This is a genomic window from Variovorax stachyos, assembly GCF_051400855.1.
GTDB lineage: Bacteria > Pseudomonadota > Gammaproteobacteria > Burkholderiales > Burkholderiaceae_C > Variovorax.
This window is the reverse complement of sequence record NZ_JBLFFN010000021.1, coordinates 1-54,866: the sequence shown is the minus strand read 5'-3', so window position 1 is coordinate 54,866 and position 54,866 is coordinate 1. Positions and strand designations below refer to the sequence as shown.

Here is a 54,866-nt window from a genome sequence, read left to right as displayed (position 1 = left end):
GGCAGAGCCGAGGCTGATGCTGCTGGACGAACCCACGCTGGGCCTCGCACCCGTGATGGCGCTCGAGATCTTCTCGCTCGTGCGCCGGCTGGCCGGGGAGGGGCTCACACTGCTGCTGGCCGAACAGGACGTGCACCGCACGCTCGAAGTTGCCAGCCACGCCTACGTCGTCGAAAACGGCCGCGTCGCCGCCGAGGGACCGGCCGCGGACATCGCCGGCGACCCCCGCATCCGGCAGGCCTACCTGGGACTCTGAACATGACTTTCACCACCCATCGGATTCCGGGCACGCCGTCGCTGGCGGTCGACCTGGCGGGTGCCGGGCCGCTCGCACTCTTCATGCATGGCATCGGCGGCAACCGCAGCAACTGGCACGCGCAACTGCCGGCGTTCGCAGCGCATTTCGCCTGCGTCGCATGGGACGCGCGCGGCTACGGCGAGAGCGAGGACTACGAAGGCCCACTTGCCTTCGACGACTTCGTCGACGACGTGCTGCGCGTGCTCGACCATTTCGGCGCGCAGCGCGCGCACCTGGTGGGCCTGTCGATGGGCGGGCGCATCGCCATGCGCGCGGCGCTGCTGCATCCCGGGCGCATCGCCACGCTGACCCTGCTCGACACGCACGAAGGCTTCGAGGCCTTCAGTCCCGCGCAGCGGCAGGCCTTCGTCGACAGCCGGCGGGCGCCCCTGCTTGCGGGCAAGCAACCAGCCGACATCGCCGACGCCGTCGCGCGTTCGCTGGTCGGACCCAAGGCCACACCGGCCCAGCTGCAGCAGCTGGTGGACAGCATCGCGGCGCTGCACAAGGACTCCTACATCAAGGCCCTGCAGGCGACTGTGGAGCAGGTGGTACTCGGCGACATCTCGCAGATCGTGGCACCGGCCCATTTCGTCGTCGGCGCCGACGACAGCCTGACACCGCCCGCCATGCATCGCGAGATGGCCGCGAAACTCGGGGGTGCGCCGGTCAGTGTCCTGCCCGATGCCGGCCACCTGAGCAACATCGAGAACGCCCCGGCTTTCAACCGGGTGGGCATCGAATGGCTGCTACCGAGGGCTTCGATGGCATCGGTGCCCGAGCGCTGGCCGCACTGACCCGCGGCAGTCCGGCCGAGTCGCCCATCGGTCGAGTCGAAGCGGCTGCGCGGGACTGGCCCGATCGTCAGAGGCGTGTGACATCCATGACCGCGGCTGCAAAGGCTTCGGGCGCCTCCTGCGGCAGGTTGTGCCCCACGCCGCCGCTGATGAGCCGGTGCTCGTAGCGCCCCGAGAACTTCTTCGCGTAGGCACTCGGTTCCGGATGCGGTGCGCCGTTGGCGTCGCCCTCGAGGGTGATGGTCGGCACGGTGATGAGCGGGCCTTGCGCAAGCCGCGCCTCCAGCTCGCCATACTTCGCCTCGCCTTCGGCAAGGCCCAGCCGCCAGCGGTAGTTGTGGACCACGATGCTCACGTGGTCGGGGTTCTCGAACGCACTTGCGCTGCGCTCGAAGTTCGCGGCATCGAAGGCCCATTTCGGCGATGCGGTCTGCCAGATCAGCCTGGCGAACTCATGCCGGTTCTTCTCGTAGCCCAGCCGGCCCCGTTCCGTGGCGAGGTAGTACTGGTACCACCATTGCAACTCCGCCTGCGGCGAAAGGGGAAGCTTGCCGGCTTGCTGGCTGCCGATCAGGTAGCCGCTGACGGACACCAGCGCGGTCACGCGCGCGGGCCACAGCGCCGCCATGATGCAGGCGGTTCGCGCGCCCCAGTCGCAGCCTGCAACGGTGGCCTTCTCGATCTTCAGGGCGTCCATCAGGGCCACCATGTCGGCAGCGATGGCGGCCTGCTGGCCGTTGCGCACGGATGTTTCGGAAAGGAAGCGGGTCCCGCCGTACCCGCGCAGGTGCGGGACGATCACCCTGCGTCCGGCCGCGGCCAGCAACGGCGCCACGTCGACATAGGTGTGAATGTCGTAGGGCCAGCCGTGCAGAAGAATCACAGGGGCTCCGTCGGCGGGGCCGGCTTCGAAGTACTCCACGTCGAGCACACCTGCCTCGATGCGCTTGAGCGGCTCGAGCCGTTGCAGCGGCGATGCTCGGCGCGTGTCCGGAGAAGGCACAGCCTGCGCCAGAGCCGACCGGGCTGTGAGTTGGGAGGCAGCAACGCCGAGCGCCGCGGCACCGAGGAACGAGCGCCTGGGCAGGAGGAATGCATCTGACATGTGAGCGTCCTGAGGTATGAGATTGACGGGGTTGAGGAGCCAGTGCCGGAACTGGCGCAAGCCTTCAGTGCTGGTGCGGCATGGATCCCGGCTGCTCCGGCACGGTCACCGCGAGGGTCTCGCTGGCGAGGATCTTGTGATTCGGGTCGGCAAGTTCGATCAGCATCTTGTGCAGGCCGGGCTTCAATCCAACCACGATGATGGGATCGCCGCTGGTGTGGGCCCAGGTGCCGGGCCGGTCGTCGACGGTCACGTGGAGGTGGCCCACCCGCGGCGACACCTCTGCGGCGTTCTTGCCGAAGATCGGGATAATCCGCGCGTTCTCGGTCCGGTACTGGACGATGACGACGCCGCGCGCGAGCGGGTCGGCCAAGGGCGGGTACACGACGAGCTTTGGCGGCGGCTCCGCCACGAGTGGAATGACGGCGGCAGGACGGCCGATGTCGCTGGCGGGCTGCGCCCAGCCTGCGGCACAGAAGAGAGCGCCGATGGCGGCGACGGCGAGATGCTTGAGAGGGGATCGCATGGTGCCTCCGGTCTTGTGCCCGGCGCTTAGTGGATCGCCACGAGCGGCTTGCCCTTGTCGACCAGATAGGTGGCGAGCTCCGACGCCTTGCCGCCGCCGACGTTCCTGGCCGAGTGGGCGGCCCCCGCGGGAATGAACAAGGATTCGCCGGCCTTGAGCGTGATCGGCGGCTTGCCCTCGAACTGGTACTCCAGCGTGCCTTCCAGCACATAGGCGATCTCCTCGCCGGGGTGCGTGTGCATGCCGAACGCAGCCCCCGGAGCAAAGTCGACGCGCACTTGAACGGCCTCGCGTCCTGGTGTTCCGAGGTCGTGCCGCACGATCTCGGCGCGCCCAATCGCCGGCTGCTGCGCCTGCGCCAACTGCATGGTGAGGCCGTTCCCGGCGATCAGCAGCGCTGCCGCGATGATTCGAGTTGCTTTCATGGGGCTCCTTCTGTTCAGCCTGTTGCGATGGATGAATTAGAGATGGGGCTTGTATCGACGGTGTGTCGAAGCGATGGCCAGTCTGCATTCCGGTGTGTTTGCGCACCTCCGTGACACAGTCGCGTACAAATCGAAGGACGGCTGCCCTGCCGCGCGAACAGCGCCGCCTCGTCGTGGAGTACGAGGCGTTGGTGGGTCGACTGCTCGGCGAGCTGAAGCGGGAGCGAATCGGCAGTGCCGTGGCCATCGCCTCGTTGGCCGAGAAAGTACGAGGCTATGGCCACGTCGAGGCGCGCGCCATTCGCGAGTACCGAAGTGCCTTGGCTCGAGGCCATGGTCATCTGAACGTCGACAGGCCGGCAGCATGGCGCCTTTGGGTTCACGGGTGTGTCACGAGGGCGGCACAGAATGAACCGCAGGCACCGGCACCTCTCACATGCAACTCCCCATTCAAAAAATTCTCGCAACCGCAGTGCTGCTGTTGCTCGCCGCGGTTCTTCCATCCGCCCATGCGCAAACCGGCGTCAACACGCTCGAGGCTTCCAGCGACGGCGCTGTCGTCTTTCCGAACGATGGGACGTGGCCGGCCTGGCAAGACAAGAGCACGAGCACGAGTACAGGCACGAGTACGACTGTCGAGGCCGCGTCCGACAGAAGCCTGGGCGGCGCGATCCTGAATCCCTTCTCGCAGCCGGCCGAGCTGCCCGCCCCGCCGCCCGCGCCTCGGCCCGCGCCCGCGGCCGTCGCGCACCCTCCGGCACCGCCCGAATCCGATTCGACGACGAACTTCATGCTGATGGCGCTCGCTGCCGGCGCGGTCCTGGCGGGCTTCGCGCTGCGTCGCTTCAACGCGCCACGTCGCCGGAGCGCATGAGCGCCCGTTGAGGGGACGGCCGCGGCACGTCGAGAGTTGCCTCGCGCATCTGGCCGATGTCGTGCGCGGCATCTGTCGCTGATGCAAATCAGGAAGGCGCCGACGCTTCGAATCCGCGCTCGAGATCGGCCAGCAGATCCGCAGGGTCTTCCAGCCCGATGTGCAGGCGCACGACCGGACCCCGCCGGCTCCAGTCGACGGCCGTTCGGGTCTCGGTCATGGCGGCAGGCGTGACCAGGCTCTCGTAGCCGCCCCAGGAAGCGCCCAGCCCGAAAAGCGACAGGGCGTCGATGAACCTGTCGACCTGTTCGGTGCGGGTTCCCGGCTGCCATTCGAAGGAGACCAGTCCGTTCGTGCCGCGGCAATCGCGCTGCCACAGCGCGTGGCCGGGGTCCTCCGGCAATGCAGGACAGAACACGCGGCAGACCTGCGGCTGGCGCTGGAGCCAGTGCGCCACCTGAAGGGCATGGCGCTCGTGCATCTGGAGCCTCGCCGACAGCGAGCGCATGCCGCGCAGCACCAGCCACGCATCGTCCGGGCTCACGGTCATGCCGAAGGCATCGCTGCGCTCGGCCAGGGGCTGCCAGGCATCCCGCGTGGTCGACACCGTGCCCATCATCACGTCGGAGTGTCCGGAAAGATATTTGGTCGCGGCCATGATCGAGATGTCCGCGCCCAGGGCGAGGGGCTGATACTGGAAGCCCGATCCCCACGTGTTGTCGGCGGCGAGCAGCGCGCCGTGGTCATGCGCCATGCGGGCGAGCGCGGGCAGGTCGCACATCTCATAGACCAGCGAGGCAGGGCATTCAACGTACACCATGCGCGTGTCGGGCCGAAGGCCGGCGGCGGCGTCGCGGCCGTCGGCCGCGAAGAAGCTGTAGGCGATGCCGTAGGGCTCCAGGAAGCTGCGGGCCAGGTGGCGCACCGGCTGGTAGACCCCATCCGAGATCAGCACGTGGTCGCCGGGCTTGAGGTAGGCGAGCAGTGCCATGCCGATCGCCGCCAGGCCGGTGGGAAACAGCCGGGTGCGATAAGCCCCCTCCAGTTCGCTCACCGCATCTTCCAGGGCAAAGGCGGTCGGCGTGCCGCGCGCGCCATAGCTGAAGACGCGCTCATGGGAGCGGCGTGCACGCATCTCGCGCTGCTGCGCCGCGTCGGCGAACAGCACCGTGCTGGCCCGTACGATCGGCGGGTTGACCGCGGTGCCGCCGACGAAGGCGGGCGCCTTGCCGCTGTGCAGCAGCCGTGTCTGAAAGCCCAAGGGCGAGGGCGTGGCGGGAGCGCCGGACTTGGACATGGTGCCGTTCCTCCGGTCAGACGTCCGCGTGCGGCGCGCCAGCTCGCGCCGGCAGGCGGAACGACGCCAGCTCCTGCGCGTCGAGCTGGCCGACGAGGCCGGTCTCCCAGGACAGGTAGCGCCGCGCGGCCTCCTTGTTGCCGTCATGGCGGTCATGGACGAAGAAGAGGTGGTCGATGCAGTCCGCATCGGCAGGCCGATCGGGCGTGGCCACCACGTCCGCTCCTGCGGCTTGCCAGGCGGCCATGCCACCCTCCAGCAGCAGGGGCGGGTGCGCGGCTTGCCATTCGGTCATGGCCCAGGCTGCCAGCGCGGGTTCGTCGGCGACCAGCACGATCTGCCGGGTTTCGCCCGCCAGGTCGGCCGCCACGCGGGGGCGAATGGACCACCGTGCGCCGTCGATGTGGCCGGCGCGGTAGGCCATGCCGGGACGAAGGTCCACGAGGGCGACGTCGCCGCGGGCCAGGCGGGCGGCGAGTTCCTGGACGGAGATCCGGCCCAGGGGCGGCGGCACCGGAGCGCCGGGTGCTTCCAGCCCCAGGCCGCTGGCCAGCCCGCCTTCGAGCACGCTGGCGTCGTGCCCCATCTGACGCAGCCAGCTCGCCACCGTCGGCGCGCGCACGCCGTCGTCGTCGAACAGCACGAGCCTGGCACTGCGCACACCCACGTACTGGTCGAAGGCCTGCATCAGCTGTCCGCCCGGCGTGTGCTGCGCCCCGGGCAGGCTGCCGTGCGCGAATTCCTCGGGCGTGCGCACGTCGCACAGGAAGAGCGTGCGGCTGCCGTCGCCGGACCATGCCCGCACGGTGGCCGCGCTCACGGTCGGAACGTCGAAGCGCGCGGCCAGTTTCTGCGCGGCCTCTCGCAGGACCGGGCTCCCGGAGCCGTCGGGGTAGCGGCGCGTGCCGCCGTGTTCCAGGCGCTGGTCCGCCAGGAACCAGCCCTGGGTGCCGTTCTCCAGCGCGTAGACGGGATTGGGAATGCCCAGGTTGATGAGCGTCTGCGCGCCGATGATCGAGCGGGTGCGGCCGGCGCAGTTGATCACGATGGGCGTGGTGTCGTCGGGCACGATGGACCGCACGCGGTACGCCAGCTCCCCGTTGGGGCAGCAGGTGGCGGTCGGAATGTTCATCTTCCTGAACTCGGAGACGGGGCGGCCGTCCAGCACCACCACCGGCGCGGGCCCCGCGATCATGGCCGCCAGCTGCGGCGCACTTACCCGGGGTGTGCGGTAGGCCCTTTCGGCCAGCTCGCCGAAGGTCTTGGAAGGCAGATTCACGCCCGCGAACAGCACGTAGCCGGCGGCCTGCCAGCCCCGTGTGCCGCCGTCCAGCACGCACACGCGGCGATAGCCGAGGGCCACGAGCCGTGCCGCCGCGCGCAGGGCCACGCCGGTGCCGTCTTCGCCGCCATCGTCATACACCACGGTCCGGGCATCCAGCCGCGGCACAAGGCGCCGGACTTCCAGCTCCAGCCGGCTGTACGGCAGGGGCGTGGCATGAAACAGGTGGGCCTCGCCGTACTGGCCGTGTTCGCGTACGTCGAGCAGGGCGATTTCGTCGCCGTCGTGGAGCCAGGACTTGAGGAGGGAAGGGGCGATGCGTTCGATCGTCATGGGAAGCGCGAAAAGGAGGAGGAGGCGGCCGCCGGCAGATGAGCGCGGCGACGCGGAGCGTCAGCGGCGGGTTTGCACCCCGATGCCCATGGTCTGGCAGGTGCCCTTCTCCAGGTCGTAGCTGGTGCGCTGCGTCAGCGTCTCCAGCGCACGCCCGTACATGTGGAGGTGGCGGATGACCTGCTCGCCCTCGATCTGCACCGAGTGGATGTCCTCGGGCATCAGGGCGATGCCGTGGCCCGGCTCCACCAGGACGCGGCCGGTTTCGCGCAGCGTGCCCCGGCCGGGCACCGAGGCATCGTCCGTGCGTTCGTAGACGCGGTTGATTTCGGTGCCTTCGACCGCCGCGATGCAGGCCCAGGTCGTGTGGTTGTGCGGCACGATCCGCTTGCCCGGACGCATCACGTTCAGGTAGAGCGCGTAACTCTGGTCTTCATCCTCCGCGATCAGATAGCGGGCCTGGTGCTCGCCCGGCTCGGGAGGCGGAAAATCGTCCGCCTGCCAGAGCTCGGGCCGGCCCGCGATGGACTGCAGGGACGCCAGCACGGCGGCCAGGGCAGGGCGTGTGGGCTCCGCATCGCCGATGGCCTTCTTCATGTCGGCGATGGCCGATGCGACGGCCTGCTTGCGTTGTTCGATCACGGTGTTCAAGGGGGACTCTCCTGATTTTTTCGGCGCGTCCGTGCAACGGGAACACGGTGCGTCCAGAGCCACTCTAGCCCTCGCCTGGGTGGCGATCAACGCAGTGCTCGCAGAAAAAGCATCAGTATCATTAATGAATGAACACCCTCGACCTCGAGCTCCTGCGGTCCCTGGTGGCGATCGTGGGCCAGGAAAGCTTCGGGGCCGCGGCGGTACAGCTGGGGCGGACGCAGTCGGCGGTGACGCAGCAGATGCAGCGCCTGGAGGAGCAGATCGGCCACGCCCTGTTCGAGAAGCGCGGGCGCCAGAAGCGCCTGACGGAACACGGCGAGCGGCTGCTGGTCTACGCGCGCCAGATGCTGGCCATGAACGACGAAGCCCTGCGCCATCTGCAGCAAGGCAGGCTGGAGGGAACGCTGCGCATCGGTGCGCCGCACGACGTGGCCGACACCATGCTGCCGCCCCTTCTGGCGGAGGTGGTGCGCAGTTCTCCGAAGCTGCAGCTGGACATCCACGTGGGCCGCAGTCCCTTCCTGATGGAATCGCTCAAGCGCGGAGAGATCGACATGGCGATCTCCAACCGGCTCGATGCCGACCTGGAGGGCGTCGTGCTTCGCACCTCGCCCACCGTGTGGCTGTGCGGGGACGGCTATGTTCATGATCCCGCGCGGCCCATCCCATTGATCATGGCCGACGGCCCCAGCATCTTCCGGCGCCTCGCGCAGGAGGCGCTCGATGCTGCGGGCGTCGCCTGGCTGACCCGCTACACGTCCAGCAGCCTGATCGGCATTCGCGCCGCGCTGCGCGCCGGCATCGGCGTCACGGCGCGGGGGGTGGAACAGCTCGACGGCGGACTGCGCATCCTCGGTCCGATGGAAGGACTGCCGCCGTTGCCGGACCTGGTGTACCGGCTTTATGTGCGCAATCGCGTGATCAATCCGCTGACACGCCAGGTCTTCGACCAGATCAAGACCCGGCTGCACTGGACCGGCAACCCGTGATGCCGGGTGTGCCGTCTTCGAAAGTTCCCTGATCCATCAGGGATGCTTATCGAATTTGCTTTGAAAGTGACTCGATCGATCAGGGGCCGGCTGACATCATGGACCTCCTTCGCTGAACCTTCGAGGAGTCCCCGATGCCCCACGCACCTGCTTTCCGAACGCCCGTCCGCCGTGCTGCCTGCCTGATCGCGGGCCTGGCCTGCGCATGGATGGCGCAGGCGCACGCGCAGGTGTTGCCGAAGAGTGGCGACTTTCCCAGCCAGCCGATCCGCGTGGTGTCGCCCTTCCCTCCGGGCGGCGGCAACGATTACCACATGCGACTCGTCACCAATGAGCTCGCGGCCGTCACGGGGCAGCCTGCCGTCGCGGAGAACAAGGGAGGGGCCGGCGGCAACATCGGCGCGAAGTACGTGGCCGACAGCAAGGCGGACGGCTACACCGTGCTCGTGTCCCAGGTCTCGACCATGGCGGTGAACCCGAGCCTGTATCGGGCGCCGGGTTTCGACCCGCTCAAGAACTTTGTTCCGATCACGCAGATCAACGCGGCACCGCTGGCCATCGTGGTGGCTGCGAACTCGCCGCTCAAGACGATCGACGACCTGCGCAGGCAAGCCCAGGCGGAGCGAGTGACCTACGCGACGCCCGGCAACGGCACCCTGTCGCATCTGCTCGGCGTGGTGCTCGAAAAGGATGCAGGCATTGCCCTGACGCACGTGCCGTACCGCGGTGCGGCTCCGGCGCTGGCCGACTTGATGGGGGGCCAGGTCGCGATCATGATCACCTCGACTTCCTCCGTCGCGGGGCACATCCAGCAGGGCATGGTGCGTGCGCTCGCGGTCACCAGCCCTCGCCGCGTCGGTGTCTTCGAGAACGTCCCCACGCTCGACGAGCTGGGCATGAAGAACATGACCTACGAGGACTGGTACGGGTTCTTCGTCCCCGCCGGGACGCCGCCCGAGCGTGTGGCCTACCTCCACGGCGCCATCACGAAGGTCCTCAAGAGCCCTGCCGTCGAGAAGAAGATCCGGGACGCCGGCGGAGATCTGGTGGCCGGCACGCCCGAGGCCTTGGCAGCGCAGCTCGGGCGGGACATCGAACGCTGGTCACGCGTGGTGAAGCTTTCGGGTGCATCGGTCGATTGAGCGAACGCGGCCCGAGCTCCCGCGGTGCCTACGCACCGCCTCGCGCGGCCCCGCTTGCACTCGAGGCTCCCGATCGGTCAGGCCGCGCGGGCTCTGAGATGTTGCCCAGCGGTTCGCCGGTGGACTTCGCGTTCCCCTTCGCGGCCACGTCGCCGATCGAGAGGATGCCGACCAGCCGCTTGTCGCGGTCGACCACCGGCAGCCTGCGCACCTGGGCTGCGCTCATCTTCTCGAGTGCATCGTCGACATCGTCGTCTGCGTAGCACCAGCAGACGTCGTCCGACATGATGTCCTTCACCGGCGATTTCTCGAGGGCGATTCCCCGCGCCACGCCCCGGACCGCGATGTCCCGGTCGGTGATCACGCCGAGCAGCTTGTTGCCGTCGCAGACCGGGAGCACGCCGACGTCGAGCTCTTCCATCGCCTGGGCCGCGCGTGTCACGCTGTCCCCGGGCGCCATGGTGCGAACGCCGCGGGTCATCAGTTCATGGACTTGAGTCATCTGGAAGCCTTTCTGCGGCAGCCGTGGTGGAGCAAGAAGCGGGTCCGGTCCGGCCCTGCAGGCCCGGCGCGCTGCCGTCCATCGAGCGTAGGGCGATCACGTGCTGCGCTTGTCGGCGTGGCCGGGCGGGGCGAGTAGGCGATTTCGCACTTTGCACCGGCAGAGACAGCGGCGTCGTGCATCAAGAACTCGTGCGAGTGCAGCGTCGGCACATCGTCGCCTGAGCGCTCAGCCGGGCCCAGCCCTGCGCGCGGGGAGACGCGAAGGTGCGGTCTCCCCGCGCGCCGTCTCCTCCAGCAGCTCCAGGAAGCGCGTCGCCAGTGGCGGCAGCGCCGCGTCCTTGCGTGTCAGCGCACCGATGGTGCGGGTGAAGCGCGCGTCCGCCATCGGCAGCGGCGCCAATCCTTCGCCAACGGCCATGCCCAGTTGCGACTCGCTCATGATCGACACCAGGTCGCTCTGCGCGACCAGACGGTTCAGCTGCCCGCCCGCCGTGTTGCTCACCTCTACCGTCACCCGCGGCGGCGGTAGCCCGGTCTCGGCCAGCCGGCCCTCCACGTTGCGCCGCGCCGCGACGGCCGGCCCCGGCAGGATCCATTGCGCATCGACCAGGTCTTGCAGCCGCAGCCGCCGCTTCGACAACAGCGGATGGTCCTCGCGCACCACCAGGCACAGGGCGTCGTCGATCAGCGGCAGCGCGTGCAGGTCCGCCGGAATCACGCCGGGCAGCGCGTTGATCGACAGGTCGATGTCCCCCAGCCGCAACGCCGCCATCAGCGCATCGTTCAAGTTGAGCATCAGCCGCAGCCGCGCCGCTGGCCGTTGGCGGTGCAGCGCCACCGTCGCCGGGACGAACAGCCGCTGCGCGTAAAGCGGCGACACGCCCACGCGCAGCAAGCCCAACTCGCCGAGGTGCATGTCCGCGGCCTCCTTGATCGCATCCCCCAGGCTCGCGCGCAGCGCCTGCGTACGCTCGCGGAACTGCACCGCCACGGCCGTCAGCTGCATGCCACGGCTGCTGCGCTCGAAGAGCGGAAAGCCCAGCTCCTTCTCCAGCCGCTGGAGCCCCTGCGTGATGGCGGGTTGCGAGACGTTCAGAGCCGCCGCCGCAGCCCGCACCTTGCCGTGCTCTGCAACGGCGAGGAAGTAGTCGATGTCGTCGAGCCGCAGGCCCATGTCGCTGGCCTCCAGGCCCGCAAGGGGGCCTTGTCTGGTGATCACGCCAGCTTATCAAAGCCGGCCGCTCGCTTATCCAACGCAGCCTGCCGCTTTCCTAGACTGGAAGCCATACGGAGTCACCTCATGAACCTCGGCATGTACACCGCGCGCAGTGCGCGCTTCTGGGCCGACCGGCCCGCCATCCTCTTCCGCGACGGCGTGGTCAGCTACGCCGAGCTGGAACGCCGCTCCAACCGGCTCGCGCACGCCCTGCTCGCCCTCGGCCTGCAGCGCGGCGACCGCGTCGCCGTGGTCTCGCCCAACCGGCCGGAGATCGTCGAGCTCGAATGCGCGCTTTACAAGGCCGGGCTCGTCAAGGTCGCGCTCAACGCGCGCCTCGCCCCCACCGAGCTCGCCGATGCGCTCGCCAACGCCGAGCCGGTGGCTTGCCTCGCCGGCCCCGAGCACCGCGGCATGGTCGACGAGGCCGCCGCGCCGGTCGCAGGCCTGACGTACCGCATCGCCTTCAGCCCCGCACCCGCCACCGGCGGCTGGCTCGACTACGAAGCCCTGCTGGCCCAGGCCTCCGACGCGCACATCCACGTCGACATGCGCCCCGAGGAGCTCGCCGTACTGCACTACACCTCCGGGTCTACCGGCAAGCTCAAGGCGGCGATGCAGACCGTGGGCAACCGCATGGCATCGCTGCGCAAGATCGTCATGGGCCGCATGCATGCGGGCAAGGGGGACGTGCTCATGCTATGCGGCCCCATCACCCACGCCAGCGGCATGTTCATCCAGCCCATGCTCTACCAGGGCGCCACCGTGCTGCTGATGGAACGCTTCCAGCCGGCCGAGATCCTCGAGGCCGTCGAGAAACACCGCGTCACCATGTGCTTCTTCGTCCCCGCGATGATCAACGCATTGCTCGCCGAGCCCAGCCTCCGCACCCGCGACCTGAGCAGCCTGCGCCTGGTCTCCTACGGCGCAGCGCCCATGTCCCCGGCGCGCATCCGCGAGGCCTGGGGCGCCTTCGGCCCGGTGCTGTCGCAAGGCTACGGCGCCGGCGAAACCACCGGTGGCGTCATCGCGCTCGGCATCGAGGACCATGCGCGCGCCATCGAGGGCGACCGCCCCGAGCTGCTTTCGGCGTGCGGGCGGCCCTCCTGCGAATCCGACATCCAGGTGCTCGACGACCAGGGCCGCCCCGTCGAGGGCGACGCGATCGGCGAGATCTGCGTGCGCGGCCCCGACGTCTTCGCTGGCTTCTGGCGCGCCCCCGAGCCCACCCGCGAAGCGCTCGGCGACGACGGCTGGCTGCACACGGGCGACCTGGCCCGCGTGGACCGCGAGGGCTACATCCACATCGTCGACCGCAAGAAGGAGATGCTGGTTTCCGGCGGCTTCAACGTCTACCCCACGGAGGTCGAGGCGGTGCTGGCCCAGCATGCTGCCGTGTACGAGGTCTGCGTCATCGGCGTGCCCGACGACCATTGGGGCGAATCGGTCAAGGCCGTCGTCGTGCTGCGGGACGGCGCCCGGGCCGAGGCCGGCGAGCTCATCGACTTCTGCCGAGGGCGCCTCGCCGACTTCAAGCGCCCGCGCTCCGTCGAGTTCACCGACCACCTGCCCAAGAACGCCAACGGCAAGCTCTCACGCAAGGACGTGCGCGAGCCCTACTGGCGCGGCCGCGAACGGCGCGTCAACTGAACGGAGGACCACGCCATGGACGCGACCACCACCACCCCCGCGCGCGCACTGCGCAATGCCCAGGCCACGCGCTTCGAAGGCTCCGAAGCCGCGCGCGATTTCATCGAGCGCGTGCAGGCCTTCATCCACGACGAGCTGCAGCCCCTCGTCGCCGAGCACCGCATCGACTACGAATCCGGCGCGCCCCGCCCAGTACTCGACGAGGTGTGGCGCCGCTCGCGCGATCACGGGTTCTACGGCGCGACCCTGCCAGAGGCCCTTGGCGGCGCCGGATTCAGCGTGCATGACCACTGCCTCATCAAGGAAGCCATCTACGCCAGCGGCTCGCCACTGGCTGCGCACGTGCTCGGCGAGCTGTCCGGCCCGCCGCGCGTCGGCGCCCTGGCCAAGCACGCCACGGCCGACCAGATGGCGCGCTTCATCCTCCCCGTGGCCCGTGCCGAGAAGGCCATCTGCTTTGCCATCACCGAACCCGAGGCCGGGTCGGATGCCGGCGCCGTGCAGACCCGCGCCGTGCGCGTGGGCGACGAATTCGTCCTCAACGGCACCAAGCGCTTCATCTCCGGCTCGCCCTTCTGCGACATGGCCGTCGTCATCGCCTCCACCAGCGACGACCCCGCGCGGCGCGAGACCACCGCCTTCTTCGTCGAGCGCGACCGTCCCGGCTTCAAGGTCGAGACCGATTACAAGACAATGGCCGGCCAGTCCAGCACCGGCAACATCGTCCTCACCGACTGCCGCATCCCTGCCGCCAACCTCATCGGCGAACAGGGCAAGGGCTTGGCACTTGCGCTCGGCCGCATCACCGTCAACCGTCTGCTGCACTGCCCCGCCATGCTCGGCCTAGCACGGCTCGCGCTGCAGGATTCCATCGCCCATGCCACTCGCCGGCGCCAGTTCGGCCAGCCCATTGGCGCGTTCCAGGCCATACAGCACCTGCTGGCAGACATGGCGACCGAACTCGCTGCCGCCCGCGCGCTCATGCTCGGCGTGGCCCGCAGCCTCGACGCCGGCGGCGAGGCGCGCGCCGATGCGTCCATGGCCAAGCTCTTCTGCTCCGAGACCGCGTTCCGCATCGCCGACCGCGCAGTGCAGGTGCACGGCGGCGAGGGCATCGTCCAGGGCAGCCGCGTCGAGTTCCTGTTCCGGCTGCTGCGCATGTACCGCGTACTCACCGGCACCAGCGAGATCCAGCGCAACACCATTGCCCGGGAGCTGCTGGGCAATGCCATCGGCTGACTTCTTTCGCCTAGAACATCCCCAGGAGACACACCCATGAACAAGACCTGCCGCGCTTTCGTCTTCGCCGCCGCCGCAGCAGCAGCATCCCTCGCCGGCACCGCCGCCGCCGAGGCGCAGGACTACCCCAGCCGTCCCATCAAGTGGATCGTGCCGTACCTCGCCGGTACCGGGCCCGACACCACCGTGCGCATCACCGGCGAGGCGCTGTCGAAGATCCTCGGCCAGCCCGTCGTCATCGAGAACCGCGGCGGCGTCGCCGGCAACATCGGTGCCCAGCTCGCCGCCAAGGCGGCCGCCGACGGCTACACCTGGGTCTACAGCGGCTCGCCCATGGCCACCAACATGCGCATGTACCGCAAACCCGGCTTTGACGTGATGAAGGACTTCATCCACGTCGGCCGCATCACGCAGTCGGACTCGGTCCTCGTCGTCCAGCCCGACTCCGGCATCACCAGCGTGAAGGAGCTCGACGAGCACCTGCGCCAGAGCCCCGGGAAGATGGCTTATGCCTCCGGCGGCGTCGGCACGCCCTCCCACATGGGCGCCGAGCTGCTCCTGTCGGCCACCGGCACGAAGGCCTTGCACGTGCCGTACAAGGGCGCCTCTGAGTCCACCAATGCGGTGGCCGGCAAGCAGGTCGATTTCGCCATCGCGCTCGTCTCGCCTGCGTTGCCGCACATCCAGGGCGGCAAGCTCCGGCCGCTGGCCGTGCTCTCGCCAACGCGCAACTCGCGGCTGGACAAGGTGCCTACGCTGGCCGAGGCCGGGGTGCCTGGCATCTCGCTCGTGTCCTTCGGCGGGCTGGCCTTGCCGAAGGACACGCCGGCGCCGGTGGTGCAGAAGGTGCGCGATGCGCTGACGCAGGCGCTTGCGACGCCCGAGGTGCGGGAGAAGCTCGAGGCCAACGGCGCAGCTGTCGTGCCGAGCACGCCGGAGGAGTTCGCGCAGAGCTTGCGGGCGGAGATTGCGCTGACGGAGAAGTTGATGAAGGTGGCAAACATCGAGGCGCAGTAACGGCTGCCCGCGAACGCCGACGCGCGGCCGGCCGAGCCCGCCGCGCGAAGCACACTAGAAGTCGACCAGGCTCAGCCCGATGCTCAGTACCGTGCGCTTGCGGTTGTAGTCGACCAGGGTGTCGCCGTAGCCGTGGAACAGCTGCGTGTGGAAGCGCAGGTTGGTCCTCGCCGAATCGCCGATCGCCTTGAGCCACTCGAGGCGCACCGAGCCGCGGCCGCTCTCGCGCAAGTTGTGGCGCAGCGTCATGGCGAGGGTGTTCTCGCGGTTGAGGTTCCAGCGGCCCGTGACCTCGGCGCGGCCGACGTAGTCCGAGATGTCGGAGTTGTCGTCGTCGGCGTCGCTCTCGTGCAGGCGTCGCCAGATGCGGCCGGTGATCGTGAAGCGGTCGTCCAGCTCCATGCCCCCCATCAGATAGAGACGGTTCCAGCTGCGCGAGTAGGGCAGGCTCTGGCCGTTCGACTGGTGCACCAGGCCGACGCCCGCATAACGCCAGCGCCAGCCGCCCGGCAGCCGGTAGTCCGTGGGGTAAACGTAGATCAGCTCGGGCTCGTGGTCGGTGCTGCGGAAGGGCCGCGAGATGTCGCCGTTGAAGATCTGCCAGGTCGACTGCTGGCTGTAGCCGAACCACAGCGAATCCTTCTTGACGGGGTCGTTCTGGGTCAGCATGCCCTGGGCGAGCTTGGTGCGCACCGACAGGCCGATGCGCATCTCGTTGGCCTGGTAGGGGATGTAGGTGCCGGTGTGGCCGTCCGCGGGCGAGGTCGGCGTTTCGGGCTTGTGGTTCGCGGTCGCGAACGACACGTTGAGCGGCCGGTAGCCGCGGAAGCTGAAGGTGCCGCAGTCGCTGCCGTTCTCGAGTTCCCAGAAGCGCGAGAGCGTGGAGTACTGGCCGTCGCGGCAGCCCTCGGCGGTCGCGACGGAGACGACGCGCGTGGCGGGCAGGGCGGCGTCCACGGGTGCGGTCGGCTGGGCGTTGGCGAGCGCCGGCGGCGCCGCGGGTACCGCGGCCGCAGGCAGCGTCTGCTGCTGGGCCCAGCGGTCGAAGCAGGCCAGGCGTGCTTCCTTGTCGCTCGCGAGCCGCTGGCATTGCTGCCAGGTCAGCTGCGCGTCGGCCATCGGGCTGGCCGGTTGCGGCGCGGGCTGGGCCTGCGCGAGCGCCATGCCGAGGCCGGCGAGGAGCGTCGCGAAGGTGATGGTGGTGCGTGTGTTTTTCATTGCCAACTGCCAGTCTTGTTCAGCACGAAGGGATGCATGCTGTCGTCGGACGCGTTGCGCCACGTTCCCCTGAATTCCTTGCCGCAGGAGCCCGGCTGGAGCTCGCCCAGCCAGTTGCCGCTGATGGCGCGGCCGTCCAGCGACTCGTCGATGCTGAGCAGGCCCTCGTCGTCGATGTCGCCTGCGAGCTGGGCCACCGACGGCGGCTTCGCGCCGCTCTCGCGCGTGATGGTGCCGCGGACGCCTTCGTAGTCCGGGTGTTTCGCCAGCTGCACGCGCGCAATGCCCGGGACGCCTTCGATGCGCGCCTCCCATTGGCCATAGAGCGCGCCCGCGGGCAGCTCGCGGCCGTTCGCGGGGCAGGCCGGCTGGGCCAGGGCGCCGCGCGCGGCCAGGCCCAGGGCCAGCAGCAACAGCCGGCGCTTCACTGGAGCACCTTCGCCTTCGGAGCGGCCGTGCGGCTCATGAGCCTGCCGCCGCCGCTGCAGCCGCCGCCGCGGCCGCGTTGTCCTGGGCCTTGCGCGCGAACTCGGCGCGCAGCGCCTTGAGCTTCTCGCGCGGATCTTCCTTGATGGTCTTCTTGTCGAGGGCCATCTCGGCGATGAAGCGGCTGGGCTGCGCCGGCACCATCTCGCGGCCCTGCTTGCGGCGCTTGGTCCAGCTCACGGCCAGGCTGCGCTGGGCGCGCGTGATGCCGACGTACATCAGGCGGCGCTCCTCCTGCAGGCGGGTCAGCGTTTCGTCGCTGACCTTCTGCTGCCGGCCGCCGTCGTCCTCGAGCTTGAAGGGCAGCAGGCCCTCGTTCACGCCGATCAGCATCACGTGCGGCCACTCCAGGCCCTTGGACGCATGCAGCGTGGAGAGCGTGACCACGTTCTGGTCCTTCTCGCGCTCGCTGATGGTGGACAGGAGCGAGATGGTCTGCGCCACTTCCAGCAGGCTCTTGCGCTCGTTCTCGACCGTGGCACCGGAAGCGTCGGCGATCTGCCCGCCGCAACGCTGCGACATCCAGTCGCAGAACTCCAGCACGTTGGTCCAGCGGCTGGCGGCGGCCTGTTCGCTGTCCTCGCCGTCATACAGGTGCTTCTCGTACTCGATTTCCTTGAGCCAGTCGGCCAGGAAGGTACGCGCATCCTCGGCGCCCATCGTGCGCCGCGCGCGGTATTCGAGGTCGTTGATGTAGCGGCCGAACTCGTGCAGCCCTTCCAGCGCACGCTTGGCCATCACGCTGGGCAGCGAGGGCGAGAACAGCGCCTCGAACAGGCTCAGCTTGTACTGGCTCGCGAAGGTGCCGAGGCTGGCCAGCGTGGTGTGGCCGATGCCACGCTTGGGCGTGGTCACGGCACGGAGGAATGCGGGGTCGTCGTCATTGTTGACCCACAGGCGGAACCACCCGCACAGGTCCTTGATCTCGGCCCGGTCGAAGAAGCTCTGGCCGCCCGAGACCTTGTAGGGGATCTGCGCGCGGCGCAGGGCCTGCTCGAACACGCGCGCCTGGTGGTTGGCGCGGTAGAGGATCGCGAAGTCGCGGAACTCCTTGAACTGCTGGCCCTGCGTGGTCGCATCGCCGCCGCGCAGGCTCTGGATGCGCGCCACCGCGCGCTCGGCCTCGTGCGCCTCGTTGTCGGCGTCGACCACGCGCACCGGCTCGCCTTCGCCCAGCTCGCTGAACAGGGTCTTGGGAAAGAGCTTGGGGTTGGGGCCGATCACGTTGTTGGCCGCGCGCAGGATGGCGCTGGTGCTGCGGTAGTTCTGCTCGAGCTTGATGACCTTGAGCGTGGGGAAGTCGACCGGCAGCTTGCGCAGGTTGTCCAGCGTGGCGCCTCGCCAGCCATAGATCGACTGGTCGTCGTCGCCCACCGCGGTGAAGCGGCCGCGCTGCCCGACCAGCGCCTTCAGCACCTCGTACTGCGTGGCGTTGGTGTCCTGGTACTCGTCGACCAGAACATGGCCGAGCGCCGCCTGCCACTTGGCGCGCACGTCCTCGTGCTGCTGCAGCAGCTTGAGCGGCATGCCGATGAGGTCGTCGAAGTCCACGCTCTGGTAGGCGGTCAGGCGCTCTTCGTAGCGCGCCATGATGCGCGCCGTGATGCGTTCGTTGTCGTCGGCCGCCTGGGCTTCTGCCTGCGCGGCGTTGAGGCCCATGTTCTTCCACTTGCTGATGGTCCACTGCCAGATGCGCGCGGTGGCGGCGTCGGTGGTGCCGCCGGCATCCTTGAGAATCTTGGTGACGTCGTCGCTGTCGAGGATGCTGAAGGCCGGCTTCAGGCCCAGCACGCCGCCGTCCTCGCGCATCATGCGCACGCCCAGCGCATGGAAGGTGCAGACCACCACCTTGTTCGCATCGCGCCCGATCAGGCTCTTGGCGCGCTCGCGCATCTCGGCTGCGGCCTTGTTGGTGAAGGTGATGGCGGCGATGCGCTGGGGCGCCAGTCCCGACTGGATCAGCCGCGCGATCTTGTGCGTGATGACGCGCGTCTTGCCCGAGCCTGCGCCGGCGAGCACCAGGCAGGGACCATGCAGGTAGTTGACGGCTTCTTGTTGCGCGAGATTAAGACCGGAGGACATGAAGGCGACGGAGGGGCGCAAAGCGGGCAATGATACGGGGCCGATCCTTTGCAAGGCCGTGTGAAAGCTGTGTCGTGATGTCGCACGACGACAATTGCCCGCGTGCTGCACATTCTTTCCGTCACGCTCCCCTTTTTCGCGCTGATCGCGGCCGGCTATGCGGCGGCGCGCTGCGGGGCGCTGCCGCTGGGCGCCATTCCGGGGCTCAATGCCTTCGTGCTCTATTTCGCACTACCGTGCATGCTGTTCCGCTTCGGCGCGGGGGCGCCGATCGGGCAACTGCTCGATGCCGGCGTGGGGCTGGTGTGGGGCGGCTGCGCGCTGCTCGTGGTCGGCGTGACGGTGGGGCTGGCGCGCCGGCAGGGCCTGGTCTGGAACGATGCGGCCTTCGGGGCGCTGGTGGCCGCCTTTCCCAACACCGGTTTCATGGGCCTGCCGCTGCTGATCGCGATTCTGGGCGCGCAGGCGGCGTCGCCGATGATCATCACCATCGCCCTGGACCTGGTGCTGACCTCCTCGCTGTGCATCGCGCTGTCGCGCCTCGACGGGGCCGATGCGCATGGCCCGGCCCGGGCGGCCCGGCAGGCGCTGCGCGGCATCGTGCAGAACCCGATGCCGTGGGCCATCCTGCTCGGCGGGCTGGCCTCGGCCACCGGCCTCGCCCTGCCTGGGCCGCTGGAGCGCACGATCGCGATGCTGGGCGACGCCGCTTCGCCGGTGGCGCTGTTCACCATCGGCGCGGTGCTGGCCCGTTCGGCGCTGCTGGCCCACGAGCATCGCGCCAGCGCGCGCGTGGGCGAGGCCATGGGCAGTGGGGTGCGGGCGCTTTCGCCGGCGCGGACTGCCGATCTGCTGTCGGTGGCGGCGATCAAGCTGCTGGCGCATCCCGTGCTGGTCTACGGCGCGGGCCGCGCGGCAATGGCGCTGGGCCTGCCGCTGGAGCGCAGCGCGCTGGTGGCGATCGTGCTGGTGGCCGCGTTGCCGAGCGCGAGCAACGTGGCGATGCTGGCCGAGCGCTTCGGCGCCGACAGCGGGCGCATCGCGCGCGTCATCCTCTGGACCACCGTGGCGGCGTTCTTCAGCTTTCCGTTGGCGGTGGGTTGGCTGCGCTGAGGCACCGTCTCAGGGCGTGAGCACGCCCAGCCGGTAAGGGGCGGCGTCGGGCAGCCGCTCACAGCGCGAGCTGTTCGACATCGGTTCGAGCCGCGTCAAGCGTTGTTTCAGAATTTTGCCTACAACCCCCCGTTGACTATTGGTCGATAGTGTTAACTATTCCGTTTCTATTACGTTCGACTAGTTCTTCTGTTTTCAAATCCGCTGCTAAAGTGGCGTCAAAACCGCCGGGGGAAACTGCCATGACGAATTGGATGCGCTGGATGCTGTGTGTGGCGTGCCTTGCCACTGTGGGCTTGCTGTGGCACGTCGGTGCCTTGAGCGCCGTTCCGGCGCTGGCGACGGGCGCCGCCAGCCTCCTTTTGTTCGCATGGCCCGGCCATGGACAACGCAAGCGCCGCTCGGCGCTGCAGTACATCGAGATGGGCAAGCAGCCGATCGGCCTGCACTGAGACGCTCCCAAGCCTCGCCTTGGCGCATGCCGGGCGAAGCTGGCCGCGAGCTCAGATGCTTTGCGGGTCGACGTCGACCAACCAGCGGATCACACCCTTTCCCTCGGGCTGCTTGCGCAGCGCATGCAGCACCGGCTGCCAGGCCGCCAGCAGGCGCTGCAAGGCCGCGCGCGAGGCACTTTCGACCAGCAGCTGCGCCCGCTCCACGTTGGCCACGCGCTGGATCGCATGCGGTACGGCCGAATAGCGAGTCACCTGCTGCGCGCCCTCCAGCCCCTCGGCGGCCGCGTTTGCGGCGTTGAGAAAGCCCTGGGCCGCCTCCTGCGTGCGGGCGTCGGCACGCAGCAGGGCCTGAAAGGCAAAGGGCGGCATTCCGGCCGCCGCGCGCTCTTCCAGCTCGCGCTGCGCGAAAGCGGGGTAGTCGTGCCGGCGCAGCGCGGCGAAGAGGGCATGCCGCGGGTGGTGAGTCTGGATCCACATCTCGGCGGTGGAGCCCTGCGCCGACAGGTAGGCCGCATCGCGCCCGGCGCGCCCGGCCGACTGCATGAGCAGGCTGAACAGGCGTTCGGGCGCGCGGAAATCGCTGGAAAAGAGCGCGCTGTCGGGATTCACCGCCGCCACCAGCGTGATGCGCCGGAAGTCGTGGCCCTTGGCGATCATCTGCGTGCCGACCAGCACGTCGACCTCGCCGGCGTGCACCGCCGCAAGCTGTGACTCGAGCGCGCCCTGCCGGCGCGTGCTGTCGGCATCGATGCGGGCGATGCGCACCGGGCTGCCGTCGGCCCGCTTCACGTCGGCGAACAGCTCGCCCAGGTGCTCCTCGAGCCGCTCCGTGCCGCGGCCTACCGGCGCGATGTCCGGGTTGCCGCAGGCGGGGCAGGCGCGCGGCACCCGTTCGGTGAAGCCGCAATGGTGGCAGCGCAGCGTGCGGTCGATCTTGTGGAACACGCGGTAGGCGCTGCAGTGCGGGCATTCGCTCTTCCAGTCGCAGTCGCCGCAGGCCAGGACGGGCGCATAGCCGCGCCTGTTCAGGAACACCATGCTCTGCTCGCCGCGAGCCACCCGCTGGCCGATGGCGTCCAGCAGCGCGGCGGAAAGTACCGTGCGCGGCGGCTGCAGGCCCATGTCGACCAGCCGCACCGCAGGCAACGCCGCGGTGCCGATGCGCGAAGGCATCGCCAGCCGCACATAGCGCCCGCCGGCATCCGCCCCCTCGGCCGGGCGGCTCTGGTGCCAGCTCTCCAGCGACGGCGTGGCCGAGCCCAGCATCACCTTCGCGCCTTCGCGCCGGCCGCGCCAGACGGCCAGATCCCGTGCCGAGTAGCGGGCGCCTTCCTGCTGCTTGTAACTGGGGTCGTGCTCCTCGTCGACCACGATCAGCTCGAGCGCAGGCATCGAGGCGAACACCGCCATCCGGGTGCCGAGCACGATGCGCGCGGCGCCGGCGTGCGCCGCCAGCCAACTGGCCAGGCGCTGGGGGTTCGTCATGCCGCTGTGCAGGGACACCACGGCACTGTGGCCGAAGCGGTCCTTGAAGCGCGCCTCCAGCTGCGGGGTGAGGTTGATCTCGGGGACCATCACCAGCGCCTGAGCCTGCGGCTTGCGTTCGAGCAGCGCCGCGACGGCCTGCAGGTAGACCTCCGTCTTGCCGCTGCCGGTGCTGCCGAAGAGCAGGAAAGGGCCGCTTTCGGCGTCGAAGCGCGCGAGCGCCTGCGCCTGTTCGGGCGTGAGCGCCGGGCCGTAGGGAACTGCCGCGGCAGCCGCGGGCGCCGCCTGCCGCTTCAGGCGCCGAGCGAGCTGGACCGCGCTCAGGTCGCGCAGTTGGGGTGGCAATGCCGCCAGCGCGATCTCGCCCAGCGAGCGCTGGTAGTAGCGGGCGGCAAAGGCCACGAGGTCGCGCCAGGCCGCGCCCAGCGGCGGCAGCGCGTCCAGCACGGCACCGATCGGCTTGAGTTCCATGGACGCCGCCGCATCGTCCTGGGTCCCGGCGGGTTGCGCCGACCACACCACGCCGAGCACCTCGCGGCGGCCGAGCGGCACCCGGACCAGCGCGCCGGGCGCGACCGGCAGCGTGCTCGCGTAGCTAAGTACATCCCCTAATGCGCTGTGCACCGGAGTCTGAACGGCGATCTCGAGACGCCAGTTCAAGGCGCACTTCCGTTGGGGTCGATGGTTAAAGGAACTTGGAGCAAAGCGGCCTAAGTCGTTGATTTGGCAGCGCTTTGAAGGTCATCCAGAGTTGCTGTGGATAACTTTGTTGATATCAGGGCCGGACGCGCTGCCAGCCCTTGAGAATCAAGGCTCGCGCTGGAATGCCCGCAAAAAAAGCAAAGTTCAAAACTCATACGAATCAACGACTTAGCGGCGCTATCGCTTTAGGAGCGGCGCCGGCGGGGCTTCAGATGTTTTTGCGCGTCGCAGCAAGGCTTTTGTGCATAAGTCAGTCGGTCCTCACCATTTTCGAGCTTGACAAACGCGCGACCCGCGTTCTCAGTTGCTTACAAGGCATAACCGCCTCAGCGGCCGCGCAGGGCGCGTGATTGCGCATGAACCGCGGCCACCAGCGCCGCCACGTGATCGGGCGGGGTGAATTGGCTGATCCCATGGCCCAGGTTGAAGATGTGGGTAGGCCCGGTGGAGGCGAGGTCGGTGTGCGGCTGTCCGAAAGCCTGCAGCACCTTCGCGACCTCGGCTTCGATGCGCTCCGGGGGGGCGAACAGCACGTTCGGATCGATGTTGCCCTGCAGCGCCTTGCTGCGCTCGCCTTCGCCGACCAGGGCGCGGGCGCGGCCCAGGTTGACGGTCCAGTCCAGGCCCAACACCTCGCAGTCGAGCGCGCGCATCTCCTCCAGCCAGAGCCCACCGCCCTTGGTGAAGACGATGCGGGGCACCGGCTGGCCGTCGGCGCCCTGGCGCCGCAGCTGCGAGAGCACGCGGGCGGTGTAGGCCAGGCTGAAGTCCTGGAATGCGCCGTCGGCCAGCACGCCGCCCCAGCTGTCGAAGACCATGACAGCCTGGGCGCCGGCGTCGATCTGGGCGTTGAGGTACGCCGCCACCGAGTCTGCATTGACGGAAAGCAGGCGGTGCATGAGGTCCGGGCGGCTGTAGAGCAGGGTCTTGACGAGACGGTAGTCGCTCGAGCCGGCGCCCTCGACCATGTAGCAGGCGAGGGTCCAGGGGCTGCCGGAGAAGCCGATCAGCGGGACGCGGCCATCGAGGGCGCGGCGGATCGAGGCGACGGCGTCGAAGACGTAGCGCAGCTTGTCCATGTCCGGCACCTCGAGCGCACCGATGGCGGCTTCGTCGCGCACCGGCCGCGCAAAGCGCGGGCCCTCGCCGGCCTCGAAGGACAGGCCCAGGCCCATCGCGTCTGGCACCGTGAGAATGTCGGAAAACAAGATGGCCGCGTCGAGCGGATAGCGCGCGAGCGGCTGTAAGGTGACCTCGGTGGCGTAGTCCACATTCGTGGCCAGCCCCATGAAGCTGCCGGCACGCGCTCGGGTCGCCACGTATTCCGGCAGGTAGCGCCCGGCTTGGCGCATGAGCCAGACGGGCGTGTGATCGGTGGCCTGGCGCCAGCAGGCGCGCAGGAAAGTGTCGTTCTTCAGGGGGGCGAAAGGCATCCCGCGATTGTCGCAGGGGCCTTCGCGGGGGCCTCGGGGTTCAGGCCTTGTACTTGATCGAGCAGCCGTAGGGCTTGGTCGTCGCGGCGCTGATCGGCTTGCCGCCGAAGGCCTCGCCGAGGGCCTGGTTCACGTAGTTGGTGGCGGTCTTGATGTCCTCGACGCGGGACGAGGCGATGCTGTCGATGCCGCCGGCATACACCAGCATGCCCTTGGGATCGATGATGTAGAGGTGCGGCGTGGTGCGCGCAGCGTAGGCGCGCCCGATCACCCCATCCTCGTCCATCAGCACGGCGGTGGGCGCGGCCGAGTGCTCTTTCATCCAGGCCTCGAGGGCGGCGGGCTTGAGGTAGTCGCTGGCGGCGCGCTCGGTGGAGTTGATGGCCAGCCAGACCACGCCCTTCTCTGTTGCGCCCTTCTGGGTGGCGGGCATGTTGCCGCTGCCGTAGTGCTTGCGCACGAAGGGGCAGCCCGGGTTGGTCCATTCGAGCACCACGAACTTGCCGGCGAAATCGGACAGGCGGTGCTGCTTGCCGGCGGTGTCGACAGCGACGAAATCGGGCGCCTTCTGCCCCACCGCGGGTGCGGCAACGGCATTCGAACTCATCAGGAAGGTGGCGCCGAGGGCCACGGCGGCGGCCATCACGGCACGACGGGAAGCCCGGCTCAGCGCGGCGCGCGCCTGGCGCGCGGCACGGGCGGAACGCGAGTCTGAGGTCGACGATGGGGGCATGGTCAGATTGAACTCCACTTGCAAAAGATCAACGATCGCGAGAGCTTAGGACGCTTTCCTCACCTGCTTGTGACAACCCGTAGAGGGACAGGGTCAAAGTCGGGCGAGCGCAGCGCGGACCTCTTCCTTGCTAAGGATCTCGGTCAGCACGACCGGCGCGCGGCCCGGCGCCATAAGTACATAGGCCGGCACGCCGCTACGGCCCAGTGCGGCCAGCGCGGCGGTGATTTCGGGGTCGCGGCGGGTCCAGTCGGCTCGCAGCATGGCCACTTTCCTGGCATCGAACTCGGCCAGCAGCGCGGCGTCGGCCAGCGTGCTGCGCTTGTTGTACTGGCAGGTGACGCACCACGCGGCCGTGAAGTCGACGAACACCGGCCGGCCTTGCGCCGAGAGCTCGCTCACGCGGGCCGGCGACCAGGGCTGCCAGCGCTCGCCGGCCGAGGCAGCCACCGCGGGCGCCGCATTGCGCACCACGTTGGCGCCGATCGTGCCGGCCAGCACTGCGGTGACGGCGATCATCAGGCTGGCCAGCACGACGCGGGTGCGCCCGCGCAGGGTGAGGGCCCAGACGATCGCCGCCAGGCACACCAGCAAGGCCAGCAGTGCACCCGCGCCGTCGATGCCGCTTTGCTGGCCCAGTACCCAGACCAGCCAGGCGACCGTGGCGAAGATCGGAAAGGCAAGCAGCCGGCGCAGGATGTTCATCCACGGGCCCGGCTTCGGCAGCAGGCGCGCCACCCCCGGCACGAAGCCGGCGGCGAGGTAGGGCAGGGCCAGCCCGAAGCCGAGTGCCGCGAAGATCAGCAGGGCCTGCGTGGCCGGCAGCCCGATCGTGAAGCCCATCGAGGCGCCCATGAAGGGGGCGGTGCAGGGCGAGGCGATCACCACCGCCAGCACCCCTGACAGGAAATCGTTGGCCACCGGATGCTCGACCTGGGCGCTGCACACCGAGGACGGCGCGAGCATGCGGAATTCGAAGAGGCCGGCCAGATTGAGTCCGATCAGCGTGAAGAGAGCCGCCAGCGCTGCCACCACCGCCGGCGACTGCAGCTGGAAGCCCCAGCCCAGTTCCGCGCCAGCCGCCCGCAGCGCCAGCATCGCGGCGCCCAGTGCGAGGAAGGACAGCATCACCCCGGCGGTATAGGCCACGGCGGCAGTCCGGTGACCGGCGTGGTCGTCGGCGCGGCGCGTGAAGCCCAGCACCTTGATGGCGAGCACCGGGAAGACGCAGGGCATCAGGTTGAGCAGCAGGCCGCCGAGAAAGGCGCCCAGCAGCGCGGCGATGAAACTGCCGGTGGGTTGCGGCAACGGCGGTGCCGTATTGGCCTCCAGCGCGGCTTTCAGCCCCGGCGAGACCTCGACGCGCGGTGCCGCGGCTGGCCAGGTGCCGCTGACCGGCGCCTCGGCGCGCCAGGCGACCGGCTGGCCGGCCTGGCGGTCCGCCTCGGCCAGTGCGACCACCACCGGCAGCGTGCCGGGGTTGGCGCTGCGCTGCTCGGCCAGCGGCACGCTGGCGATCCAGGTGTCGCCGTCCCAGGCCTGCGTCCAGTCCTTGCCGAGGACGGCCGCGGTGTGGATCACCTCTGCGGTCTCGGGGAACAGCTCGAGGGTCTTGCCGCGCGCGGCGGCCGGCAGGCCTTCGAGCCGGACCTGCAGCTTTTGGCCCTCGATGGCGATCGATCCGGACTTGTCCAGGGGCACCGGGCGGGCGGCCAGCGCCGCGTCGAAGGCGTTCTGATGCACCGCGGTCGAACCCTGGATGGGCAGCCTGAGCAGGAACTCGCCGTCCTCGGGAATGCATTCCTTGCGGCACACCAGCCAGGAAGCCTTGAGCTTGATGTCCAGCGCGTCGGCGCCGGCGAGGCTGGCCGGCGGCTTGAAGTCCGGCGCTACGGTCAGCGGCACCGGCAGCAGCACCGTGTCCTCGTAGCCGTAGTTGGCGAGGGTGCCGATGGGAATTTTCTTCGGCACCGGCCATGCGATCTCGCCCGCCGATACACCGGCCGGCAGCGACCAGGCCAACTCGGTCGGGAGACCGGAATCGCCGGCGTTCTTCCAGTAGGTGTGCCACTCGGGCTGGTGCGCGATCTGCAGCCCGACCCAGACCGGCGCCCCGGCGGACACGCCCTGAGGCGCGTGGGCAACCAGCTCCGCGCGCACATGGGGGGTGGTGACGACGGGCCCGATGCGGGAAGTCAGCTGGGCGGCGGCCGGCAAGCTGGCAGCGAGGGTGGCGGCCAGGAAGGCTGCGCGGCGGAGGAGGGAGAAGAGGGCCATGCCGGTCAGTCGGAGCGAGCGTGCGGGGCGAAGTTCCGGTGCGGCGGGCTCAGCTGGCCCATCCCAGCACCACCCTGCGGGTGGCGGCGCTCTTCTTCTCGATCTTGGTGACGACCACTGCACCGATCTCCCGGGTGTTCGCCACATGGGTGCCCCCGCAGGGCTGGAAATCGATCGCCTCCGGCTCGCCGATCCGGATCGTGCGCACGGTGCCGGTGCCGCGGGGCGGCTGCACGCTCATGCTCTTGACCAGCGCAGGATTGGCGTCGAGCTCGGCATCGGTGATCGCCCCGACCGCCAGCGGGTGGCCGGCGGCCACCAGCCGCGCCAGGCCAGCACTGAGCGCTTCCTTATCCAGTGGGTCGGTCATGTGGAAATCGAGCCGCGCGTACTCGGGCGTGATGGAGCAGCCGTCGACCGGCTGGGGCACCAGGTGACACAGCAGGTGGGTCGCGGTGTGAAAGCGCATCAGCTTGTGGCGGCGGTCCCAGTCGATGCGAGCCGTCACCGCCTCGCCGGCCTTCAGCGCGGCCAGCAGTTCGGCCTGGTCGGGCGCCGGCACGTGGACGATCTCGTTCGTCGGCCGGCCCTCGGCATCCTTGGCCTTGCGGGTGTCGGCGATGGCCAGCGCGCGCCCGTCGCCCAGCAACAGTTGGCCGCTGTCGCCGGCCTGTCCACCGCCCAGCGGGTAGAAGACCGTGCGGTCGAGCACGATGCCGGCCTCGTCGACGCGCAGGATGCGGGCCTCGCACTCGCGCAGGTAGGCATCGGCTCGGAACAGGTCGTCGGTCATCGTCCGATGGTAGCGGCGCCGCCGCACGGGGGTGTGCCCACGCCCGAAAGCGCCCACAGCCGACAGTCGAGGCTGGTTCGGGCGGGGATCATTCGCCGGAGCGCCGCCGGCTCCGCCGCCGGGTCTTGCGGCGCATGAAGGATTCAAGACCATGAAGCGATCCATTCACCTTCCCGCAACAGTCGCCGCGTTGGCGGCGGTCCTGTTGCTCGCGGCCTGCGGCGAGACTGCCAAGCTGCCGCCGGAGGCCGGCATCGGCCCCACGCCGCAACTGCCCGCGCCCCACAAGACGCTGATGCCCACCGTGAAGATCGCACCGGCGGTCGGCTGGGGCGATACCGCCGGGCCCAAGGCGCCCAACGGCTTCATCGTGACGGCGTTGGCGCGCGGCCTCGACCATCCCCGGTGGGTCTACACCTTGCCCAACGGCGACGTCCTGGTCGTGGAAAGCAACAAGCCGCCCAAGCCGGAGGCAGCGAAGGACGACCTCGGCACGATCGGCCGGCTCAAGTCGTGGGTCATGGGCATGGTCCAGAAGCGCGCCGGCGCCGGGGTTCCGAGCGCCAATCGGATCACGCTGCTGCGCGATGCGAACGGCGACGGCACCGCCGAGCTGCGGCAGGTGTTCATGCGAAACCTCAACTCCCCCTTCGGCGTCGCGCTGGTCGGCGGCGAGCTCTTCATCGCCAACGCCGACGCGCTGGTCAAGGTGCCCTACGCCGAGGGGCAGACGGCCATCGCGGCGACGCCGACGAAAGTGACCGACCTGCCCGCCGGCCTCAACCACCACTGGACCAAGAACGTGATCGCCAACCGCGACGGCAGCAAGCTCTATGTGACGGTGGGCTCCAACAGTAACGTCGGCGAGAACGGCCTCGCCGCGGAGGAAGGCCGTGCGGCGATCTGGGAGGTCGACGTCAAGAGCGGTGCCAAGCGCCTGTTCGCCACCGGCCTGCGCAATCCCAACGGCATGGCCTGGGAGCCCAGCACCCAGACCCTCTGGACCGTGGTCAACGAGCGCGACGAGATCGGCAGCGACCTGGTGCCCGACTACCTGACCTCGGTGAAGGACGGCGCCTTCTACGGCTGGCCCTGGAGCTACTACGGCAGGCATGTGGACGCGCGCGTCGAGCCGCCGCGCCCGGACATGGTGGCCAAGGCGGTGGTGCCCGACTACGCGCTCGGCTCGCACGTGGCGGCGCTGGGGCTGGCCTTCTCGGACGCGCGCGGCATGCCGCCCGAGTTCGCCAGCGGCGTGTTCATCGGCGAGCACGGCTCGTGGAACCGCAGGCCGCTCTCGGGCTACAAGGTGGTGTTCGTGCCCTTCACCGGCGGCCGGCCGAGCGGGCCGCCGGTGGATTTCCTGACCGGCTTCCTGAATGCGGAAGAGAAGGCCCTGGGGCGCCCCGTCGGCGTCGCGCTGGACAAGAGCGGCGCGCTGCTGGTGGCCGACGACGTGGGCAACACGGTCTGGCGCGTGGCGCGGGCCCGGTAGCGCGCACGGGCGTCAGAAGCCGGCCAGCACGACCTTGCCCTGCGCCTTGCCGCTTTCGATCAGCGCATGCGCCTTGCGCAGGTTGGCGGCGTTGATGGTGCCGAAGCTCGCGTTGGCGGTGGTGCGGATGCGGCCGGCATCGACCAGCGCAGCGATTTCCGCCAGCAATTCGCCCTGCCGCGCGAGGTCGGGCGTGCCGTAGCTCGAACGCGTGAACATCGACTCCCAGTGCAGCGAGATGGACTTGCTCTTGAGCGGCATCGCGTTGAAGACCTTCATGTCGTCGATCACCGCCAGCCGGCCCTGGGGCCGCAGGCTCTCGACGATCTGGGGGTAGTGCTGCTCGGTCTGCGTCAGGCTCGCCACCATGTCGACTTCGCCCATGCCGGCCGCCTTCAGCTCGGCGGCGAGGGGCTTCGCGTGGTCGATCACCGCGTGCGCGCCCAGCGCCAGGCACCAGGCGCGCGTCTCGGCGCGCGAGGCGGTCGCGACCACCCGCAGCTGCGTGAGCTGGCGCGCGAGCTGGATCAGGACCGAGCCGACGCCGCCGGCACCGCCGACGATCAGCAGCGTCCGGCCGGCGCCGCCGTTCTTCGGCACGCCAAGCCGATCGAACAGCAGCTCGTAGGCGGTGATCGTGGTCAGCGGGAGCGCCGCGGCCTGCGCGTCGTCCAGGCTCCTGGGGGCGAGCGCGGCGATGCGCTCGTCCACCACGTGCAGCTCGCTGTTCGCGCCGGGGCGGACGATCGAGCCGGCGTAGTACACCCGGTCGCCGGGCTTGAAGCCGGTCACCGAGGCGCCGATCGCCTCGACGGTGCCGACCGCATCCCAGCCCAGCACCTTGGCCTGGCCCGCTTCCGGGGCCACGCCCTTGCGCACCTTGGTGTCGACCGGGTTGACGGAGATCGCCTTGACCCGGACCAGCAGGTCGCGGCCGCCCGCGGTCGGTGCGGGGAGCTCGAGGTCCTCGAGCGCGGCGGGATCGTCGATGGGAAGAGATTGGCGGTAGCCGACGGCTTTCATTGGAAGTCCTTGGAGGAATGGAGTGCCGCCACTGTAGATAGCCTGCCTCGGTTTGATAAGCTGGTCCGCTAGCGCATCAGTTTCAAATGAAGATTGAAAATCTCGCCGACCTCCACGTGCTGCTGCACACGGCGCGCGGCGGCACGCTGACGGCAGCGGCCCGCACGCTGGGCCTGACGCCGGCCGCCGCCAGCGCGGCCCTGAAGCGCCTGGAGGCGCAGCTCGGCGCCCGCCTGTTCGAGCGCTCGACCCGCGCCATGCGGCTCACGCCGCAGGGCCAGACCCTGCTCGACTACGCGAGCCGGGCCTTCGAGCTGCTGGCCGAGGGCGAGTCGCTGGTGACCGCCGACCGCGGCGCGCTGGTCGGCATGCTGCGCGTCGCGGCCCCGTCGGACCTCACGCGCAGCGCGCTGCTGCCTTGGTTCGACGAGTTCCTGGAAGCCCATCCGGGCCTGCAACTCGCGCTCTCGGTGGGCGACCGCCCGTTGGACGTGACGCGCGACGAGGTCGACGTGGCGCTGCGCTACGGCGCGCTGGCCGACTCGCGGCTGGTGGCACGCAAGCTGGCGGATTCGCGACCGGTGCTCTGCGCCGCGCCGGCCTACCTGCGGCGGCATCCGGCGCCCCAGGTACCGCAGGACCTGCTGCAGCACAACTGCCTGACCTTCCACCGCAGCGGCCGGCGCCAGCGGCTCTGGCGCTTCGGTCGCAACGGCCAGTGGACCGAGGTGCGGGTGGACGGCGACCGAATCGTCGATGACGCCTCGCTGGCGCGGCAGTGGACGCTGGACGGCCGCGGCATCACGTTCAAGTCGGCGTTGGACGTGCGGCCCGATGAAGCCGCGGGCGCGCTAATGCGTCTGCTGCCGGACTGGGAAACGGAGCCCTATCCGCTGCACGCCCTGCTGCCCAGCGGGCGCTTCGTGCCGGCGCGGGTGCGGGCCCTGGTCGATTTCCTGGCCGCGAAGTTCGCAGCCCTCCCGCCGGTCACCGGCCCTAAGATCGCCGCATGACCCCTCTTCGCAGCCGCTTCTGGTCCCAGCTCACGACCCGCGACTTCGCCGCGCTCGACCCGGCCGCGACCGTCGCCGTGCTGCCGCTCGGTGCGACCGAGCAGCACGGCCCGCACCTGCCGCTGGGGGTTGATTCGACGCTGGTCGACGGCATCGTCGCAGAGGCATTGCCGCTGCTGCCGGCCGGGCTGCCGGTGCTCTTCCTGCCCACGCAGGCGATCGGCCTGAGCCCCGAGCACGCCAGCTTCCCGGGCACGCTGACGCTGTCCGCCGAGACCCTGATCCGGCTCTGGCGCGAGATCGGAGCGGGCGTGGCGCGCGCGGGCGTGCGCAAGCTGGTCTTCTTCAATGCCCATGGCGGGCACACCGGCGCGATGGAAATCGCGGCGCGCGAGCTGCGCGCGGCGCACGGGCTGATCGTCTACAGCGTGAGCTGGTTCAACCTGCCGCTGGGCGAGGCGGGCGCGCAGTTCAGCGCGCAGGAGCATCGCTTCGGGGTGCACGCTGGCGAGATCGAGACCTCGATGATGCTGGCGCTCGCGCCGGCGCAGGTCGACATGCAGGCCGCGCGCGACTTCGGCTCGAGCTCGCGCCAGCGGGCGGCCGACTACCCGTTGCTCGGCGACGGCAAGAGCGCCAGGCTCGGCTGGGCCATGGAGGACTACAACCCGGAGGGCGCGGCGGGCAATGCGGCTGCCGCGAGTGCGGACAAGGGCCGGGCCGTGGTCGAGGCAGCGGCGCGCCAGCTGGCCGCGCTGCTGGCCGAGGTCTCGCGCCTGCCGCTGACGACCGTGCACACGGGGCCGCTGCCCTGACAGGTGTGAATCGCGTCAGCCCGCAACCGCCGGTCCGGCGGGCGCGGTTTCCTCGATCTTGATCGTGCCGTCGGGCCGCTCGCAGGTGCCGATCAGCAAGCCGCTGGCCAGGGCGTGGGTGCGCAGCTGCTCCAGCACTTCCTCGCGACCCGGCGTGGCCGAGAAGTCGGGCGCGCTGTCGAGTGCGAAGAGCTGGAAGGCGTAGCGGTGCACCCCGTGTCCGGGCGGCGGATCGGGCGGCAGCCAGGCTGCCTGCAGATACGAATTGCGCCCCACGTGCAAGCCGCTGCCGGCGTTGTCGGCGCTGGGGAAGGCGGCCTCGGGCAGGCTGCCGTCTTCGGGGGGCAGGCCGACCGCGATCGCATGGACCAGCGGATGCGGCGTGGGCGAGTCGGCATCCTCCACCACGAGCACGAGCGATGCGGCGCCGGCCGGCACCCCGGTCCATTGCAGCGGCGGCGACAGGCCCTCGCCGTCGGCCGTGTAGCGCGGCGGCAGGGGCGCATGGTCAGCGAAGGCCAGGCTGGCGAGATTGATCGAGGCCATGCCCTGGCGCAAGCCGATGGTGTTGAAGGCGATCTCGTCGAGGCCGGCACGCACGCCGTGCAGGGCCAGACCGATGGCATCAGGAAGCTTCTCGAGCATGCCCGCCGGTATAGCGCGCGGCCTGCGCGAGGCGTGTAGGACACGAGAGCGGCACGTTGCTCCGCTATCATGAATCGGGCTGCCCCGCGGGCGGCAGACCCTCCCCCTACTCCACAACAAGGAAGCGTATGAGCATCGTCTGGACCATTCTGATCGGCTTCGTTGCGGGACTGGTGGCGCGTGCCATCAAACCGGGCGATGACTCGGCCGGCTTCATCGTGACCACGTTGATCGGCATCGCCGGCTCGCTGATCGCGACCTATCTGGGCCAGGCCATGGGCTGGTACCGGGCGGGGGAGGGCGCGGGCTTCATCGCGTCGGTCGTCGGCGCGATCGTGCTGCTCTTCATCTGGGGACTCCTCAAGCGCAAGTAAGAAGACCGGGCACCAAGGGGCGGCAATGGGCCGTCGATCCAGGGCGCATCACCATGTCTACGTCGTCGAACTCGACGACCGGGTCTGGAACAACGCGCGCTTCCGGCGCGCCAACCCCGAGTACCGCCTCGGGCAGCCCTTCGTCTACGTGGGCATGACCGGGCTGGATCCCGACGTACGCTTCGACAAGCACAAGGCCGGCATCCAGGCCAACGCCTTCGTGCGTGACTATGGCCTCAGGCTGCTGCCGGCGCTCTACGCGGTCTACAACCCGATGCCCTACGAGGCAGCGCGCGAGATGGAGGTCGAACTCGGCATTGCGCTGCGGGAGGCCGGCTACGGCGTGTGGCAGGCCTGAACCTTTGGAGACGCTCATGGAAAAACCCGCCTGCATCGTGATGACCAGCGCCAGCACCGAGGACGAGGCCGAGGCGCTGGCCGCCGCCATCGTCGAGGCCCGGCTCGCCGCCTGCGTCCAGGTGCAGCGGGTGCGCAGCTTCTACATCTGGGAGGAGACGCTGCACCGCGAGCCCGAATGGGTGCTGCTGATCAAGACGCTGACCGGCCGCTATCCGGCGCTCGAAGCCTTCATCCGCGAGCGCCACAGCTATGAGACGCCGGAGATCGTGCAGGTGCCGATGACGGCCGGCTCGCCCGACTATCTGCGTTGGCTGGCCGCCGGCAGCACGGGACTCGATCAGGCGTAGGTCACCCAGTCTTCGTACGCCGGCCCGTCGAGGTGCGGCAGTGTGTTGTAGGTCACGAGCATGTGGCGCTTGGGCGTGAAGGCGAACTCGGTGACGGCCGTGTTGCGGATGCGCAGGTTGAGCTCGATCGTGGTCTCGGGGCTGGTGCCCAGCACGTGGCCCACGGCAGTGCTGATCGGCCCGCCGCTGGAGACCACCAGCACGCGGGCGCCGTGGTGCTTGTCGCGCACATGGTCGAGCGCGGTGGTCACCCCGGCCAGGAAGTCGATGTAGCTCGGCATGCCCACGGGCGTGGCCCGCCCCTGCATCCACGCGCCCAGGCCTTCGCGCAGCAGCCGGAAGTGGTGGCGGTACAGCTCCGGCGTATCCGGCTTCTGCAGCTTCTCGGGGTGAATGGTCGCGATCACGGCCTCGGCGTCGTACTCGTTGAGCCCCGGCCAGGGCAGCACGTCGTCGCGCGAAAGGCCCAGGCCCTCGGCTATGCCCTCCCAGGTCTGGCGATGGCGGTTCAGCGTGCCGGTGATGACGGCGTCGAACTGCATTCCGCGCTCCCCCCAGTACTCGCCCAGCCGCCGCGACTGCCGCCGTCCCAGCTCGCTGAGCTGGTCGTAGTTGTCCGCGCCGAAGCTGGCCTGGCCGTGCCGAACGAGATAGAGCTGTCCCATGGGCGGAATTCTGCCGCGCGCCAACGGGTGCGGCGGTCACGGCTGTGACCTGTCGCTTCTCCGCATCGCCACGGGCGTTTGCGTGAAATAAGCAACGATTTCTGTAAGCAGATGAGTTACTAAGTTCTCATTGTGTAAGAATGAAAACTTTCGTAGACATTGCAGGCGGTCCTCCTCCCCAGCCGCAATGTCACTCATCCACCGGAGAGAGGGACAGCACAGAAGATGAACAAGACATATCGCAGCGTGTGGAACCACGCGCTGGGGGCATGGGTCGCCGTGTCGGAGCTCACCACGGCCCGCGGCAAGCGCTCGGGCGGCGTGGCCACGGTGCTCGTGGCGGCCGGCCTGAGCGTCCTGGCCACATCGGGCGCCGCGCAGACGGTGAACTACGCCGATGGCGCCAACCTTGCAGACCCCATCGTCACCACGCCGTCGGACGTGACCCTCAACAGCACCGGCACGGGAACGGCCACGCAGAGCGGCGACATCAGCGGCCCCAACGGCATCATCAAGACCGGTGCCGGCACCATCGTGCTGGGCACTGCCAACAGCTACCAGGGCGCGACGACGATCAACGTCGGCACACTGCAGGTGAGCTCGGATGCCAACCTGGGCACGGGCGGCGGCATCGTCTTCGGCGGCGGCACGCTGCGCCTGGGCGCCGACAACTTCGCGAGCGGCCGCGCCATCGCGCTGGGCGCTGGAGGTGGCACGATCGACGTGGCCGGCAGCAAGGACGGCCAGCTGACCGGGCAGATCACGGGCGCCGGGGTGCTCACGCTGCGCAACACCGGCGTCAATGCGCTGGGTAACGAGGACCGGCGCCTCACCATCGACAACCCGGCCAACAACTACACCGGCGGCACGGTGCTGCAGGGGAACGGCACCGACGGGCGGATGAACGTCTGGACCACCACGGCGGGTGCCTTCGGCAGCGGCCCGGTCACCATCCGCGAGAACGCCGAGCTTCGCTTCAACGGCGCCGGCGCGAACGCCGGCGCGCTGACCGTCAACGTCACCACCGCGAATACCGACGTCAACGGCAGCAACAGCGGCATGCAGTTCCAGTTCGGGGCGGGGGCCGGGACTTCCACCCTCAACCTCGGCGCCCCGGGCACCTACGTGCTCTTCGGTGCCGGCGGGGCCAATGCGCAATCGGCCACCATCAACAGCACCGGCGGGCGGGTGATCTTCCAGGAGACCAGCACCGGCGGCAGCGCGACCATCAACAACAACGGCGGCGTGGTCCAGGTCTCGAACACGGCGACGCTGGCTGGCGCCACGGTGGTCAACCAGAACGACACCGTCAATGGCCGCACCGGCCAGATCTACATCAACGGAATGACACCCGGAACCAACGCGGCCATCGGGTCGCTGTCCGGTTCGGGCAATGTCGTGCTCGGCGACGCCACGCTGGAAGTCGGCGCGCTCGGCAAGAACGACATCATCAGCGGCGTGATCGGGGGTACCGGCCCGGGCGTCCAGGACAAGAACGGCGCGAACTACGTCAATTCGGTCCTGCTCGGAACCGGTGCAGTGGTCAAGGTCGGCGCCGGCACTTTGACCCTCACCGGCAACAACACCTATACCAACGGCACCACCATCAGCGGTGGCGCGCTGCAGCTGGGCAATGGAACAGCGAGCGGCAGCGTGGTGGGCGCGATCACCAACAATGCTTCGCTGATCGTCAATCGCTCGGACAACTACAACCTCTCCAACGCGGTCTCCGGCACCGGCACTCTGACGCAGGCGGGGCCCGGCACGACCACTCTCACCGGAAGCAACACCTACAGCGGCGGTACCCGCATCACAGCCGGGGTGCTGCAGGTCGACAGCGACGCGCGCCTGGGCTTGGCCGGCCGCGGTATTGCGCTGGACGGCGGCACGCTGCGAGCCACCGGGACGATCAACACCACCCGATCGATCGCAGTCGGCAGCGGTGGCGGGACCATCGACGTGAACGGTCAACTGTTCGGCGCGGCCGGCGAGATCAGCGGGGCGGGCACCCTGAACATCGCCTCTTCGCAGGGCGGCGGCAGCTTCGGCGTTCCGGTGCCCAACAGTCATTCGGGCGGCACGACCATCCGCGACGGCGTCTCCGCCAGCGTCAGCGGCACGGGCACGCTGGGGACGGGCGACGTCACCGTGCAGGGCTCGAAGTCGTTGCTGGTGTTCGCAGTGGGTGCGAACGCAGGCAGCAACCACTACATCGTGGGCCGCCCGGGTATTGGCGCCGACGCGGACAATCGCGTCATGTTGCTCGACTCCGGCTCTGCTCAGAGCGCGCGCTTCTCCGTCAACGGCAGCAACTGGCGCCCGCTCAGCGGCACGACCAACTTCCTCGCTTTCGCCGACGCGGCCACAGCCGGCCAGGCGACGATCGAGGCGCAGGGCGGAACGGTCAGCTTTCAGGACACCGCGACAGCTGGCCAGGCGACTGTTCACGTGGGCGACAAGGCACTGGTGCATTTCCTCGGCACCTCGAGCGCGGGCACGGCGACTTTCACGAATGCCGCGGGCGGCACGCTGCGCTTCGCCGATGCTTCCACGGCAGGTACGGCCGTGGTCGACAACCAGGCAGGCGCGCTGCTCGACGTCTCCGGCATGAAGGCAGCACCCCTGAGCATCGGTTCGCTCTCCGGCGCCGGCCGCGTTGCGTTGGGGAGCACGCAGCTCACCGTCGGTGGGCTCGGCAGGACCGAAACCATTGCCGGCATCATCAGCGACGGCGGCAGCGAGTTCGTGCAGCCGGGCAGCGGCACGGGCGGCGGGATCGTGAAGGTCGGCCAGGGCACGCTCACGCTGTCGGGCGCCAATACCTACACCGGCAGCACCACCGTGACGGCCGGCACGCTGCGCGCCGGCGCCGCCAACACCCTGAGCGCCGCCTCGGCGCACAGCGTGGCCGCGGGCGCCACCCTCGACCTGGCGGGATTCAGCCAGAGCATGGCCTCGCTCAACAACAGCGGCACCGTTTCGCTGGTCGGCACCACGGCGGGCACCACGCTGACGGTCAACGGTCCCTACGTCGGCAACAACGGCACGCTGCGCCTGGGCACAGTGCTCGGCGCGAACGGGCCCACCGACCGCCTGGTGCTCGACGGGCCCACGGCGGTCGCCAGCGGCAGCACCACCCTGCAGATCGCCAACCTCGGCGGCCTGGGCGGCCAGACCCTGGGCAACGGCATCGAAGTGATCACGGCACTGAACGGGGCCACCACCACGGCGCAGACCACCAAGAGCGCCTTCGCGCTCGGAGGCGCCGGCCACGTGGACGCGGGCGCTTTCGAGTACCGCCTGTACGCTGCCGATACGGCGGGTGCCGGCGAGAACTGGTACCTGCGGTCTCAGGTGATTCCGCCGCCACCACCGCCACCACCGCCGCCTCCTCCGCCTCCCGCGCCGCCGGCTCCACCAGCGCCACCAGCGCCACCAGCACCGCCTGCACCACCAGCACCGCCTGCACCACCGGCGCCGCCTGCACCACCGGCACCGCCTGCACCCGCGCCTGCGCCTGCACCCGCGCCCATCGGCGTGACGGCGTACCGCGCCGAGGCCTCCATGCTGTCTGCCCTGCCGTCGCAACTGCGCGGCGCCGACATGGGGATGATCGGCAACCTGCGCAGCCGCATGGGCGACGACGACGCCAGCGGCCGCGCGGTGGCCAGCCTGACGCCGGTCGCCGGCGCGCTCTCCACCGAGCGCCGCGCCTGGGCCCGCGCTGTCTACAGCGACCTGGACATCCGCCAGTCGGGCGTGGTCAATCCGTCGACGCAGGGCCATGTCAGCGGCGTGCAGGCGGGGACCGACCTCTACGTCTCGCCGCTGGGCGACTGGCGCGCCGGCGTCTACGTCGGCACGCTCGACGGCAATGCCGACCTGAGCGGCTTTGCCAGCGGCCTCTACCGCGCCGTGGGCAGCACGGACCTGCGCGCACGCTACCTGGGCGCCTACGCCAGCTATGCCAACGCAACCGGCTTCTATGTCGACACGGTGCTGCAGTACGGCTCTCAGCGCTACACGATCCGTCCGCTCGGCGGCTTCGTCGCGTCGGGCAAGGGGAACAGCCTCACCGCCTCGGTCGAGGTCGGCCAGGCCTTCGCGCTCGGCGGCAACTGGACGCTCGAGCCGCAGGCGCAGCTCAGCTACCGCCGGGCCAAGCTCGACGACCTGCGGATCTCCGGCGCGCTGGTGCAACAGGACGACGCCAGCGGCTGGACGGCAGGCCTGGGCGTGCGGGTGAAGGGTGACTTCGCCACCTCGGCAGGGCGGCTGCAGCCCTATGGCCGCGTCGGGGTCATCCATGCCAACGACGCGGGCGACACGGCGCGCTTCATCAACGGCGGCTTCTCCACGCCCATTGCCAGCTCGAGCCGCTACACCTCGGTCGAGCTCGCCACGGGCGCAACGCTGACGCTGAGCAAGACCGTCAGCCTCTACGGCGAGCTCGGAAAGGTCTTCAGCACCGGCGGCGATACCCGGGTGAAGTCCTCGATCCAGGGTGCGGTGGGCGTGCGCGTGCGCTGGTAACAGGAAAAAGAAAATGATCGCGGCGGGGCAGGAACTCGCGCGCGGCCGGCCGCTCCCACCGGCCATGGCTGCGCCCACCTCGCCCCACTCCCCCGGTCTTCTTCCCCGCCGCGCGGTTGCCGCGGCTTTCGTCGCGGTGCCGGTGCTCTGGCTCGGCGCTCGCGCCCAGCCGCAGCCGAGGCGCATCGCCACGCCTTCGCAGACCGAAGGCCCCTTCTATCCGGTCAAGCTGCCGGCCGATGCCGACAACGACCTGCTGCGCAATGGCGCGCTGAGCTACCACAGCGGCCAGCCGGCCTCGGTGGAAGGCAACGTGACCGACATCGACGGCCGCCCGCTGCGTGGCGCCCAGGTCGAGATCTGGCAATGCGACCAAGGCGGCCGCTACCACCATCCAGGCGACGGCGATCGTGCCGATGCCGCCTTCCAGGGCTTTGGCCGCGTGGTCGTCGACGCCGAAGGCCGCTGGCGCTTCCGCACCATTCGACCCGTGGCCTACGGCGGCCGTACGCCTCACATCCACGTGAAGGTCAAGCTGGGCGGGCGCGAGCTGCTGACCACGCAGCTTTACGTGGCCGGCGACCCGGGCAATGCGCGCGACTTCCTGTGGCGCAACCTGCCGGAGCCCGCGCGCGAGGCCGTGACCGTGCCCTTCGAGCGGACTGCGGACGGCTGGCAGGCGCGCTTCCCGATCGTTGTCGCCGCCTGAGGCGCCAGCATCTCCGCGCCCCTTATCGACGGGCGAAGAAATCCTGTGACATACGAAGGAGTAAGTAATACCATTTACTTAGTTTTGGCGAGTCCTTGATCCCAACGCGTTTCAGCTTGCTCGTGGAGAGAGGTTGCGCGGCAACGAACGAGGTTCAGAATGAACAAGTTCACGACCAACGCGTTCCGCGCTCGGACTGCGCCGCACGGGGCGTTGGCTCCGCTGCCACAGCAACGCGAGGTCAGCACTCCTGGCGAAGTGAGTTCGGCGGGGCAAGCGTACCGGGTGTGGGCGGACGACCCCGTGAGCTTTTCGGCGCACAAGATCACGGCCCTGCATCACAACCTCCACGAGCATCCGCTATTCCAGCTCGCCGAGTTCGCCAATCTGGCGAAGGAACTCGTGCCTTTCAGGCAGTGCCGGTTCATCAGGCCCGGCATCTCGCAGGCTTCCAGCTTCGCGCACGACAGCCAGCATCCCGATGGTCGCAGCATCGACGAGGTGTTCGAGCGCATCGAGGAAGCGGGCTCGTGGGTCGCCCTCTACAACATCGAGGTCATTCCGCGCTATGCCGCCCTGCTCGCCAGCATCGTCGACACCATGCGTCCCCTTGTCCAGCGCGAGCAGCCCGGCATCTTCAATATCAATGGCTTTGCCTTCATCTCGGCACCGCCTTCGGTGACGCCGTTCCACATCGATCGCGAGAACAACATCTGGCTGCAATTGCACGGCCGCAAGACCATGAACGTGTGGGACAACACGGATCGGGTGGTGGTGGGGGCCGATGCGGTGGAGGATTTCATCGTCGGACATTCGTTGAGGAAGGTCCGCTTCAAGGAAGAGTTTCGCGCGCGCAGCCACCAGTTCGAGACGCAACCGGGAGATGCGGTCTATTTCCCGAGCACGTCGCCTCACATGACGAGTTCCGAGGGCAGCTGGACAAGGCCGGGAGACTGCGTGTCGATCTCGATCGGCGTGACCTTCTACACGTCGGTGACCCGCAGGGTGGCGCGCGTCCACCAGGTCAACAGGCTCCTGCGCAAAGCGGGGATGTCGCCGGTGTTTCCGGGCGAATCGCCCACCGCGGATGCGCTCAAGGCACCCGTCGGCGGGATGATCGGCATGGCCCGTGCCTCGCTTGCGCGCGCGATCGCTCCCCTGCGCCGCGTCAAGCTCGCCGTCAAGGCGCCGCCAGGCTCGTTCTAGCGGGTCGAACGCGATTGCTCAAGCTGGCTGCCGCCCCCGCGGGGATGAGAGCAGCACCTCGGCGAACACTGCCGCATCGACATTGCCGCCCGTCAGCGCGATGCCGACGCGCTTGCCGCGCCAGCGCGCCGATTGCTGCAGCAGCGCTGCAAGCGCCGCAGCACCTGCGCCCTCCGCCACGTTGTGCGTGTCGGTGAAGAGCACGCGCATCGCTTGCGCCACTTCGTCGTCGGTTACGGCGACCACGTCGTCGGCCTCGCGCCGCAGCACCTCCAGCGCCTCGGGCACCGGCGTGCGGCAGGCCATACCGTCCGCCAACCGCGTGCTGACCGGCGATTCGAGCGCGCCGCCCGCGCGATAGGAGTCGAGGTAGGCGGTTGCATGCGCCGACACCACGCCGACCAGCCGCGTCGACACACCGCAGTGCGCACGCGCCGCCGCTGCAGCCGCGAAGCCCGAGCCCAGCCCGATCGGCACGAACAGCACCTCGGGCGGACCGTCCGGCGTGGCGGCGAGCGCGTCGAAGAACTCGACGTAGGCGCTGGCCACGCCGCGTACCAGGTCAGGATGGAAGGAGGGCACGCGGTGCAGGCCCTGGGCTTCGGCCAGTTGTCCTGCATGCTCGTTCGCGGCCTGGAACTCGTCGCCATGCTCGATGAGCGTGACGCCCAGCGCGCGCATCGCGGCGTTCTTCTCGACCGAGTTGCCGTGCGGCACCACGACGGTTGCGGCAAGGCCATGGCGCCGCGCCGCGAAGCCGACCGACTGGCCGTGGTTGCCGCGGGTGGCGCTGATCACATGGCGCACGGCAGGCTGCTCGCGCGCGAGCGTCTCGAAATAGGTCAACCCGCCGCGCAGCTTGAAGGCGCCGGCCGGCGTGTGGTTCTCGTGCTTGACCCACACGGTGCAGCCAAGGCGCCGGGCCAGCAGCGGCCAGGCGTACTGCGGCGTCGGCGGCATCGCCGCGTAGACGGTGCGGCACCCGGCCTCGATCTGCTCGCGTGTGAAGCGCATGCTCAGCGGCGCTCCGGCAGGGCGATGCGAACGGCGAGCACGGCGAGCACGCTGCCCATCACGTAGCGCTGGGCCCGCAGCCAGCCTTCGCTTTTCGACAGGAAGGCGGTGAGCCGGGCGGCGCTCAGCACCAGCAGCAAGTTGACGGTGCCGCTCACGCCGATCTGGATCGCGCCCAGCAGCAGGCTCTGCAGCAGCACCGCGTCGCGCTCGGGGTGCAGGAACTGCGGGAAAAAGGAGAGGTAGAACATCGCCACCTTCGGGTTCAGCAGATTAGTGAGGAAGCCCATGCTGAACAGCTTGGCCGGCGGGTCCTCCGGCAGCAGGCGCGCCTCGAAGGGCGCGGTGCCGCCGGGCCTGACGGCCTGCCAGGCGAGCCATGCCAGGTAGGCCGCGCCGGCCAGGCGGATGGCATCGAAGGCGAAGGGCACCGCGATCAGCAACGCCGTCAAGCCCAGTGCAGCCGCCATCAGGTGCACCACGAAACCCAGCAGCACGCCGGCCAGCGACATCAGGCCGGCCGCGCGGCCCTGGCACAGGGTGCGCGAGACGCAATAGATCATGTTGGGGCCGGGCGTGAGCACCAGCACCAGTGCGGCCAACGCGAAGAGCGCGAGTTCGGAAGGATGGAGCGGCAGGTTCATCAGATCCCCTTGGAATCGAGCGTGACGGTGCCGCGCGGCGTGTCGAACACCGCGCGCAGTTGGGGCGCGCCGGTGCTCACCGGAACGCCGGCAAGGCCGATGGCGCGCAGCGCCCGCTCCAGGTCGTTGGCCCGCGGATGCGACAGTGCCAGCGAGCGCAGCCGGACGCCGGAATCGCCCATGCTGTCGGTGGGATGCGCCGCACCCCAGGCGATCAGCGTGGGCAGCGTGCCGTAGAAGAGCCGTTGGCCGTCGTCCCGCACCGTGATGCGCCACTCGAGGCGGCCGACCGGCGTGTCGCGGGAGGCTTCGAGCAGGCGGCCGCGGTCGATGCGGTGGCGCGCCAGTGCGTGGAGTGTGGCGTCGGCGTCGGGCACTTCGGCCACGAAGTGCACCAGCCGCGGCCCCTCGCGCGCGAGCGCTGCCTGCAGCGTTGGATCGTCCAGGTCGAACCAGCGGTGGAACGCTGCTGCCCGCGCCGGCTTCTGCGCGGGATCGATCGCGATGATCTCGAGGTAGGCGCGCGGGAAGTCGGCGGTTTCGATCTTCAGCAGCCGGTTGTGCGTGCCCATCAGCGGATGGGTGCCGCCCGGGCCTGGCGCCACGCCGAAGGTGGCTTCGCACCAGCCCACGCCTTCGTCGAGGCTGCGGGCCGCGATCACGAGGTGGTCGATGCGCGCCGGCATGCGGATTCCTAGAGCGTGAGCTTGCCGTCGATGCAGGTGACCGAATCGCCGCCGACCCAGACCTGGCCGTCGGCATCGCGCACCACGTGGACGCGCCCCGAGCGGCCCAGGCACTGGCCCTGTGCCGCGAGGTAGCGCTCGGGCAGGTAGCCCTCGGCGATGAGCCATTGCGCGAGGCTGGCGTTGAGGCTGCCGGTCACCGGGTCTTCCTCGATGCCCATCGGCGCGGCGAAGGCGCGCACCTCGAGGCCGATGTCTTCCGCTTCGGATTGCGCGAAGGCGCGTGCCTCGCGGTTGGAGCGCGCGATCAGCGGGGTGGCCGGTTCCACGTCCCGTTCGGGAATGCCGGCTACGCCCACCTTCTGCCCGAGCTCCTTGAGCGCACGATGGTCGGGCTTGAGCGCGAGCACGGTGTCGGCATCGGCGAGCAGCAGGCCGAGCCATACCGGCCCGTTGTCCAGCAGCTGCGCGGCCACGATCTGCTGCGCGCGCAGGCCGAGCGCCCCGGCCACCTTGGCCAGCATCGAGGGACTGGGCGCGCTGCGTTGGGAGGGCGGCGCCGCGAAGAACAGGCGCTCGCCCTCGTACCGGATCGGGACCAGTCCCTTGGCGCATTGCTGCACGATGCGCCCGGTGGCCTTGGGCCGGCCGCCGGCTTCCAGCCAGGCGTGGCAGCTGCCCAGCGTCGGATGGCCGGCAAAGGGCAATTCGCCGCCAGGCGTGAAGATGCGCACGCGGTAGTCGGCCGAGGGTTCGGTCGGCGGCAGCAGGAAGGTGGTTTCCGACAGGTTGGTCCACCGGGCGAAGTTCTGCATTTCCGCATCGTCCAGGCCGGTGCCGTCGAGCACCACTGCGAGCGGGTTGCCGGCGTAGGGTTTCGCCGTGAAGACGTCGACTTGCTTGAAGGGGCGGATTTGCATGGTGTTCATTCCAGGGGGAGGTCGAGCACACCGCGCGCGCCGGCGCGGCTGCGCAGGTCGGCGAACCAGCGCTCGACATGCGGCCAGCTGGGTCGCGTGTATTCGGTCTGCGGCAGGCCGAACCAGCGATGCGCTTCGCAGCCGACAGGGATATCGGCCATGGTGAAGTGCTCGCCGAGCATGAAGGGGCGGGTGGCGAGATGCGCGTCGAGCAGCGCGAACAGGGGCTCGGTGGCGCGCACCGAATGGGCGATCACGGCCGGGTCGCGCTGGTCCGCGGGCGTGCGGATCCACTGCCTGAAGGCACCGGCGCTGACCGGGTTGAGCGTGGTCTGCTGCCAGTCCATCCAGCGCTCGGCATCGAAGCGCGCGGCCAGCGGCTCGGGGTAGAGCTTGCCCGGCGAATGCTTGGCACAGAGGTAGCGCACGATCACGTTCGATTCCCAGAGCGTGACGCGCGCATCGCCCTCGCCGTCGTCGATGGCCGGCACCAGCGCATTCGGGTTGAGCGCGAGGTATTCCGGCGTCTGCACGATGCCGAACTTGCCGCCGGCCTCGGTGCGCTGGAAGTCGAGGCCGAGTTCCTGCGCGCACCACACCACCTTGCGCACGTTGATGGAGCTGATGCGCCCCCAGATGTTGAGCATGTTCAGAGTCCCTTCGAAGGGCGGTCGATGAGCAGAAGACGAAGCGCGAGGCCGACCATCACCGTGGCCAGCAGGCCGCGCTGGAAGCCGGCGGCGCCGCGGCGACGCTGCAGCCAGCGGCCGACCATGCCGCTACAGGCGCCCAGCGCGCTATTGAACACGAGGCCAGCCAGGCTCAGCGTGATGCCGAGCAAGGCCAGCTGCGCCGGCACGCCGCCGCGCGACGGATCGACGAACTGCGGCAGAAACACCATGAAGAAGAGCAGCGCCTTCGGGTTCACCAGGTTGTTGAGCCAGGCGCGGCGCAGCACCTGCGCGAAACCGGCGCGCTCGGCATGCGCCGGCACGGACGCGCCGCTCGATCGCAACGCCTGCCAGGCGAGCCACAGCAAATAGAGCGCGCCCGCGTAGCGCAGCAGATCGAAGGAGGGCGGCCAGGCAGCCACCAGCGCGGTGACGCCGGTTGCGGCACAAAGGGTATGAACGAGATCCGCCGCGGCGATGCCCAGGCCTGCCGCGAAGCCGGCCCGCGGTCCGAGCGCGATGCCGTGCGAGAGCACGAAGGCCATGTTGGGCCCGGGCGAGAGGAACAGCGCCAGCACTGCCACGAGGAACAGCGAAAGCGTCCCGAGCTCGATCATCCCGCGGCCCTCGCGCTCTCGAGATACGGGGTGAGGTTGCGCAAGGCTTGCGCGACGTACGCTTCTTTCTCTCCCACGGGTGCAACGTAGTGGAGTGCAGCGGCCGCGGCGTCCAGCCCCTCGGTGCGCGCGATGATCCAGGCCGCGAGATAGGGCGAGGCGAGGCAACCGCCCGCCGTTGCCACGTTGCCCGCTGCGTAGAAGGGCTGATCGAGGACCCGGACGCCCGCCTCCTGCACCCAGGGCTTGGTCGTGAGATCGGTGCAGGCCGGTACGTTGCCCAGGATGCCCAGCTTGGCGAGCAGCAGCGTGCCGGAGCACTGCGCGCCGATCAGCTGGCGTGCAGGGTCCAGCCGCAGCGCAGAGAGGATCGCCGGGTCGGCGGCAATTTCGCGCGTGCGGATACCGCTGCCGACGACCACGGCATCGGCTGCGCAGGCGTCCGCCAGGGTGGCGGTGGCATGCAGCGTGACGCCGTTCATCGACTGCACCGTCTCGCTCGGCGCTGCCAGGCTCACGCGCCAGCCGGGCTTCTTGATGCGATTCAGCACGCCGAGCGCGATCAGCGAATCGAGCTCGTTGAAGCCGTCGAAGGTGAGGATTGCGATGTGCATCGGCTTGGCTCTCTCGACGAGTTATGCGGCGCTTGCGGCCATCCGGCGCTCGACTTCAGCTGCGGCCTGGTGCGCGAGCTGCTCGCGCACGGCGTCGGCCAGCGCAGTGATTGCCGTATCGATCTCCTCGACGCTGGCGGTCACGAAGGACAGGCGCATCGTGCGCGCATCGCCGGCACCGGCGTAGAAGGGCATGCCCGGGACGAAGGCCACGCCGCGCTCCACCGCCTTGGGCAGCAGCGCCACCGCATTCATGCCCTCGGGCAGGCGCAGCCAAAGGAACATGCCGCCGGCCGGCTTGTTGAAGCTCACGCCCAGGCCTTGCATCTCGCGCTCGAGTGCCGCGAGCATCGCATCGCGCTGGCGCTTGTAGAGCGCCCGGATGGTGGGCACGTGGCGCTCGAGGAAGCCTTCCTTCATCACCTCCGCGACCACGCGCTGGTTGAAGGTGGGGCTGTGCAGGTCGGCGGCCTGCTTGGCCTGCAGCAGCTTTGGGAAGATGGCCTTCGGCGCGACGAGGAAGCCGAGCCGCAGACCCGGCGCCAGCACCTTCGAAAAGGAGCCGAGATAGATGCAGCCCTCGGGATTTCGTGCCGTGAGCGGAAGAGGCGGCGCCTCGTCGAACCAGAGATCGCCATAGGGGTTGTCCTCGACGATCGGCAGGCCGGCCTCGGCCGCAGCGGCGGAGACCGCGGCACGGCGCGCCTCGGTCATCGTGCGGCCGGTGGGGTTCTGGAAATTGGGCAGCAGGTAGACGAAGCGCGCGTCCCTGGCCTTGGCCTTCAGGTCGTCGACCCGCACGCCCTCTTCGTCGCTGGCAACGCTGACGGCCTCGGGCTCCATCGGCGAGAAGGCTTGCAGCGCGCCCAGGTAGGTGGGTGTTTCCACCAGCACGCGGCTGCCGGGGTCGAGCAGAATCTTGGCGATCAGGTCCAGGCCCTGCTGCGAGCCGGTGGTGATCATCACCTGGGCCGGGTCGACCGGCCATGGCAGCATCGCCGCGACCGCTTCGCGCAGCGGCGCATAGCCCTCGCTGGCTGCGTATTGCAGCGCGGCCTGGCCGTCCTTGTGCAGCACTTCGGCGCAGGCTTCGGCGAAGGCGCTGATCGGGAAGGTCTTGGGCGAGGGCAGGCCGCCTGCCAGGCTGATGATGCCGGGACGCTCGGTGACCTTGAGGATCTCGCGGATCACCGAGGGGTTCATCTTTTCTGCGCGGGCGGCGAGTTTCCAGTTCATGTCGTTTCCTTTGGATGTGCCAGTTGTTGTGATGATGGGGCGGCGGGACGCGCCTGCGAGAGCTTCTTGCCGGCGACCACGGTGGCCACCACCGCCGCCGCGAAGCCGAGCGTGACGAGATCGATCGGCTCGCCGAGCAGCGGCACGGCGGCGAGGATCGAGAGGAAGGGCTGCAGCAGCTGGGCCTGGCTCACGCGCAGCGCGCCGCCCATGGCAAGGCCGCGGTACCAGGCGAAGAAGCCCACCCACATCGAGAAGACGCCGACGTAGACGAAGCCCAGCCAGGACGAGGTTGCGATCGGTTGCTGCGGCCACAGCCACAGCGCACCGGGCAGCGTGACCGGCAGCGCCATCACGCAGACCCAGCAGATCACGCGCTCCGCGCCCAGCGCCGGCGTGATCTGTGCGCCATAGATGTAGCCCAGCGACGCGGCGAAGACGGCACCCACCAGCAGCAGGTCGCCCCACGCGAAGCCGAACTGCTGCTCGCCGGCGCGCAGCATCGAGAACACGATCACCAGCGCGCTGCCTGCCAGCGCACAAAGCCAGAAGCCGAGCCGAGCGCGCTGGTGCAGCACCCAGGCCGCGCAAGCCGCGGTCACCAGCGGCAACAGGGCAGTGACCACCGCAGCATGACTGGCGCTGACGATGCGCAACGCATAGGCGAGCAGCAGCGGAAAGCCGATCGCGTTGCCCAGCATGGCCATCCCGAGCGGTTTCCATTGGTGGCGTTGCGGCAGCGGCGAGCGGGTCGCAAGCAGGAAGACTACCGACAGCAAACCCGCCAGCGCCGCGCGGCCCAGTGTCAGGAACCAGGGCGAGAGCTGCGGCGCCTCTTGCGTGCCGGTGGCCAGCCGCGTCATCGGCAGCGTGACTGCGAAGAAGGCAACGCCGAGCACGCCCAGCCACATGCCGAGGGTTTCGTCCTTGATCTTCATACGCTGGCCATCCACCAGGCGGTGAGCACCAGCACGGCGGCCATGGCGCGGTTGAACCACAGCAGGCGGCGCCCGTGCGCGAGCCAGTTGCGCAGCAGCGAGCCGGCGAGTGCGTAGGTGAAGTTGCTGGCGAATGCATAGACCAGCATCACCGGCGCCACGATGGCAAAGCGCCGCAGCGCGTCGGGCTGGCCGGCGATCCAGGTTGCGACCAGCGTCAGTGCCAGCAGCCAGGCCTTGATGTTGACGAACTGCAGCATCACGCCCTGCCAGAAGCCGACTCGCAGTTGGTTGCCGTCGGCCCGGCCCATCGTGGCACTGCCGCTGAGCTTCCAGGCCAGCCACAACAGGTAGACGATGCCCAGCGCCTTGATGGCCCAGCGCAAAGAGGGCGCAGCCACCACCAGTGCGCCGATGCCGCCAGCGCACAGGCCCAGCAGCAGGGTCCAGCCGACGGGCACGGCGACCACGAAGCGCATGGCGCGCGGCAGGCCACCGTTGGCCGCCAGCGCGGTCGAGAGCGTGGTATTGGGTCCGGGCGAGAAGCTCATCGCCGTGGCCAGCACCAGCAGGGCGGTGAATTCTTGCCAGTTCATGGTACAGACTCTAAACTGATGACCATTACAGTACCGATACAGTTTGCCGGACATGAGTGGGGCCTGTATCGGTCCGATCATCGACACAGAGCAGGCACACGCATGCTGACACGAACCTCCACCCAGTCGCTGACGGAGCAGTTGGCCGGCCGCTTCGCCGAGCGTATCCGCACCCGCCTGCTGGCGCCGGGCGCGCGGCTGCCCTCGGTGCGCGAATGCGCGCGGCAGCAGGGCGTGAGCCCACACACGGTGGTCGCGGCCTATGACCAGCTGCTCGCGCAGGGGCTGGTCGAAGCACGGCGCCAGCGCGGCTTTTACGTGCGCGATTCGATTGCTGCCCAGGTGGGGTTGGCGTCGTCCACATTGGGCGCGCTGGCCGAGCCGGTCCTGTCGCAACCTGTGCCCGCAGACGCAAGCACTCTGATCCGCGGCATGTTCCATCGCCCCAGCGACAAGCCGCAGCCAGGGATGGGCGTATTCCCCTCGGAATGGCTGGATTCGCCCTTTACTGCCGCTGCCGTGCGGCGCGTGACCAGCACACGGGCACTGCAGGATTTCTCGTTGCAATACGGCGAGCCCGCAGGCGATAGCGGCCTGCGGCGCAGCCTCGCGACCAAGCTCGCAAGCATCAACGTGCCCGCCGGCGCCGAGCAGATCGTGACCACGGTCGGGGCCACGCATGCGCTCGACATCGTGAGCCGCACCTTGCTGCGGCCCGGCGATCCGGTGATGGTCGAAGAGCCGGGCTGGGCGTTGGAGTTCGCGCGGCTCGAGGCGCTCGGCATGCGCATCCTGCCGGTGCCGCGCAAGGCCGACGGGCCCGATCTCGAGGTGATGGAGCGCTACTGCAATGCGGGGGACGGGCACAAGCCCAAGCTCTTCGTCAGCGTGAGCGTGCTGCACAACCCGACCGGCTACAGCCTGACGCCGGGCAGCGCGCACCGGGTGCTTCAGTTGGCCAACCAGCATGGCTTCCACATCGTCGAGGACGACACCTACAGCCACCTGGCGCCGGAGCACGCCACGCGCCTGAGCGCGCTCGACGGGCTGCAGCGCACCGTCTACGTGAGCGGCTTCGCGAAGATCCTGGCGCCCAACTGGCGTATCGGTTTCCTGGCGGCCTCGCCACAGCTGGTCGGCCGCATGCTCGAGACCAAGCTGCTGACCACGCTCACCACGCCATCGTTGTTCGAGCGGGCACTCGCCTGGTGCATCGACCAGGGCCAGCTACGCCGGCACGCCGAGCGCGTGCGCCTGCGCCTGGATGGCGCCCGCGGGCGCACGGTGAAGCTGGCGCTGGCGGCGGGTTGTGCGCTGGCTGCCGAGCCGGCGGGGCTGTTCGGCTGGGTTGATACGGGCGTCGACACCGACGCGCTCACCCAGCGCATGCTCGATGAGGGCTACCTGCTGGCGCCGGGGTCGCTGTTCCACGCACGGCGGCCGCCGAGCACCCTGATGCGGATCAACTTTGCGACCGCTCAGGACGCCACGTTCTGGAAGGTGTTCGCACGCGTCCGTGCACAGCTTTGAGCGCTGCTCAGAGCAGTCGGTCGGGCGCGAAGGGGCCGAACAACCTCAGGAGAAGGCGCAGGCCGATACTCGCGTCCGGCTCTGTCGTGCTGTCCTTGAGGTCGCTGTCCTGGGGTGCGCGCCACACCAGGCCGCCGTCGCTCTGCTCGACGCGCCAGGCCCCCTTGTTCATGGCGGTCTCGATCTGTCTTGCGGCAATGCGGCACAGCTCGTCGCTGCGAATGAGCAGCGCGATCTCGGTGTTCTGCAGTTGCGAGCGCAGATCGAGGTTCATCGATCCGACCACCAGCAGTCGGCCGTCCATGACCAGCACCTTGGAATGCAGCATCGAGCGCGATTCGCCCGGCGTGCTCCCTCCGGCGGAACCGAAGGCGCTGCCCAGTCCCGCCTGTTCGCTGCGCAGCTCGTACAGGCCGATCCCCATCGCCAGCAGGTCTTTGCGATGGCGGGCATAGCCAACATGGGCCACGGGCGCGTCGTTGGAGGCGAGCGAATTGGTCAGGACGCGAATCTTGACCCCGCGCGCGCGAGCGGAGGCGAAGGCCTGTTTCATGTCGGGTCCGGGCACGAAATAGGGCGAGATGATCAGGAGGTCACGTTGGGCTTGACCGATCAATTGCAGGAGTCCTTCGACCACGGTGTCGCCGTTGGAGGCCGCATCCGCTGCGCCGCTGAGCGAGCCGCGTGGCGCTGCGACTGTCCTGCGCTGGCCCTGTTGGGCCACCACGAGGCCGGGTGCCTTGCCAGTGTTCGCACTGCCGCCCGGCGAGTCGGCGGGGATCTTGGCCGGCTTGTCCACCAGTACCGCGGCCGGCGCCCAGACGAAGTTGGCGGTGCGCAGATCCATCGCCTTTTCATCCCAGGCGCGGTTCTGCTGCTCGGCCGTCGGCCCGGCGTTGCGCGGTCGCGGTTCGCCGTCCGGCGGCCTGGGCGCGCCGCTGTTCGCGTCCTTCTCGCGCTCGCCGCGGGCTTCGTTGCGCAGGGCGTCGAGCTCCTCGCGCGTCACCAGCGACTGAACGGGATAGGCGCGCTCGTTGTTCCAGTAGGCGTCGAAGCTGCGCGACAGGTCCTGCACGATGGGGCCGGCCGCCAACACGTCCATGTCCACGAAGTTGCCCGCCTGAGCATTGCCGAAATAGGCATCGCCCAGGTTGCGTCCGCCCGTCACCCCGAGCACGTTGTCGGCGATGAAGAGCTTGTTGTGCATGCGCTGCTGAATGCGCGATGCATCCTCGATGGCATTGAATAGCCGGGCCAGGCTCGAACCGCGCGAGCCGGGCACCGGATTGAACATCCGCATCTCGATGTTGGGCACGAAAGCCAGGCGCATCACCGATGCATTGCGGCCGGTGCTGTGAAAGTCGTCCAGCAGGATGCGCACGCGCACGCCGCGGGCGGCCGCATCGCTGACGGCGGTGAGCAGGCGTTCGGTGCTGGCGTCGGCATGGATTGCGTAGTACTGGAGGTCCAGCGTCTTCCTTGCACCCTCAGCTAGCGCGAGGCGGCTGCCATAGGCGGCCGGCGGTCCATCGAGCAGCATGAAGCCGGACTCATTGCGCGCCGAGGCGGCCTGGCGGCGCTGCTGGACCAGGGTCGCGAGCGGCGTGCCGGCGGGCGATGCGAGCGCGGTGGACACCGGCCTATGTACGTTCTGGGGCAGCTCGGCGCAGGCCGAGAGCAAGAGGAAGGCCGAGCACAGGGCCGCGGCGCAGCTCCGCCATACGCGGGCGCGGGGATGGAAGGCCTTGAATGGAATCATGCAGCCCGATCGAAGTTTTGCTGCTTCTATATAGCGCAGCCGCGGCTCCCCGCACGTCGGACGAAGGCGCCGCCGGCTAGCCCTGGCGCGCCGAATCCAGCGCTTCCCAACGCTCCATGGCGGCCAGCAATTCCTCGTCGATCTGTGCGTGGCGCTGGGCGAGCTCAGCGGCGCGCGAGGCCTCGCTGGCGTAGATCGCGCCACCCTCCAGCTCGAGTATTTCGGTGATGCGCTTCTGCTCTTCTTCGAGTTCGCCGATCCGTGCGGGCAGGGTCTCGAATTCGCGCTGCTCCTTGTAGCTGAGCTTTCTGCGCGTGCCGGCGCGCGCGGCCGCTGCCAAGACTGGAGAGGCCGCCGCGGGGCTGGGGGCGGGGGCGGGCGAGGCCTGGGCCCTTTCGGCAGCGATCTCGCGAGCGCGCTTCGACTGGATCAGCCAATCTTCCACGCTGCCCTCGTATTCGCGCCAGAGGCCGTCGCCTTCGAACGCGATGGTGCTCGTCACCACGTTGTCGAGGAAGGTCCGGTCGTGGCTCACGAGGAAGACGGTACCGTCATAGTTCTGCAGCAGGTCCTCGAGCAGTTCGAGCGTGTCGATGTCGAGGTCATTGGTGGGTTCGTCGAGCACCAGCACATTGGCAGGGCGCGCGAACAGGCGGGCGAGCAGCAGGCGATTGCGCTCGCCTCCGCTCAGCGACCTCACCGGCGATTGCGCCCGCGCCGGAGAGAACAGGAAGTCCGCAAGATAGCTCTTGACATGCTTGCGCTGGTTGCCGATCTCGATCCATTCGCTGCCGGGGCTGATGAAATCCTCCAGCGTCGCATCGAGCTGCAGCGCGGCGCGCATCTGGTCGAAGTAGGCGACCTGCAGGTTGGTGCCGCGGCGGATCTTGCCGCTGTCGGGCTCGAGCTCGCCGAGGATGAGCTTCAGGAGTGTGGTCTTGCCCGCGCCGTTCGGCCCCACCAGGCCGACCTTGTCGCCGCGCAGGATGGTCCCGCTGAAGTTGCGGATCACAGTCTTGTCGCCGAAGGCCTTGGTCGCGCCCGTCAACTCCGCGACGATCTTTCCGCTGGTCTGGCCGGATGCCACATCCATGCTGACGCTGCCGAGCGCCTCGCGCCGGGCGGTGCGTCGGGCGCGCAGTGCCTCGAGTCGGTTGATGCGACTTTGACTGCGGGTGCGGCGAGCCTCCACGCCCTTGCGGATCCAGATTTCTTCCTGGGCCAGCAGCTTGTCGGCCTTGGCTGTGATGACGGCTTCTTGGGCGAGTTGTGCTTCCTTCTGCGCGAGGTATTGCTCGAAGTTGCCAGGGAAAGAATTGAGCTTGCCGCGGTCCAGCTCCACGATGCGGGTCGCGACGCGGTTCAGGAAGCTGCGGTCGTGCGTGATGGTGACGACACTGCCCTTGAAGTCGATCAGAAGCTGTTCGAGCCATTCGATCGAATCCAGGTCGAGGTGGTTGGTCGGCTCATCCAGCAGCAGCACATTGGGCGCGGCGACCAGCGCCTGCGCAAGGGCCACGCGTTTGCGGGTCCCGCCCGAGAGCGCGCCTACCCGCGCGGCGCCATCGAGGTGCAGCCGGTGCAGGGTCTCTTCGACGCGCTGCTCCCAATTCCAGGCGTCGAAGGCTTCGATCTGCGATTGCAACGCATTGAGGTCGAGGCCCGAGCCCCCGGAAAGATATTGCTCGCGAAGCGCGATGGCCTTCGCCAGTCCAGCGCTGGCGGCCGTGAAAACGTTGGCGTCCAGGTCGAGTTGGGGATCCTGCGCCACATACGCGACGCGCAGACCCTGCTGAGCTTGGAGCGTGCCGTCGTCAGGCTTTTCGAGACCGCCGAGGATTTTCAAGAGTGAAGACTTGCCGGCGCCATTGCGGCCGATCAGTCCGATGCGCTCGGACTCGAGCAGTGAGAAGTCCGCATGATCGAGCAGCGGGACGTGTCCGAATGCCAGTTGCGCGTCGAGGAGGGTGATGAGTGCCATGTGGCGCGGATTATCGGAGCGCGCCGATGAAGAGGAGTCGTGGGGGTCGCGCGCAGTGGCCAGCTTGAAGGCGGGCTACTAGGCGGTCCCGCATCCGACGTGGGTCTTGCAGGGCCCGAAACTTGGCATATAATCGATGGCTCTGCTGAAACGACAGGCACTTCGGGTTCTTAGACGAAAGCGCGAAGTTGGTTGAGAAGGCAGAACTCGAAGTGGCGGGTTGTTCAAATCCGTGCCATAATCGAGGGCTCCGCTGAAGGCGAGTGTTGAGGCTCTGAGGGGCTTTGATGGCTGGTCTGGGTGGGGTTGAGGGGTTGATTGGGGCTGTGTTGATCGAGAGGTTGGCGGGT

51 protein-coding genes and 1 pseudogene (1 of these 52 running past the window's edge) are annotated in these 54,866 nt (G+C 69.1%); 21 read left to right on the top strand and 31 right to left on the bottom strand.

Annotated features, from left to right (window positions below):
- A protein-coding gene (locus tag ACMGEZ_RS25735) for an ABC transporter ATP-binding protein (RefSeq protein WP_436825123.1) crosses the window boundary here: on the top strand, positions 1-256 show its 3' end. 464 nt of this gene lie to the left of the window's left edge; 256 of the gene's 720 nt are visible here — the last part of the coding sequence; its start codon lies beyond the left edge, outside the window; it ends in the stop codon at positions 254-256.
- Positions 257-258: 2 nt separating this feature from the next.
- Positions 259-1,095 (top strand): alpha/beta fold hydrolase, encoded by an 837-nt coding sequence (locus tag ACMGEZ_RS25730; RefSeq protein ID WP_436825122.1) that lies wholly within the window; start codon positions 259-261, stop codon positions 1,093-1,095.
- A gap of 67 nt (positions 1,096-1,162) precedes the next feature.
- On the opposite strand, the gene ACMGEZ_RS25725 is transcribed toward ACMGEZ_RS25730, so the two are convergent.
- The 3 genes from ACMGEZ_RS25725 to ACMGEZ_RS25715 form a co-directional block, all read right to left on the bottom strand.
- Positions 1,163-2,200 (bottom strand): alpha/beta fold hydrolase, encoded by a 1,038-nt coding sequence (locus tag ACMGEZ_RS25725; RefSeq protein WP_436825121.1) that lies wholly within the window; start codon positions 2,198-2,200, stop codon positions 1,163-1,165.
- Positions 2,201-2,264: 64 nt separating this feature from the next.
- Positions 2,265-2,726, bottom strand: coding sequence for a DUF6130 family protein (locus ACMGEZ_RS25720; protein WP_436825120.1), 462 nt, complete (start codon positions 2,724-2,726; stop codon positions 2,265-2,267).
- Between the two features lie 26 nt (positions 2,727-2,752).
- Entirely contained in the window at positions 2,753-3,151 is a 399-nt protein-coding gene (locus ACMGEZ_RS25715) for a cupin domain-containing protein (RefSeq protein ID WP_436825119.1), read from the bottom strand.
- Positions 3,152-3,213: 62 nt separating this feature from the next.
- Between ACMGEZ_RS25715 and ACMGEZ_RS25710 the strand changes: the two are divergent.
- Positions 3,214-3,462: pseudogene (locus tag ACMGEZ_RS25710) on the top strand (DUF6537 domain-containing protein); the annotation flags it as partial.
- 125 nt (positions 3,463-3,587) lie between these two features.
- Positions 3,588-4,025: a hypothetical protein gene (locus tag ACMGEZ_RS25705; RefSeq protein WP_436825154.1), complete on the top strand. Its 438-nt coding sequence runs from the start codon at positions 3,588-3,590 to the stop codon at positions 4,023-4,025.
- Positions 4,026-4,113: 88 nt separating this feature from the next.
- Here the strand turns inward: ACMGEZ_RS25705 and metC are convergent, their stop codons facing one another.
- The 3 genes from metC to ACMGEZ_RS25690 are packed head-to-tail and all read right to left on the bottom strand — an operon-like array spanning position 4,114 to position 7,588.
- Complete coding sequence (metC, locus tag ACMGEZ_RS25700) at positions 4,114-5,322, bottom strand: cystathionine beta-lyase (protein ID WP_436825118.1); 1,209 nt, start codon at positions 5,320-5,322, stop codon at positions 4,114-4,116.
- Between the two features lie 16 nt (positions 5,323-5,338).
- Positions 5,339-6,937: a rhodanese-like domain-containing protein gene (locus ACMGEZ_RS25695; protein WP_436825117.1), complete on the bottom strand. Its 1,599-nt coding sequence runs from the start codon at positions 6,935-6,937 to the stop codon at positions 5,339-5,341.
- A 60-nt stretch (positions 6,938-6,997) separates the two neighbouring features.
- A complete protein-coding gene (locus ACMGEZ_RS25690) occupies positions 6,998-7,588 on the bottom strand; it encodes a cysteine dioxygenase family protein (protein WP_436825116.1) in 591 nt (196 codons plus the stop codon).
- A gap of 128 nt (positions 7,589-7,716) precedes the next feature.
- On the opposite strand from ACMGEZ_RS25690, the gene ACMGEZ_RS25685 reads away from it, so the two are divergent.
- Entirely contained in the window at positions 7,717-8,580 is an 864-nt protein-coding gene (locus ACMGEZ_RS25685; RefSeq protein WP_436825115.1) for a LysR substrate-binding domain-containing protein, read from the top strand.
- Positions 8,581-8,714: 134 nt separating this feature from the next.
- Positions 8,715-9,722: a Bug family tripartite tricarboxylate transporter substrate binding protein gene (locus ACMGEZ_RS25680; protein ID WP_436825114.1), complete on the top strand. Its 1,008-nt coding sequence runs from the start codon at positions 8,715-8,717 to the stop codon at positions 9,720-9,722.
- 28 nt (positions 9,723-9,750) lie between these two features.
- Here the strand turns inward: ACMGEZ_RS25680 and ACMGEZ_RS25675 are convergent, their stop codons facing one another.
- Positions 9,751-10,224 carry a CBS domain-containing protein gene (locus ACMGEZ_RS25675; RefSeq protein WP_436825113.1) on the bottom strand — a complete coding sequence of 158 codons (474 nt, stop codon included), beginning with the start codon at positions 10,222-10,224 and terminating at the stop codon, positions 9,751-9,753.
- 228 nt (positions 10,225-10,452) lie between these two features.
- On the bottom strand, positions 10,453-11,445 hold the full coding sequence (locus tag ACMGEZ_RS25670; protein ID WP_436825112.1) for a LysR family transcriptional regulator: 993 nt from the start codon (positions 11,443-11,445) through the stop codon (positions 10,453-10,455).
- 81 nt (positions 11,446-11,526) lie between these two features.
- On the opposite strand from ACMGEZ_RS25670, the gene ACMGEZ_RS25665 reads away from it, so the two are divergent.
- From ACMGEZ_RS25665 to ACMGEZ_RS25655, 3 genes are read left to right on the top strand one after another with little or no spacing between them, the layout of a single operon-like run.
- The gene (locus ACMGEZ_RS25665; protein WP_436825111.1) at positions 11,527-13,092 is read left to right on the top strand and encodes an AMP-binding protein; all 1,566 of its coding nucleotides are present in this window, start codon (positions 11,527-11,529) and stop codon (positions 13,090-13,092) included.
- 15 nt (positions 13,093-13,107) lie between these two features.
- Entirely contained in the window at positions 13,108-14,331 is a 1,224-nt protein-coding gene (locus tag ACMGEZ_RS25660; RefSeq protein WP_436825110.1) for an acyl-CoA dehydrogenase family protein, read from the top strand.
- A 36-nt stretch (positions 14,332-14,367) separates the two neighbouring features.
- The gene (locus tag ACMGEZ_RS25655) at positions 14,368-15,348 is read left to right on the top strand and encodes a Bug family tripartite tricarboxylate transporter substrate binding protein (RefSeq protein WP_436825109.1); all 981 of its coding nucleotides are present in this window, start codon (positions 14,368-14,370) and stop codon (positions 15,346-15,348) included.
- A gap of 54 nt (positions 15,349-15,402) precedes the next feature.
- Here ACMGEZ_RS25655 and ACMGEZ_RS25650 read toward each other — a convergent pair whose 3' ends face one another.
- From ACMGEZ_RS25650 to ACMGEZ_RS25640, 3 genes are read right to left on the bottom strand one after another with little or no spacing between them, the layout of a single operon-like run.
- The gene (locus ACMGEZ_RS25650) at positions 15,403-16,566 is read right to left on the bottom strand and encodes a phospholipase A (RefSeq protein WP_436825108.1); all 1,164 of its coding nucleotides are present in this window, start codon (positions 16,564-16,566) and stop codon (positions 15,403-15,405) included.
- Positions 16,563-16,994, bottom strand: coding sequence for a hypothetical protein (locus ACMGEZ_RS25645; RefSeq protein ID WP_436825107.1), 432 nt, complete (start codon positions 16,992-16,994; stop codon positions 16,563-16,565). The genes ACMGEZ_RS25650 and ACMGEZ_RS25645 overlap by 4 nt, the downstream gene beginning before the upstream one ends.
- A 34-nt stretch (positions 16,995-17,028) precedes the next feature.
- The gene (locus ACMGEZ_RS25640; protein WP_436825106.1) at positions 17,029-19,134 is read right to left on the bottom strand and encodes an ATP-dependent helicase; all 2,106 of its coding nucleotides are present in this window, start codon (positions 19,132-19,134) and stop codon (positions 17,029-17,031) included.
- A 102-nt stretch (positions 19,135-19,236) separates the two neighbouring features.
- Here ACMGEZ_RS25640 and ACMGEZ_RS25635 point away from each other — a divergent pair, with 102 nt between their 5' ends.
- Both ACMGEZ_RS25635 and ACMGEZ_RS25630 read left to right on the top strand, forming a co-directional pair.
- Positions 19,237-20,247: an AEC family transporter gene (locus ACMGEZ_RS25635; RefSeq protein WP_436825105.1), complete on the top strand. Its 1,011-nt coding sequence runs from the start codon at positions 19,237-19,239 to the stop codon at positions 20,245-20,247.
- A 242-nt stretch (positions 20,248-20,489) separates the two neighbouring features.
- The gene (locus ACMGEZ_RS25630; protein WP_436825104.1) at positions 20,490-20,699 is read left to right on the top strand and encodes a hypothetical protein; all 210 of its coding nucleotides are present in this window, start codon (positions 20,490-20,492) and stop codon (positions 20,697-20,699) included.
- Between the two features lie 51 nt (positions 20,700-20,750).
- On the opposite strand, the gene ACMGEZ_RS25625 is transcribed toward ACMGEZ_RS25630, so the two are convergent.
- The 5 genes from ACMGEZ_RS25625 to ACMGEZ_RS25605 form a co-directional block, all read right to left on the bottom strand.
- Entirely contained in the window at positions 20,751-22,847 is a 2,097-nt protein-coding gene (locus ACMGEZ_RS25625; protein WP_436825103.1) for a primosomal protein N', read from the bottom strand.
- 368 nt (positions 22,848-23,215) lie between these two features.
- The gene (gene hemE / locus ACMGEZ_RS25620; RefSeq protein WP_436825102.1) at positions 23,216-24,322 is read right to left on the bottom strand and encodes a uroporphyrinogen decarboxylase; all 1,107 of its coding nucleotides are present in this window, start codon (positions 24,320-24,322) and stop codon (positions 23,216-23,218) included.
- A 40-nt stretch (positions 24,323-24,362) separates the two neighbouring features.
- Entirely contained in the window at positions 24,363-25,055 is a 693-nt protein-coding gene (locus ACMGEZ_RS25615) for a thioredoxin family protein (RefSeq protein WP_436825101.1), read from the bottom strand.
- 93 nt (positions 25,056-25,148) lie between these two features.
- On the bottom strand, positions 25,149-27,332 hold the full coding sequence (locus ACMGEZ_RS25610) for a protein-disulfide reductase DsbD family protein (protein WP_436825100.1): 2,184 nt from the start codon (positions 27,330-27,332) through the stop codon (positions 25,149-25,151).
- Positions 27,333-27,381: 49 nt separating this feature from the next.
- Complete coding sequence (locus tag ACMGEZ_RS25605) at positions 27,382-28,125, bottom strand: alanyl-tRNA editing protein (protein ID WP_436825099.1); 744 nt, start codon at positions 28,123-28,125, stop codon at positions 27,382-27,384.
- A gap of 151 nt (positions 28,126-28,276) precedes the next feature.
- Between ACMGEZ_RS25605 and ACMGEZ_RS25600 the strand changes: the two genes are divergently transcribed.
- Positions 28,277-29,620, top strand: a complete 1,344-nt coding sequence (locus tag ACMGEZ_RS25600) for a PQQ-dependent sugar dehydrogenase (RefSeq protein ID WP_436825098.1) — start codon at positions 28,277-28,279, stop codon at positions 29,618-29,620.
- A gap of 12 nt (positions 29,621-29,632) precedes the next feature.
- On the opposite strand, the gene ACMGEZ_RS25595 is transcribed toward ACMGEZ_RS25600, so the two are convergent.
- Positions 29,633-30,643, bottom strand: a complete 1,011-nt coding sequence (locus ACMGEZ_RS25595; RefSeq protein WP_436825097.1) for a zinc-binding alcohol dehydrogenase family protein — start codon at positions 30,641-30,643, stop codon at positions 29,633-29,635.
- Between the two features lie 86 nt (positions 30,644-30,729).
- Here ACMGEZ_RS25595 and ACMGEZ_RS25590 point away from each other — a divergent pair, with 86 nt between their 5' ends.
- Both ACMGEZ_RS25590 and ACMGEZ_RS25585 read left to right on the top strand, forming a co-directional pair.
- The gene (locus tag ACMGEZ_RS25590; protein WP_436825096.1) at positions 30,730-31,656 is read left to right on the top strand and encodes a LysR family transcriptional regulator; all 927 of its coding nucleotides are present in this window, start codon (positions 30,730-30,732) and stop codon (positions 31,654-31,656) included.
- Complete coding sequence (locus ACMGEZ_RS25585) at positions 31,653-32,471, top strand: creatininase family protein (protein ID WP_436825095.1); 819 nt, start codon at positions 31,653-31,655, stop codon at positions 32,469-32,471. The genes ACMGEZ_RS25590 and ACMGEZ_RS25585 overlap by 4 nt, the downstream gene beginning before the upstream one ends.
- A gap of 15 nt (positions 32,472-32,486) precedes the next feature.
- On the opposite strand, the gene ACMGEZ_RS25580 is transcribed toward ACMGEZ_RS25585, so the two are convergent.
- Complete coding sequence (locus tag ACMGEZ_RS25580) at positions 32,487-33,116, bottom strand: YbhB/YbcL family Raf kinase inhibitor-like protein (protein ID WP_436825094.1); 630 nt, start codon at positions 33,114-33,116, stop codon at positions 32,487-32,489.
- A gap of 128 nt (positions 33,117-33,244) precedes the next feature.
- Between ACMGEZ_RS25580 and ACMGEZ_RS25575 the strand changes: the two genes are divergently transcribed.
- From ACMGEZ_RS25575 to cutA, 3 genes are read left to right on the top strand one after another with little or no spacing between them, the layout of a single operon-like run.
- A complete protein-coding gene (locus ACMGEZ_RS25575; protein WP_068682880.1) occupies positions 33,245-33,490 on the top strand; it encodes a GlsB/YeaQ/YmgE family stress response membrane protein in 246 nt (81 codons plus the stop codon).
- 25 nt (positions 33,491-33,515) lie between these two features.
- Positions 33,516-33,848, top strand: a complete 333-nt coding sequence (locus ACMGEZ_RS25570; protein WP_436825093.1) for a hypothetical protein — start codon at positions 33,516-33,518, stop codon at positions 33,846-33,848.
- Between the two features lie 16 nt (positions 33,849-33,864).
- Positions 33,865-34,197, top strand: a complete 333-nt coding sequence (gene cutA, locus ACMGEZ_RS25565; protein ID WP_436825092.1) for a divalent-cation tolerance protein CutA — start codon at positions 33,865-33,867, stop codon at positions 34,195-34,197.
- Here the strand turns inward: cutA and ACMGEZ_RS25560 are convergent.
- Positions 34,188-34,862: a histidine phosphatase family protein gene (locus ACMGEZ_RS25560; RefSeq protein ID WP_436825091.1), complete on the bottom strand. Its 675-nt coding sequence runs from the start codon at positions 34,860-34,862 to the stop codon at positions 34,188-34,190. The genes cutA and ACMGEZ_RS25560 overlap by 10 nt on opposite strands.
- 225 nt (positions 34,863-35,087) lie before the next feature.
- On the opposite strand from ACMGEZ_RS25560, the gene ACMGEZ_RS25555 reads away from it, so the two are divergent.
- The 3 genes from ACMGEZ_RS25555 to ACMGEZ_RS25545 all read left to right on the top strand — a co-directional run bounded on the left by ACMGEZ_RS25555 (position 35,088) and on the right by ACMGEZ_RS25545 (position 41,310).
- A complete protein-coding gene (locus ACMGEZ_RS25555; RefSeq protein WP_436825090.1) occupies positions 35,088-39,395 on the top strand; it encodes an autotransporter outer membrane beta-barrel domain-containing protein in 4,308 nt (1,435 codons plus the stop codon).
- A gap of 13 nt (positions 39,396-39,408) precedes the next feature.
- Complete coding sequence (locus ACMGEZ_RS25550) at positions 39,409-40,104, top strand: dioxygenase family protein (protein ID WP_496084677.1); 696 nt, start codon at positions 39,409-39,411, stop codon at positions 40,102-40,104.
- A 159-nt stretch (positions 40,105-40,263) separates the two neighbouring features.
- Positions 40,264-41,310, top strand: a complete 1,047-nt coding sequence (locus ACMGEZ_RS25545; RefSeq protein ID WP_436825089.1) for a JmjC domain-containing protein — start codon at positions 40,264-40,266, stop codon at positions 41,308-41,310.
- 18 nt (positions 41,311-41,328) lie between these two features.
- Here ACMGEZ_RS25545 and ACMGEZ_RS25540 read toward each other — a convergent pair whose 3' ends face one another.
- From ACMGEZ_RS25540 to ACMGEZ_RS25495, 10 genes are read right to left on the bottom strand one after another with little or no spacing between them, the layout of a single operon-like run.
- A complete protein-coding gene (locus tag ACMGEZ_RS25540; protein WP_436825088.1) occupies positions 41,329-42,324 on the bottom strand; it encodes a threonine dehydratase in 996 nt (331 codons plus the stop codon).
- 2 nt (positions 42,325-42,326) lie between these two features.
- Positions 42,327-42,968: a LysE family translocator gene (locus ACMGEZ_RS25535; protein WP_436825087.1), complete on the bottom strand. Its 642-nt coding sequence runs from the start codon at positions 42,966-42,968 to the stop codon at positions 42,327-42,329.
- Positions 42,968-43,654: a VOC family protein gene (locus tag ACMGEZ_RS25530; RefSeq protein ID WP_436825086.1), complete on the bottom strand. Its 687-nt coding sequence runs from the start codon at positions 43,652-43,654 to the stop codon at positions 42,968-42,970. The genes ACMGEZ_RS25535 and ACMGEZ_RS25530 overlap by 1 nt, the downstream gene beginning before the upstream one ends.
- Before the next feature lie 8 nt (positions 43,655-43,662).
- The gene (locus tag ACMGEZ_RS25525; protein ID WP_436825085.1) at positions 43,663-44,574 is read right to left on the bottom strand and encodes a PhzF family phenazine biosynthesis protein; all 912 of its coding nucleotides are present in this window, start codon (positions 44,572-44,574) and stop codon (positions 43,663-43,665) included.
- Between the two features lie 5 nt (positions 44,575-44,579).
- Positions 44,580-45,221, bottom strand: a complete 642-nt coding sequence (locus ACMGEZ_RS25520; protein ID WP_436825084.1) for a glutathione S-transferase family protein — start codon at positions 45,219-45,221, stop codon at positions 44,580-44,582.
- Positions 45,222-45,223: 2 nt separating this feature from the next.
- Entirely contained in the window at positions 45,224-45,862 is a 639-nt protein-coding gene (locus tag ACMGEZ_RS25515) for a LysE family translocator (RefSeq protein ID WP_436825083.1), read from the bottom strand.
- A complete protein-coding gene (locus tag ACMGEZ_RS25510) occupies positions 45,859-46,476 on the bottom strand; it encodes a DJ-1/PfpI family protein (RefSeq protein ID WP_436825082.1) in 618 nt (205 codons plus the stop codon). Before ACMGEZ_RS25510 ends, ACMGEZ_RS25515 begins: the two co-directional genes overlap by 4 nt.
- 21 nt (positions 46,477-46,497) lie before the next feature.
- Positions 46,498-47,712, bottom strand: coding sequence for an aminotransferase-like domain-containing protein (locus ACMGEZ_RS25505; RefSeq protein WP_436825081.1), 1,215 nt, complete (start codon positions 47,710-47,712; stop codon positions 46,498-46,500).
- Entirely contained in the window at positions 47,709-48,650 is a 942-nt protein-coding gene (locus ACMGEZ_RS25500; RefSeq protein ID WP_436825080.1) for a DMT family transporter, read from the bottom strand. The genes ACMGEZ_RS25505 and ACMGEZ_RS25500 overlap by 4 nt, the downstream gene beginning before the upstream one ends.
- Positions 48,647-49,246: a LysE family translocator gene (locus ACMGEZ_RS25495; RefSeq protein ID WP_436825079.1), complete on the bottom strand. Its 600-nt coding sequence runs from the start codon at positions 49,244-49,246 to the stop codon at positions 48,647-48,649. The genes ACMGEZ_RS25500 and ACMGEZ_RS25495 overlap by 4 nt, the downstream gene beginning before the upstream one ends.
- Positions 49,247-49,348: 102 nt before the next feature.
- Here ACMGEZ_RS25495 and ACMGEZ_RS25490 point away from each other — a divergent pair, with 102 nt between their 5' ends.
- On the top strand, positions 49,349-50,776 hold the full coding sequence (locus ACMGEZ_RS25490; RefSeq protein WP_436825078.1) for an aminotransferase-like domain-containing protein: 1,428 nt from the start codon (positions 49,349-49,351) through the stop codon (positions 50,774-50,776).
- A 7-nt stretch (positions 50,777-50,783) separates the two neighbouring features.
- Here the strand turns inward: ACMGEZ_RS25490 and ACMGEZ_RS25485 are convergent, their stop codons facing one another.
- Positions 50,784-52,535, bottom strand: coding sequence for a phospholipase D family protein (locus ACMGEZ_RS25485; RefSeq protein WP_436825077.1), 1,752 nt, complete (start codon positions 52,533-52,535; stop codon positions 50,784-50,786).
- 76 nt (positions 52,536-52,611) lie between these two features.
- Entirely contained in the window at positions 52,612-54,516 is a 1,905-nt protein-coding gene (locus ACMGEZ_RS25480; RefSeq protein ID WP_436825076.1) for an ATP-binding cassette domain-containing protein, read from the bottom strand.
- Between the last annotated feature and the right edge of the window lie 350 nt (positions 54,517-54,866).

Coding starts and splice junctions, on each gene's coding strand:
- ACMGEZ_RS25535 (WP_436825087.1), bottom strand. CDS start 42,968: ATGAACCTGCCGCTCCATCCTTCCGAACTCGCGCTCTTCGCGTTGGCC.
- ACMGEZ_RS25630 (WP_436825104.1), top strand. CDS start 20,490: ATGACGAATTGGATGCGCTGGATGCTGTGTGTGGCGTGCCTTGCCACT.
- ACMGEZ_RS25510 (WP_436825082.1), bottom strand. CDS start 46,476: ATGCACATCGCAATCCTCACCTTCGACGGCTTCAACGAGCTCGATTCG.
- ACMGEZ_RS25545 (WP_436825089.1), top strand. CDS start 40,264: ATGAACAAGTTCACGACCAACGCGTTCCGCGCTCGGACTGCGCCGCAC.
- ACMGEZ_RS25695 (WP_436825117.1), bottom strand. CDS start 6,937: ATGACGATCGAACGCATCGCCCCTTCCCTCCTCAAGTCCTGGCTCCAC.
- ACMGEZ_RS25515 (WP_436825083.1), bottom strand. CDS start 45,862: ATGATCGAGCTCGGGACGCTTTCGCTGTTCCTCGTGGCAGTGCTGGCG.
- ACMGEZ_RS25640 (WP_436825106.1), bottom strand. CDS start 19,134: ATGTCCTCCGGTCTTAATCTCGCGCAACAAGAAGCCGTCAACTACCTG.
- ACMGEZ_RS25580 (WP_436825094.1), bottom strand. CDS start 33,116: ATGCTCGAGAAGCTTCCTGATGCCATCGGTCTGGCCCTGCACGGCGTG.
- metC (WP_436825118.1), bottom strand. CDS start 5,322: ATGTCCAAGTCCGGCGCTCCCGCCACGCCCTCGCCCTTGGGCTTTCAG.
- ACMGEZ_RS25520 (WP_436825084.1), bottom strand. CDS start 45,221: ATGCTCAACATCTGGGGGCGCATCAGCTCCATCAACGTGCGCAAGGTG.
- ACMGEZ_RS25550 (WP_496084677.1), top strand. CDS start 39,409: ATGATCGCGGCGGGGCAGGAACTCGCGCGCGGCCGGCCGCTCCCACCG.
- ACMGEZ_RS25665 (WP_436825111.1), top strand. CDS start 11,527: ATGAACCTCGGCATGTACACCGCGCGCAGTGCGCGCTTCTGGGCCGAC.
- ACMGEZ_RS25715 (WP_436825119.1), bottom strand. CDS start 3,151: ATGAAAGCAACTCGAATCATCGCGGCAGCGCTGCTGATCGCCGGGAAC.
- ACMGEZ_RS25560 (WP_436825091.1), bottom strand. CDS start 34,862: ATGGGACAGCTCTATCTCGTTCGGCACGGCCAGGCCAGCTTCGGCGCG.
- hemE (WP_436825102.1), bottom strand. CDS start 24,322: ATGCCTTTCGCCCCCCTGAAGAACGACACTTTCCTGCGCGCCTGCTGG.
- ACMGEZ_RS25680 (WP_436825114.1), top strand. CDS start 8,715: ATGCCCCACGCACCTGCTTTCCGAACGCCCGTCCGCCGTGCTGCCTGC.
- ACMGEZ_RS25615 (WP_436825101.1), bottom strand. CDS start 25,055: ATGCCCCCATCGTCGACCTCAGACTCGCGTTCCGCCCGTGCCGCGCGC.
- ACMGEZ_RS25530 (WP_436825086.1), bottom strand. CDS start 43,654: ATGCCGGCGCGCATCGACCACCTCGTGATCGCGGCCCGCAGCCTCGAC.
- ACMGEZ_RS25595 (WP_436825097.1), bottom strand. CDS start 30,643: ATGAAAGCCGTCGGCTACCGCCAATCTCTTCCCATCGACGATCCCGCC.
- ACMGEZ_RS25495 (WP_436825079.1), bottom strand. CDS start 49,246: ATGAACTGGCAAGAATTCACCGCCCTGCTGGTGCTGGCCACGGCGATG.
- ACMGEZ_RS25540 (WP_436825088.1), bottom strand. CDS start 42,324: ATGCGCTTCACACGCGAGCAGATCGAGGCCGGGTGCCGCACCGTCTAC.
- ACMGEZ_RS25570 (WP_436825093.1), top strand. CDS start 33,516: ATGGGCCGTCGATCCAGGGCGCATCACCATGTCTACGTCGTCGAACTC.
- ACMGEZ_RS25610 (WP_436825100.1), bottom strand. CDS start 27,332: ATGGCCCTCTTCTCCCTCCTCCGCCGCGCAGCCTTCCTGGCCGCCACC.
- ACMGEZ_RS25505 (WP_436825081.1), bottom strand. CDS start 47,712: ATGAACTGGAAACTCGCCGCCCGCGCAGAAAAGATGAACCCCTCGGTG.
- ACMGEZ_RS25705 (WP_436825154.1), top strand. CDS start 3,588: ATGCAACTCCCCATTCAAAAAATTCTCGCAACCGCAGTGCTGCTGTTG.
- ACMGEZ_RS25675 (WP_436825113.1), bottom strand. CDS start 10,224: ATGACTCAAGTCCATGAACTGATGACCCGCGGCGTTCGCACCATGGCG.
- ACMGEZ_RS25490 (WP_436825078.1), top strand. CDS start 49,349: ATGCTGACACGAACCTCCACCCAGTCGCTGACGGAGCAGTTGGCCGGC.
- ACMGEZ_RS25650 (WP_436825108.1), bottom strand. CDS start 16,566: ATGAAAAACACACGCACCACCATCACCTTCGCGACGCTCCTCGCCGGC.
- ACMGEZ_RS25720 (WP_436825120.1), bottom strand. CDS start 2,726: ATGCGATCCCCTCTCAAGCATCTCGCCGTCGCCGCCATCGGCGCTCTC.
- ACMGEZ_RS25555 (WP_436825090.1), top strand. CDS start 35,088: ATGAACAAGACATATCGCAGCGTGTGGAACCACGCGCTGGGGGCATGG.
- ACMGEZ_RS25575 (WP_068682880.1), top strand. CDS start 33,245: ATGAGCATCGTCTGGACCATTCTGATCGGCTTCGTTGCGGGACTGGTG.
- cutA (WP_436825092.1), top strand. CDS start 33,865: ATGGAAAAACCCGCCTGCATCGTGATGACCAGCGCCAGCACCGAGGAC.
- ACMGEZ_RS25660 (WP_436825110.1), top strand. CDS start 13,108: ATGGACGCGACCACCACCACCCCCGCGCGCGCACTGCGCAATGCCCAG.
- ACMGEZ_RS25590 (WP_436825096.1), top strand. CDS start 30,730: ATGAAGATTGAAAATCTCGCCGACCTCCACGTGCTGCTGCACACGGCG.
- ACMGEZ_RS25480 (WP_436825076.1), bottom strand. CDS start 54,516: ATGGCACTCATCACCCTCCTCGACGCGCAACTGGCATTCGGACACGTC.
- ACMGEZ_RS25655 (WP_436825109.1), top strand. CDS start 14,368: ATGAACAAGACCTGCCGCGCTTTCGTCTTCGCCGCCGCCGCAGCAGCA.
- ACMGEZ_RS25525 (WP_436825085.1), bottom strand. CDS start 44,574: ATGCAAATCCGCCCCTTCAAGCAAGTCGACGTCTTCACGGCGAAACCC.
- ACMGEZ_RS25730 (WP_436825122.1), top strand. CDS start 259: ATGACTTTCACCACCCATCGGATTCCGGGCACGCCGTCGCTGGCGGTC.
- ACMGEZ_RS25685 (WP_436825115.1), top strand. CDS start 7,717: ATGAACACCCTCGACCTCGAGCTCCTGCGGTCCCTGGTGGCGATCGTG.
- ACMGEZ_RS25485 (WP_436825077.1), bottom strand. CDS start 52,535: ATGATTCCATTCAAGGCCTTCCATCCCCGCGCCCGCGTATGGCGGAGC.
- ACMGEZ_RS25725 (WP_436825121.1), bottom strand. CDS start 2,200: ATGTCAGATGCATTCCTCCTGCCCAGGCGCTCGTTCCTCGGTGCCGCG.
- ACMGEZ_RS25585 (WP_436825095.1), top strand. CDS start 31,653: ATGACCCCTCTTCGCAGCCGCTTCTGGTCCCAGCTCACGACCCGCGAC.
- ACMGEZ_RS25600 (WP_436825098.1), top strand. CDS start 28,277: ATGAAGCGATCCATTCACCTTCCCGCAACAGTCGCCGCGTTGGCGGCG.
- ACMGEZ_RS25500 (WP_436825080.1), bottom strand. CDS start 48,650: ATGAAGATCAAGGACGAAACCCTCGGCATGTGGCTGGGCGTGCTCGGC.
- ACMGEZ_RS25605 (WP_436825099.1), bottom strand. CDS start 28,125: ATGACCGACGACCTGTTCCGAGCCGATGCCTACCTGCGCGAGTGCGAG.